The sequence below is a fragment of the Rhizobium sp. NPDC090275 genome, from assembly GCF_044772225.1.
Taxonomy (GTDB): domain Bacteria; phylum Pseudomonadota; class Alphaproteobacteria; order Rhizobiales; family Rhizobiaceae; genus Rhizobium.
Window position 1 is genome coordinate 1 of sequence record NZ_JBIVYL010000021.1, and the last position, 40,727, is coordinate 40,727.

The following is a 40,727-nucleotide window of genomic DNA, read 5'->3' on the forward strand; positions in this document are numbered from 1 at the left end:
AAAATGAGCGATGATCCAATCATCAGCTTGCCAGCCGTGGCACGTTGATCCTCCCGGCCTTGCCGGAGAGCACGGTGGCCTCGTCGGCACTTACATCATCTCGTGGGACACGATCCCCCTGAACTTATCTCTGAACGGACCATGGGAAGCAACTGATCAAGTGCAACTGGCCTGCCTTTTCAAGTGGAACCGGCCCGTTTGTGACATCACTCAATTTGCCTATTGGAGAGGGAACTTTGTCATCGACCGATCGTTATTGCGTGGGGCCACGTGAACGCCTTTCCTTCGTGGCTCTCTTCCCCCATTAGCCCCTGGTTTCGACCGGGGGATTTTTTTACCGTCTCTTCAACACTGCGCCAGTCGCGCGATGCTTAGCAAGAGCGTCGCCGGGGTCGTCACGCGGGCGGAGATGTGCGCCAATCCAACAGGTGGGCGATCACGAAAAGGCGATGAGGCCACAGCTTCTCGGCCCGAGATATCCGCGTTCAAAAAACTCCGGAAGAGAGCCTGAAGGCCGTTGCAACACGACGGCTTCGAGCCGATCGCTCTCACCCAAGACGCGATACGACAAGGTCCATCAAGCAATGACTGGTGCGGCATGCGTCGCATGAAATGATTGGATCCACCAGAACACTCGAAGTTGCGGCTTCGAAAAAAGATGCTGATTGATCCAAGCGGTCCTAAGCGGCAAACGTGACAACATGCGCAAAGACAGGCGGCTTCAAAACCTCAGGAGCGTCGGAACTTCTTCATCTTTGAAAGGTTTTTGCATTGGCCGCGTCAAGTGTCCCCGTGGTCGCCTCCCTTTATCCCCCGGCTCGCACCGGGGGAATTTTTTTCGATACTGCCGCTTGCGTGTCGCCCTGCGCGGAAGTCTAAGCACATGGCTTGACCGAAAAATCCAATCGACTAATCGAGCCACCGTCCATTTCCTGGGACAGCCGGCAAAAAAAGGTTTCGGCCTCGCGAGGATGTCGATGCCTTGCCATCCAGCTTTTAGGTCGTGCAACCGCCTCTCGCAACGACGAACAGTTGCGAGCAGGTTTCAAGTCAAAGCCTCAGGTGAGAAAGTTTCCATGAACAAGAAGTTCGGTAGCGCGTTCGATGGGCGAAGCGAGCAACAAAAATAGCGCCCCAAAAGCGAGTGTTCTGGCGAAACCGTGCGCTATAAAAGCCAAACGCTAAGGCGCCCACCAGAGCGCTCGGCCTGCAGGCTCGTAGTGCGCGCAACCGATGGCCGTGACCGTGAAGGATGCGCCAGCGACGACTACGGCAACGATGACAAGGGCTTTCATTGTAGCCTCTCCGACTGAAATGAACCAACGAAAAACCCCGCCATTGCTGACGGGGCTAAGCATTCGGCGAATATCAAGACCGTCTCATCGGATATAAAGCTGGAATACCGACCGCGGGTAGTAATAGCCATCACTATGTCGACGGTAGCCCCTGCGGTATTCACGGTAACCTCTATGCCCGTTCCAGTAGCCGGGGCGGCCGTGCCGACGCTCGTAGCGGTCGCGCGGGTGGTGGTGTCGGCGCCAGTCACGTCGATGGTGATCGCGGTACTGGACAAGTTCCACCGCCGATGTCACCTGCGTGTGTTGCGCGGAAAGCGGCGCGGCAGCAGCCAAGCCAAAGCTCGAAGCCGTCATGACAACCGCAACCACGGCTGTATTGATACGGGAAAAGATTCTATTCATGGTTATGCCTTTCCAGTGGTAATGTTAGTACCATGGCGCTTTGGCTATGAACTGGACATGAACCGTTGTAGGCCGGCGACAGGCTAGAGGAACTGCGAGCCGTCACGCTGACCTGCGCTATTGCGATCCTCACGAGAACAAAGCACCATCTGGAGGGCTAAAGCCCCTGTAAGTCGTCGGCTCTCCCTTCCCTCCATCCAACCACGCGAGTGGCGCTGTACAGGTAGCCTCTCAGAAGCAACCGTGGTGATGACTGTGGTTACCGATTACGCCAAAGGCAGGCACCAACCTGTCGGGCCAAATCCCGAGGGAACTTAACGGGAATATTGTCGGCCCGGCTCAACATGCTAACGGCATGATACGTTTTTTTCCAAGTCGGTGTCCGCGTTAATGGCGTTTGGCGATAAGAGACGCGAAAAGTCCTTGAAGTGGAAAAGGTCGGTGCTATGATCAAAATGTCCGCTGCTCCTGCAGCACCCCTGACCCCGCTTTATGCGGGGTTCTTTTTGTATCGGCGATCGTTTTCATTGCGGTACCGCGGCGGACGGCAACCTGATCGCAGTGAATTGGAACCGACATAACGCTTCAGTCACTGACGTCGGCAGGTGAAAAAGGCAGAGCTGTGTTCGACAGCGAACCGTCAATCGAGATATCACCGTGGTCTACATGGATGAACCGAACGATCCGCGGTTTTCATATCTAGATGAGGTGACACCGCGAGCGACGCGATTGAAAGCAATCACTTTGGATAGTTATAGATGACCTCACGTCGCCCAACGTCGTCCCATGCTTCCACGTCCACGCCAAACCCCGGGCTGAGCCCGGTCATTCCGGCATTCCGAGATTTTCCTTTGAAACTGGGAACAACGTAAACGAGCCGTTGTTAAGCTTAGGTCGAAAACGCAAAATCCTGAGGAGGAATTGCAATGCGTATTAAGATCATCGCCACGGCACTCTTGGTGGCTGGCATGTCGACCGCCGCTTTCGCTCAGTCCAACCCCGCGCCGGCTGGCTCGACAATTGACAAGAACCACGGTGATACTGGCGGTGGCGCGACCACCGACATGAAAAAACCTAAGGCTGTGGATAAGACGTCCACCGGAAGCACAATGAAGATGGACAAAACGAAGTGTGCCAATCCGGCCAGCAGCGCGGGATCCGGGAAGCTTCAGACACAGGGTGGCAAGAGCAACGCCACGCCGGAAGACGAAGCCTGCGCAGCCCACAACAACTGAGGGTTCACAGCGAAGGCCGCCAATCACGATGACGGCGGCCTTTGGTCCTCTTACCGTTTTACGGCATGGCCAAGAACACAGCGCCAAGACGTGGCGACCTCTACGCGCCAGCCCGCTGGCTGGAACTCAAAGGACACTCTGTTCGTCGAGACAGGATTTACCGGCCACACTTACTTTCATTAAAAGCGTGCCGCTCTCGTAGACTGAGTCCAACCGTCGGCTTGTTCAAAGCTCTGTGTATCTCGGGTGCCGGTTACGCTAGTGACCTCTAACCTTTACGACGACTGGACGCCACCGCGTTTCATGGCGGGCCGCAAGGAGGCATCCCAGGAAGTTTAGGAGGTGGAAGTACCATGCGGACGCGCTCGATCGTCAGAGGTCTTCAAGCACGGTGAGAGCATTATCGATCGCCGCGCCCGCGGCAGTGTTGTCGAACACGCACCAGCCGTCGGACGCCACCATGTCGGAGAACGATCTGATTTCATCTGCGGTGTAGCTGGAATAGTAGATCTTTGGCCTGCCATGCAGTCGTAAGTATTTTGGCGGGGTTTCAAATTCATCCGCTTTCCAGACGGGGGAAGGATCTGCGAAAACTCGATCAAGAGCATAGGTATTCAGCAGCTTCAATGCATCGGCGGACGTCCAGCTCTCATGCCTGGCCTCGACGACGATCGTGCCATCATCGCAGTCTCGCATTGCCTGGAACGCGCTTTCGATTCCAGCGTCGAATGCGAGAGATGGCGGCATTTGGCAAAGTAGCGGCCCCCGCTTTTTCCCCAGCGGCTCAATATCTTCAATGAAGGTGCTGAAGGCGCCAGCAACGCATTTCATTGCGTGGGTGTGGGTGATGTCTTTCGGCATCTTAACCGCGAACTGAAAGCTGTCCGGGACAGCGTCCGCCCATCGGGCAAAGGTGGACCTCTTGTGCCTGCGATAAAAGGTCGAGTTTATCTCGACCACATTGAGTACCGAGGCATATCTGGTGAGACTGCTTCCTTCCGTTGCAAATCGGTCAGCGATATTTTTTGGAATGGACCAGCCCGCGGTGGCAATGATGGGCAAATCATTCTCCTTAAAAAGTAGCGGCCAACGAGGCGAAACGAAAAAAGGGGTGTTCAGGTTCGGCATCAATCCAGCGTTTTGTGGGGGAGTAGCGCCTGAGAAAGAGTTGTGCCGCTACAACGAGCCGCAGGCCTTAAACGGTTAGTCACAAATCTCGGCACAACGCCTGCCGCGCTTCTTGGAAGTAGATGGCCTTGCAGTTGACGCTTCGCCCGAGGTGGCTCTCCATCGAGAGCATGATCGTGTCGTCTGAAATCATCCGTCTCGAGAGAGCTCTACCAAACTTGCGAACCAGATCGCTAGGAAGTCCGTCATCGGCCTGATAAAAGCGCTGGCGACACCCTGGTGGCGAATGGGCATGTCGAATAATCCATACGACCGCAGAAACTTGCCCGTCGCATAACCGACTGACCTCGGGAAATCGCCAGCGCGTCGAACACCGCCTGAACAATTTTCGATCGTAGAGTCGCGGGTTATCCCAAGGGCATCGTTTTTTCAGACGTCCACAAATGGCATTTAATGTTCAACTGGCTTCCGAGCTACGGAACCGCGAAGTCATGCTGAGCGGGAGGGCAAATGATACTCGTCCTAGAACTTCCTTCATATCTGGTGCTCCGGTTCGCCCCAGTTGGTGGGGATCGAGATCGAGCAATAGACGTACCTGTGTGACACGCGGTTTATGTTGGGCTTTGCCATGTAAGCGATCAGTGGTCCCGACCAACGAGAGGTCGGGTAATTATTTGATCGAGCGTGGTTGGCATCAACGTCAGGTCAACTCTATAGGGAGGTATCACCTGTGCGTTCCGCAAAGCATTTGGTTTCGAGCGGGGAGTCAGCTTATTCGAAGTTGCCGGTCTTTTCTCGGTCCGGGTGTTGAGAGACATCGGAGGCATATCCTTCTCCTTCATTAGCAGTGTCTAATGCCAACCAAGAGCTAGTGCATTTGTTCCACTGGGGAGCTTCCGGCCGGCATAAAGTTCCCCGGTGTCGACTGCGTGCGTAAGCAGCTCGCCGACGGCGAGCGGCGAAAGGCTTTCGTTGCCGACGGCCGTAGAGGCGCGATGCGCATGAGGCCAGCGCATCAGATTGGCGAAAGAGATTTGGAACTCTGGTCTTTCATCAAGGTTTTATTTAGGTCGGCGCGGGAGACTTCCGGTTCAACCCCGTCGGCATGGCGAAGGGTCTTATGTTGCAGCGGCCCTTCGCCGCTTGGTGCTGGATCGGCTGTCCGTTACCGTGGCGTTAACATGAACGCCGGCCCAGCAATCAGGTCGGTAACCCTTCTTCACGCGGATTCGACGTCTTGCGCGCCGACCTCCGTTTTACAATTCTCTTCCGCTTGAAAGCGGGAACTGTTTTTCCCTTGCCGAGTGTGCCGTCTCAACGCGAAGTGGTTAACAAGCGAATGACAAGCAGCGGTCCAAGCGCAGGTCGGCCGTACCCCACGCGCTTGGCGGCGGGACGTTGCTAACGACAATGACGGTCCATCCCGCGAGCATCCCAGCTGCGAACCCACGCCGATCCGGATTTTATTTGCACCTGCCTTTCCGCTTGGCAAAGGTTATTGCTTGCCTGCACCTTCCCCGTCTTCAACCGCTTCTTCTGCAGAAGAGCCCAGCGCTTCAGACGACGGGCTTTTCTTCAACTTATCCGTGGCCGACTGCGCGTCCGGGCTTGAAGCCTGGTCGCGCAATGCCGTGCGTAGTCCTTTGGCGGCTTGTCCCGCGAGTTCTTCACGTCGCTTGTCCGCACCATCTGAGACGCGGCTATCATCGGTTCCGGGCTGTTTCGATCCACTCATCTTGAAATCTCTCGTCGTTTGAGAACGGATACATTGCAAACCGCACCGGCAAGTAATTGTTCCGTCAGCCGCAGTTGCTGCATCCGCCCCACAATTGCGGTAAAAAGCGGCGACGGCCAGATTAATTGGATTGCCGAAGTTGCGCCCGTGCAGGAGCCCAGCCTCCACGATCCACTGCATTTGCAAGGTGAGTTCTGGACCAATCAAACCCTTGCGTGAGCCAAACGACGGCCAAATTCCAGTAAGGGCGCTCAAAAAGATCGCTCGTGAACATGTTGCTTATGTAAGACCCAGGATAGCTCCGGCTTCAAAGCTGGACAAGTTAATGTCGTAAGCGTTTTTCTCGGGAACAACAGGGACATATCGAGGTTCATTGGTTCAACAACGAACGGAAATCAGCCCCCTTTTCCAAAGGGGCGGACCCCATTGAGCACGATCCCGCTGGGACGTCCGCCCGATTGCTGTGGGTCACTTTTCTAACGTACACCAAGAAATGGACAGGAATGCCAATGAAAAAGGTTCGAAATCCCGTGAACACACCAAAAAAGCATTCGCACCTGGAACGAGCGGAAAAGTCCTCGGGCGAAGAGCCAGGCACAGCCCCTGGTCTTGACGAAGAGACGACGAGGCAAGCCGGCGGAACTGGCGTTTCCTTAAGCCATGGTCAAACAGTGTCTGACCTTGAGCGCGAACGTCACGAGTGGATCAGCCAGCGTGCTTACTCATTGTGGGAGCAAGCAGGTCGCCCCGAAGGCCGACATGCTGATCATTGGGAGCAGGCAATTTCCGACTTCGAGCAAAGGAGGAATGTTAACGGGGAAGCCGGAGCGGACGGCGGTGGCAAGGCCGGCTCGTCCGTGACGTCGCGCGCTAGCTAGCAGTCGCTGCCCGGCCGGTGGAGATTGCCCAAGCCTGAGCAACCCTTCGCGTTGAGAGGGCAACAATGCAGCCCGTCAAATCCATGCCAGTAGCGATGAGCTCATTGGCTCCGATCGAAGTGCTCTGGGCCCCTGGTGTCGCACAAAGTGGAGAATGGCCTTGAATTATATCTGGCTTGTCGCTGTTGTAGGCGGTGCCGCCCTGCTGGGATTTGCACTGGCTTTTGGAATGATGAAAGAGGATCCGAAGCGTGCCGCATTTTCGATCGGCGCGGCTTTCCTCTTTGCGGCAGTTGCCGTTGGGGTATCGCTTTACGTGTCATCCTTCGCGACAGCACCCATCCGTGCTGCGGACAGGGAGCATTCCGAAGAAAAGCTCCCGGCCGGTCCGACGCATACCGAAGAACTGCCTGGACAATAGCGAATGCGCTCGAGACTGTTAACCAGCCTCGGGCTGCAAAGTCACGACTGTAGGACGTTTGCCTGCCGAGAATAAGATCAGTTGGTTCTTTGACTGCGATTGCATGCTTCGCCGGCTTGTGCGCGGCGGCCTTCTGGTTCACGACATTGCGTCCACGGGGCGTTATTCTCACCAGACTCTCGACTGCTGGCTCCGGGATATTCGTCAAGGAGAACGCAGTTCAGGGCATGATGAACGTCAAGGAACTCGGGCACGTGAAGCGGCTGGCCGCCCCGGAGCCCTGTCTCGGGGACGCCGGTCGAGCACCATCGAGTTTATCGCAGAGATCGGCCAGCCGATATGCTCAGAAGCGTCTACCAACTTAAGACGTCGATCGCTCCTCGCGCATCGCATCGCAGATCCTTAACAGCAGCGGTTGGCCGGTTAGATGATCCAAGTCGAGAGACAACTTTGGTTTCCAGTTCGGGTAACTGTTGCTCGTGCCGGGAATGTTTGTAGGACGCCTTTCGGCAGTCATGTCGGCTAACCGAACGGAAACGAGCAATGATGAAGTCTTGGCAATAAATTTGTGAGCACGCACGACCAAATCGTCCAACTTGCGGTCGCTGGCGGTCGGTGGTGGCGGTTCAGCAGGTGGATGTGTGCCAGCATCGTCGAGTGCATTCCAGAGATCCTCGCGTTCGTGACGCCTTTCTTCAAGGTGGGTCTTGGTCAAATCTGGGGGAACAATCCCATGTTGCAATCGGGCCTTAATATCCGCGCCACGCCACCAGCCAGCCAACGTTTGATGATCATGAGTGGAAATGCACGCAATCGACAGCCGAGGATACGTATCCGCGGGCTTGAACCCGTGCTCGTCACGCTCGTAGGATAAAATGCGGTAGGACAAAACTTGAGCCGCGGCCAGATTTTCTTGCAAGCCGTCGGGAAGGATCCCAAGGTCTTCCCCGATGACGAGACACCGAAACTTTTTGGAGGTCTCGGACAAGATCTGCAACAGTTCGTTCTGCGGATAGTCGACATAAGCCCCTTGATCCGGCGTGCATTCGACTGGAACGAGGAAAAGTCGTTGGAGAGCCGCTGCATGATCGATCCTGATGGCCCCCGCATAACGCATGGCCGTGCAAAGCATGCGCCGGAAAGGTGCACGCTCTCCTGCCGCTATTGCCGCGGGATGAAGGGCTGCCAAGCGCCAGTCCTGTCCTTTTGTTGCGAACGGGTCAGGGGGGCTCCCTATAGTAGCGTCGGCGATGTACGCTTCACGTTCGCTCCAGGTGGCTGACCCGTCGACCGCTTCGCCAACAGCTAGGTCAAGATATAGGCCAATCCGGAGGCCATGTTTGCGAGCGGCGTTTGCAGCACTGGTCAATTGCTGATGAGAAAGCCATTGCAGCCACATATGAAAGTCGATCGTTTCTGCATGTTCTTTGGCAAACACGGCAGTCTCTGAGCAATCGGCGCGCTGGTATTCGAGTGGCCATGATTGCCAGCCCGTGCTCCTTCCCAGCGTGCCCATGTGCGATGACAAGGTTTCGAACAAAGCGTGCCGTCGAAGAACTTCACCTCCATCTTCAACGAAAGCGTTGAATTTCTTCCACTCACTCGTCAATTTACCCCTCGATGCACGAAATTTCTTCCACAAATCACGCAATGCCGTGATCTTCGTTTCGGTGACGCCCACATAATCTACGAGGTCGTTTTGCCTCAACTCTGCCAATCGCGCATCTAGCTCTGGGTCGCTCTCAAAGCCTGGGACCTTATCCACTGCTATATAAAGTGGGTTCAGCATTTGCCGGTTCGACGGTTCATAAGGGCTGCATCGATTTGGGTCGGCCAGAAACGGTGCATGCAGTGGATTAAGACCGACGAAGTCAGCGCCAAGGGAACCGGCTAGTGTGATCATTTGCACAAGATCTTCGAAGTCGCCAATGCCCCAGTTGCGCGCTGAACGAAGCTCGTAGAGCTGCAGGCTTATCCCCCAAAGACGGTTTCGTCTCAAGCAAGCAGGTAAAAACGACTTGGGTGTAGGTTTGGCCATCGATTGCACGGGTGCCGTGTTTGACGCCGCTTCGTAGCCGCCGCGGTCAATATCCACCCTCAACGCTGCAAGAATTTTCCGCTTGGTAGCATCAGTGATTGCCACCTCCGCGGTCTCGGGGTCTGGCCTTGTGAGGCCGATCCCGTGTGCGTGCGCAAGCCGGTCAAGTTTCGATCCCATGGTTTTCTCTTTCTGCCAAATGTGTCGTCGCGCCTCAAATGGCAGCGAAACCAATTACGGCCGCGACGCAGCAAGGCCGAAGGACATCGTTGCTACCGAACCGAGTTAAAACACAACTTCACCCGACGGCGGCGCTCGAGATGGTCGTTGGAAATGTCTGCGTGCTGGGCAACGGTTGGCGCCTAGCTTTTGCGATTGCATCGAACGTTGAAGATATCTCACCTCTGATCCGCCCGAGTGCTGCGACCCTCAACTCCGCGGCAAGTGCCAACGCCGCGGCCCTATCGATCCGTGATATGGCTCCATCGAAAAGCGCTACGGACGGTGTCATTGGCAGTCTCCAACGGGTGAATGGTTGCTAACAACCTCTAAAATAGACTTGAGTTCCAAAACGAAAGCCGCCGTGCACTTAGCGACACTCAACTGAGCGCGCCTGACGATTTAAGACGCCGGGCAAGCCGGTGACGCCATCGAGGTTTGCCGACATTATGGGTAGCACTGGCGACTACGCCTTTGACGCCAGTGAGCAAACGTTTTAGTCGTCACTTATCCAGGCGCCGAGAGCCGATGCTGGGCGTCGGTTCTTCGGCCCTCTCCTTGATTGTTCGTGTGACGCACTGGCGCGTCAGGTACCCCCGATCCAGTAAATGGCGACCAACAACCACTTTCGAAGTTTCCTCGTAAACGGACATGAGCAAAGCCTGAAAGCCGCCGCCCGCCGCTTTAGCATGCACATCCAAAGTCCAAGGCTGCAGCATTGCGGCCAATGACTTCACTATTTGGGGCACGATTAGATTGGAAGCCTCACAACCATGACCTGAATACGAGGACGCACCTGTTGTAACGATGAGATCGCTGGATGCGACAGACGAAGCTGAAGCGAATGGCCCTGCGCGCAAGGAAATCACTGGACCGTCTACCTCGGCGCAAGCAGCAGTTATCACTCTCTGATAAAGATAAGCGTTGATAATGGCGGCAAATCGGTCTCGATTGAAGCTGCACGACCGTGAGCGGGAACGGGTTGGCCGGTGGCGTCCAGCGTATCCACTCCTGACCCACCGTAGACGCTATCGTCGGTGCTCAAAAGTCTGCGCCATAGGCCCTCGAACGGCACGCCTATCCTATAGGCGTGGCGAGGCACGGGGGTAAAGTTCGAAACAACCAGGCAAGCGGTGCTTCGCGTCTCATCATACCGGATCATAGCTACAACTGATTGCTCAGAATCGTCGACGACCGCCCACTCGAACCCATCTGAATGCAGATCACCGTGCTGAAGGCTCGGAAAATGCGAATACACTCGGTTGAGATCTCTGACTAATCTCTGGAGCCCTCGATGACGAGGATCGTCAAGCAAATCCCATTCGACCGAACCGTCATGGTTCCATTCGCTTCGCTGACCGATCTCGCAACCCATGAACAGCAGCTTTTTGCCTGGATGGCCCCACATGAAGGCGAAAAGGGCTCTTAAGTTTGCAAACTTTTGCCAGTCGTCACCGGGCATCTTTCCCAGCATCGAGCCCTTCCCGTGCACCACCTCGTCGTGTGAGAACGGTAGGACAAACCGCTCATCATAGGCGTAGACCATCCCGAACACCATGGAGCCATGGTGATACTTCCGATAGACCGGGTCATCCGACATGTAATGAAGTGTGTCGTGCATCCACCCCATGTTCCACTTCATGTCGAAACCCAATCCTCCATGAGCAGGCAAACCAGTTACTTTTGGAAAGGCTGTCGATTCTTCGGCAATCATCAACACGCCCGGATGGCGTTCATGGACGATGCTGTTGAGGTGCTTGAAGAACTCAATCGCTTCCAGGTTCTCTCGACCGCCAAATCGGTTGGGAATCCACTCCCCTTCCGGACGGCTGTAGTCCCTGTACAGCATTGAGGCTACTGCATCGACCCGCAGACCGTCGACATGATACCGTTCCAGCCATTCGAGAGCGCTAGCAATCAGGAAGTTCTTAACCTCGGATCGCCCGAGATTATAGATCAGAGTATTCCAGTCATGGTGATACCCTTCTCGTGGGTCCTCATGCTCGTACAGTGCGGTGCCGTCAAAGCGAGCCAAGCCCCAAACGTCACTTGGGAAATGGGCCGGAACCCAGTCTAGAATAACGCCTATATCGTTTTCGTGACAGCGGTTGACGAAATATCCGAAGTCCTCGGGAGTGCCGTACCTTCCGGTCGGCGCGAAAAGTCCCAAGGGCTGATATCCCCACGATCCGCCAAACGGGTACTCCATGATCGGCATCAACTCGATATGGGTAAAGCCCATCTCTTTGACATATGGCACCAGTCGCTGCGAAAGCTCGAACCAATCAAGCGACCTTCCGCCGTCAGACATCTCCCGCAGCCACGATCCCGGATGAACCTCATAGATGGAGATTGGTCGGTCCATGACATCAGTCGTCGCGCGTTTTTCCATCCAGGAAGCATCTTGCCATCTGACGGGCTCAGGTGAGGCCACGACAGAAGCAGTCGATGGCGCAGCTTCGGCACTCCGTGCCACAGGGTCGGCTTTCTGAGCGAGTAGGTTGCCCTGACTATCGAGGATCTCAAACTTGTAACGATCCCCAACCGTCAGGTCCGGAATGAAAAGTTCCCAGACTCCGGCTTCACGCCTCAGTCGCATTGGATGTCGTCGACCATCCCAACTGTTGAAGTCTCCGACCACAGAAACCCTCCGCGCGTTAGGCGCCCAGACTGCGAAACGAACGCCTGTGACCCCCTCAACGACAAGCGGGTTGGCGCCGAGTGCAGACGAAAGGCGGTAATGAGTTCCTTGTGATATCAGATGCAGATCAAGGTCACGCAACAGCGGAGCGAAGCGGTATGGGTCGTCCGTCTCTTGGGGGCCGTTAGGCCAAAGGACCCTTAGTCTGTATGGCGCCTCTCCCAACAGAGCCGCCTCAAACATTCCCTCCGCGTGAGCAAGCGAGGACACCGCCAAAACCGATCCATCTCCACGGTCGATCACTTCAACCCCGAGCGCTCCAGGCGCAAAGGTACGAATTTTTATCCTGCCATCTGATGCCAGGTGGGGACCGAGAACTGCGAAAGGGTCCCCGTGCGCGCCCTTTGCGATTGCAGCAAGTTCGCTTGGATCGAGATCCGATGTTACTTCCACCAACGGCTCCATCATGCGCGACCTTCCTGCAAACGTGAAACGATTTTCGAAAATCCAAAAAGCGGAATTGGCAGCCATTTAGGCCTATTGCGAGCTTCGTAGGCGATTTCATAAGCCGCCTTTTCTAAGAGGAAAATGTCGAGAAGTTCGCTGACGGTTTCCGGGTCGCTTGGCAGTTCGCGTGAGGCCGAAAGCGCCTTGGTATAGTTTTCGAGAAACGACTTCTCAGCAGCGCTGCCGAACCGGCGGATGACCAGCCGCCGACGCTCGTCGTGATGATCTGACACGGCGTCGTTCTCAAGGCTTGCTGTCGCTACGAGGTAGTCAACAGAGCGAAGCAAGCCCGCCGCGTCCCTCAGCGGAGACGTCTTGGCACGACGCTCCGCAAGATTTCGTGCGGGTTCGCCTTCGAAGTCGATAATGACAGCGTCGCCTTCCGATACCAAGATCTGGCCGAGGTGAAAATCACCATGTGCACGTGTCAGCAACGTCCCCGCAGATTTTTCGGAACACTGGGCAGCAAGCTCGTGTATCTGGTCCTTCTGGGCAAGCAAGCTACGAACGCCTTCGTCGACCGCGTCATCACCCGTGTCGTTCAGTTCTTCTAATTTTGAAAAGGCATACGCGATCTCGCCGGTCACCGCCTTTTTGATCGAGGCGACGTCAGCCGGCTCGGCATGCCGTGGGGCGAAGGATTGATCATCAGTTGGCTTGGCCAAGAGTACATGCAGCTCTCCGAGGCGTTGGCCGACCATGGCAACGAAATTTAAGAGAGGGTCTAGTTGGTCGTCGGCTAGCTCAAGGTCGGCTTCCGTCGTTGCAACCTCGTCTGCGACGCGCCGCAGATTGGCCAGCATCCAGTTCCACGCGTCACCTTGATTGCGGACAGCTCCTTGAACGACGATGAGGGTCGAGCGGCGACCTTCGCCATCGGTGCGCGCGATTTCGCCGAGCAGGGGCGCAGTATGCTCATATCCTTTTTCGGTGAGAAAGCGCGTCATCTCAACTTCGGGGTGGATACCCTCGAACACGTGCCTGATAAGCTTGATCATCGCGACGTCGCCGATAATGAGCGAACTGTTGGACTGTTCGGCCGAGAGCCACCTGATTTCCATTTGGTCGGTGATATCAAGGCGGTCCAGATGGTCGGTGCCAATATATTCGATCGTGCCGGAGCGACCGGTAATCATCGACCGGTTTTTCAGGCCCTCAACGATCCCCCGTCCCATCGAATCCACAGTAAAGCCGTCCGTTAGGAACCCGACCCGCCGCCCCTGTCTGATTCTTGCCAAGGCAAGCTGCTGGCCAAGGATATTGGTCGTGGTGTCGTCCCATTCGACGGCAAGCGGGAGCTGATAGCTCTCGACGTGGTCAGGTAGGATCGCTTCAAGCTCGCCTAACACCACGCCGTCGGCAAAGGGGATCGGGGTGGCTGAAATCAGTCTTGCCGATTGAAGTGCTTGGTCCTTGGCACCGAACCAGCGCCGCCTTGACAGATATGCTGGTAGGATATCGCCACTCAACACCCGCTCGTGCTGGGGTTCATCCACGAGCTCCATCAGGCTGCGGCGAATAACAACTGTGTGAAAATCTGGAAGTTGCTCGGGCGGAGCTGTGCGCCACGCTGGACCGTCCGATTGATCGGTGAGCTGGAACCAGAAAAACCCGTATGGCGGCAAAGTAAGAAGGTAGGTGAGCTGTCCGATCGGCGGAAAAGGTGACATTCCCGTTAGCTCGACTGGGACCCGCCCCTCATAGGCTGAAAGGTCGAGTTCGACGGCTTGCGGTACTCTTGATAGATTAGCGACGCATAAGATGACCTCCCCTTCGTGCTCACGAAGGTAGGCAAGGATGCGTCGGTTCTCAGGCGTGAGAAAGCGTAGCGATCCTCTGCCGAAGGCCGGGTGGCGGCCGCGCAGCGCTAGCATGCGGCGGGTCCAGTTCAACAATGAGTGGGCGTCAGAGGTCTGGGATTCGACGTTGAGAGCCTCATAGCCGTATTGAGCGTCCGATACAGGCGGTAAGACGAGCCGCGCAGGATTGGCTTTCGAAAAGCCGCCGTTGCGGTCGGGAGACCACTGCATCGGTGTGCGAACGCCGTCGCGATCGCCGAGATAGATGTTGTCACCCATTCCGATCTCGTCACCATAGTAAAGAACGGGCGTGCCGGGCATCGACAGCAAAAGCGCGTTCATTAGCTCAATCCGTCTGCGGTCACGCTCCATCAGCGGTGCGAGGCGGCGACGAATGCCCAAATTGATACGTGCCCTCTTGTCAGACGCATAGGTATCCCAGAGATAGTCGCGTTCTGCGTCCGTCACCATCTCGAGCGTCAGCTCGTCGTGATTTCTAAGGAATATCGCCCACTGGCAAGTGTCGGGAATATCTGGCGTCTGCCGCATGATGTCGGTAATCGGGAAGCGGTCTTCCTTAGCAATGGCCATATACATCCGGGGCATAAGTGGGAAATGGAACGCCATGTGGCACTCGTCTCCCTCCCCAAAATATTCACGGGTGTCTTCAGGCCACTGGTTGGCTTCGGCGAGCAACATGACCCCTGGGTGGGTTTCATCGAGCGCCGCTCGAATACGCTTCAAGATCGCGTGTGTTTCCGGCAGATTCTCATTGATCGTTCCCTCCCTTTCGACGAGGTAAGGGATCGCATCCAAACGAAAGCCATCAATACCCGTCTCAAGCCAGAAGCGCATTACAGACAGGAGCTCCTGCATGACGAGCGGATTGTCGAAATTCAGGTCAGGCTGATGCGAATAGAAACGGTGCCAATAGTACGCCCCGGCCGTCTGGTCCCACGTCCAGTTGGACTTTTCGGTGTCTATGAAAATGATGCGGGTCTCGGGAAACTTTTGGTCCGTGTCCGACCAAACATAGAAATTGCGCTCCGGACTATCCGCAGGGGCGAGCCTTGCTCTTTGAAACCATGGATGCTGGTCAGAGGTGTGATTAATCACCAGCTCCATTATCACGCGAATGTTGCGATCATGGGCCGCGGTAACGAACTTACGGAAGTCGTCGATCGTCCCATAATCGGGACTTACGCTGCCGTAATCTGCGATGTCATACCCGTCGTCGCGCCTGGGTGAGGGAAAGAAAGGCAGAAGCCATATCGCCGTCACGCCCAGCGCTGCGATATGATCGAGCTTCTCGAAGAGACCTTCGAAGTCCCCTATCCCGTCGCCATTGGCGTCGTAAAAGGACTTTATATGCAATTGATAGATGATAGCGTCCTTGTACCACAAGGTGTCGCTGGCGGTCTTCGTGGCGCTTTCGCCCATTGACACGTCGTCCATATCAAATTTCTCCTGTCCTGACGCGCCAGATGGCGAATGGCAAATATGATGGATCGAGCCTCAGCGTCTGCCACTTCCCCGTTAGCGAAAAACGGCTGCCGCTGACCAAGTCGTCCACCTCGATCGTTCCGTCGTCGTCCTGACCGGACTTCCATAAGGGGATTTCGACAGTGCTTTCTTCTACCGCGTGTGGATTGAGGCAGATTGCGATGAGCAGAACGTTATGGCGGCCGGGCGCCGCCTTTTCGAAGAACATCACATTCGGATTTGATGAGTTGAGAAGAGTGAGGCCAAGATGAGAATGAAGAGCAGGATTCTCCCGGCGGATCCGGTTCAACGTCGTTATTTCTGATTTAATGTTGCCGGGGCGGTCATAGTCCCACGTGCGGATCTCATACTTCTCGCTGTCAGCGTATTCCTTGCGTTTGGCGTCTGGGCGCCCCTCGCAAAGCTCAAATCCATTGTAAACGCCCCAAAGCCCCGAAAGGGTAGCAGCGAGGCTGGCCCGAATGACAAACGCTGGCCGAGGCGCGTTTTGGAGAAAGTCTGGGTTGATGTCGTGCGTATTGACGAAGAAATGAGGCCGAAAGAATTCCTTAGCCTCGGTCTGGGTGATCTCGCTCATATACTGTTCGAGCTCCCACCTGGTGTTGCGCCACGTGAAATACGTGTACGACTGAGAAAAGCCCACCTTAGCTAGCCGATACATCACTTTCGGTCTCGTAAACGCTTCGGATAAAAACACGACCTCAGGATGTCGCGCGCGGATGTCTCCGATCAGCCATTCCCAGAAGGGGAACGGCTTGGTATGCGGATTGTCGACACGGAAAAGCTTAACGCCCTCGTTGACCCAAAGCTGAACGACATCTCGCAGCTCTTCCCAAAGCGCAGGTACTGCGTCTTGCGCGTAGAAGTCGACGTTGACGATGTCCTCGTATTTTTTCGGCGGGTTTTCGGCAAAGCGGATCGTCCCGTTTGGCCGCCATTCGAACCAGCCGGGATGCTCTATCAGCCAAGGGTGGTCCGGAGATGCTTGAATTGCAAGATCCAACGCCAGTTCCAGACCCTCCTCTCTTGTCGCCGCGATCAACCGCCGAAAGGATTCAAACCCGCCAAGTTGAGGATGGATGGCATCATGGCCGCCATCGGACGAGCCGATCGCGTAAGGGCTTCCCGGGTCATTGGGCGTCGACGTAAGGCTGTTGTTTCGACCTTTCCTGTTGGTGCTACCGATTGGATGGATCGGAGGAAAATAAAGGACGTCGAATCCCATCTCTCGAATTGCCGGCAAACGACCGATGACGTCGTCGAAAGTCCCGTGCCGTTCCACCTCTCCGCTCTGCGATCGCGGAAACACCTGGTACCAGCTAGCAAATGATGCCTCGACGCGCTCAGCATCGACGAAATAGGGCGGTGATCGAACTCGAAAGGGTCGCTGATCTGCGTCAGACATCAGATCCGACACATGAGAGGATAACAGCAGTCTCGTCTTCGCCGTCGGGTCAGCTTTCGCCAGACTGTCTGCAATCTCGATAAGCTTGGCGTGTAGTGTGGCGTTTGCCTCACCCGCCGTTGAAGCGACAGCCTTGCCGACCAGCGCCTCTCCTTCCATCAGTTCCAACGTTAGATCGAGGCCTGCTTCAGCTTTCTTGGAAAGCTCGTACCGGTAGATGGCGAATGGATTTTTCCAGGCCTCAACGCAAAATTCAAACCGGCCGAGCCGATCGGGACGAAATGCTCCAACCCAGCGATCGTTATTATCGAGTTGCAGCGGCGATTCGTGCCAAACATCATCGCCTACACCGCGGTGCAGCAGGGACGCTGCAAGGTGATCGTGGCCGTCGGAAAAAATGTCGGCTTGGACGCAGACCAGATCGCCCACGACCCGCTTTACCGGAAAACGTCCCCCGTCGACTTGAGGCTCGATGTTCTCTATCGCGATCCGCTGCGATTGCGCGGTGGCCTTTTCCGGTGAGGTCAAGATCTCAAGGGCGATCGCGGGACGCGCAGCCGCAGGCAGCTTCCCCACCTCGCCAGGCAAAAGGCGGCCAAGTGTAGCTTTCAGATCAGGAAAAAATGGCGGCGCCGCCGTCGATATGATGTCCTGTGGGTACGGCGAAGGATTGCGAAGATCTCTGTTAATCGCGAGGAACGTGACCTCGCTTGCGATACGCAGATCGGGAGCGTCCGAGAAGGTGATGACGCTGACCCGGTCGGAGGTCTGACAGTCATACGGCGAGACGGTTTTGCGCGATGCCATCCCGCCGTTGACCTCTCGGACCGCTGCAGAAATATCGAACTCACCGCTTGATGCCATCATACGCAAGTCTTGGCCCGAACCCCTCGTGGAATCTTGCGGTAAGACGGCCCCGTATTCAAACCCCATAGGGATCAGGATACCATCGCTAAATTCCGCGGAGAGCCTGAGCGAGCGAAGACATTTCCGCTGGCGTATCTCACGGCTCTCGGTCCCATGTGCGAGCCGTCTTGCAAACGGCGCTTCCGGAAAAGCAACTTGCTGACCCAACTGTCTTTGCAAGCGGTGTTCTTCAAGAAGCCAACCATCGCGCATGTTCCACCAAGCAAGTGAGGAAAACGTTCCGTCGAAGCCGAGGCCTTGTAACTTTTTGCGAAAGGCGAAATCGGTGCCAGGCGTATAAACCAGCCGCAACGGCTGGTTTCTGGCTGCTATTGGACTAGCAACGAGCTTCAGATCTGCCTCGCTCAACTCGTCAAGACCCAAGTAACGAAACCCAGAGATGCCGGCTGCAGACAACCGCGAAACGACGCCTAGAAGGCGGTCTAAATCGCCCCTTTGAACATTATGTCGCCAAGGAGCGGATGGTGAGCGTCTGGGATCGAGCGAGCCGGAGCAATCGCCCCCGGCTGATCCCTCACCGGAAAATGCGACATCCATCATAAGAGAGATGCCCCGCAAGCGCGCGGCATCGCATAAAAACGCGGCGCATTCTTCAATTCCGCCGGAAAGTTTCAATGCGGGATCGACAAAGCCGTAATCTGACGACGCAAAAATGCTTCCTTCCGGATCCTGCCTTCGGAAGAAAGGAGCCGTCAGAACTGTGTCAAAGTTCAGGGAAGCGGCATGATCGAACACGGCAAGCCAGCTCATCGCATGGGGCAGGTCCAGCGGATTAACGTAGTAAATACGAGGTCCTGGGCTGTCCGCGCGTCTCGGAGTTGTCATCGATGTTGTCTCCAAAGCGGGCGCCGCTCGCGCCATTTCTCTTAGACTGAGCTTTAGAAACTTGCGGGCGGTACGGTTGTTCCTCAACATGCAGCGCGGGTATCGCGGGCATACATTTGGCTGGAAGGAAGCCAGCATTCTATAATCAAAATGATATCGGATGATCCGCGCAAAGCGCGCTTGTGCCCGCCTTGTAAGCGGCGTAAGCCTAGGTTCTCGGCGACGAGTTGCGAGATGAGCGCGGGTTTCACCCATTTTGAGCCTTCAATGCAGAGCGCTAAAGCAGCTTATAAAGAGCGTACAAATGAAAGCTCATCAGACGTGAGTGTCGGGAACAAAAGCACCGTCCTCACGCAGTTTTTTTGTTCTAGCTGGCGCGGTCGCGTACGTTCCCGTTCCAGCTTGGCAAAGGGCCTCCCGCTCTTTGAGCGTCCTTCTCCGCTGCAGTCTTCTTGGCTCGGTGCGAAGCTTTTTGCACGTCATGAACTTGCCGGATTTCGGTTTGGCCGCGTCGTGCGACACAAGTGCGAGGACGTGTACGTCGCGATCTTCAAGCGCTTCCCTCATCGAGTTCGCGCTCGTCCTCGATAACAGACAGCCGGGCGTTTGCCGCATCGAGTACAGCCGTAAGGAACTCGACGCGCGTCCAACCGACGAGATGGGCCTCTTCGACGAGGAGCTGGATCGCATAGTCGACCGTCTGATCGAGCTCGACTTTGCGTTCCACCGTGTTCAGGCTAGTGGTTGGAGGATCTATCATCGTGACTTGTGAGTTGGCCGCGCAGGATCACTTGTTTTCGGAAGCGAGTTCGCCGGGCTTGAAGCTTCCTGGTTGGTTCGAAGGGACCGCGTCGGACGATGTCTCGCTTCCGTCCGGCGGGACGACGCCCCGATGTCCCGACGGCCGATTTTGGTCGACGGCTGAATTTGAACGGTGAGCTTCTTCCGCTTCGCGCCAATGGCGTTCGTGCTGCCCTTCGGGACGACCGTCTTCCTCCCACCGATTTATGCCGCCTTACGGATTTCCTCGTCCATGATCGTCTCCTTGGTTAGAGCTGGCGTGCCTGATCTTTAGCCTTTTGAGACGCCAGTGCTCGGGCATTCGGGTTTGGCGTCGTGCCTTTGGCGCTCATGCGACGGCCTCAGCTTTCTGATCTTTGGTCTCGACATCCGCCATCATTGCGCTTTTCTCGTAAACGCACGAACGGCCTGATTGATACGGTACGCTACCGGACGGTGCGGCGTACCGTTGTTGCCACACGTGGCGATAGGTTCGTCCTTTAAGCCTTGCAGCGGAGTGCGGAGTGCTGGCCAGCGGCGACTTTCGCACGATCCCGCGCGCCGCCTCTCGATGTTCGAAGTGTTCACCCTTATCGGAAAGTCGCAGGTGTGTAGCACGCGTGCGCAACACGGGCGCCAGATCAACAGATTCTATGAAGGGGCCGCTTAACAAGGAGTACGCAACGGATGAATTTCTGGTATCGCCGGGAACTTCGGTTTGTCGCACAGGTTTGCAGGCCGACGACCATGCTACCCGTCGTTCAGCCGCCTCCCTCCCATGCGGCGATAGAAAGCCCTCCCGGTAGCCTGGGAGGGCTTTCTTTTAGGGCGTAGACTCATAACGACCTGATCCAGATGCGGGTGGCGAGTAGTTTTACGGCTGCTAGGAAGTTTTGAGGGTCCTTGTCATATCGAGTGGCAATCCCTCTGAACTGCTTGAGCTTGTTGAAGAATCGCTCGACGAGGTTTCGCTGCCTATAGACCCATGAGCTGAACGGAAAGCTCTCCTTGCGGTTTCGCTTTGCTGGAATATTGGCCCACGCCCGTTTTGTTTTTGCCAAGGTTCGAAGGGCGTTTGTATCATAAGCCCTGTCTGCCAAAAGTATGGCACCCTTTCCGATATCCTTCAGCATTGGCTCGGCGGCCCTGCTGTCGTGCACTTGTCCTGGGGTCAGGTCGATGCCAATTGGACGGCCATCTGCATCGACAAGAGCATGGATTTTCGTCGTCAAGCCGCCGCGGGAACGTCCCATGCAGCCATCGTCTTGATCCCCCTTTTTCCCGTGGCCGCATGTTGATGAACGCGGACACAGGAACTGTCGATCATGACAATATCGCCGTCGAAGGCCCTTGAGACCTCCTCCAGAACATGGTCCCAGACACCAGCCTTTCTCCAACGGACAAAACGATTGTAGCAGGTTGTGTAGGGGCCATAGCGCTCAGGAACATCCGCCCAGGGCGAGCCGGTCCGAAATCGCCACAAGATGCCGTTGATTACGCGCCGGTCGTCAACTCGCGGGACGCCGCGAGGCTTGTTAGGAAGAAGCGGTTGGATAATGCTCCATTCGAAATCAGTCAGGTCGAACCGGCGACGGGTCATCTGAGGCCTCCAAATCAAAGCCTCATTGAATCAAAGCCATGCCCGCGTGTGAACCCCGTTTATGAGTGTAGGGCCTAGCCAAATGTTAGCGAGCGTCTCCAGCGAGAACCGGATCGCAGTGGAAAGTCTTATTTACGAACAACGAAGAGAGATGCGAATGCGGTGGCTTTCTTGGCTCACAGTCCTCGGAATGGCACGGGTTTGCCACGCTCGCCACATGGTGTATGACCCTGTTTATCCAGCGGGCCGAGCATCGCGACACGCAGGCGATCCATGCCAAGCTCGACGAACTCCTTCACGCGCATGGCGAGGCCCGCAACGAGATCACCAAGCTCGACGAGAAAGAACCGGAGCAGATAGAGCAGTTTCGGGACAGGCACACTTCGAACGACTAATAATTTCTGGCGTCTTGAATCAGCTCCTGGCTAAAAGTGCCTGATGTCAGGTCGTTTGTAACGTGTTATGGGCACGAACCCCCTTCCGGAACTCATCTGCGAAAGGCACTCTTTCATTGTACAACGCAGATCGTCCTACCTCATCCGAGGCGCCTGACTATCTGCTGTGACCTTGTCAACTACCGTGTGAGCTGCTTCGTCATCTCGATCATCGTTGGCTCGAAGCCTTGTGATGCGAACAATCGCTGCGCGGCGCCATTGCGATGTGCCGTCGACAAAACCACCTGGGTCGCACCCATCGCCCCAAGCGTTCTTACCGCTGCAGCGAGAAGCATGCGCCCAACGCCCTTTCGCCGCTGACCGGCGTCGACGAAGACGTCGTGTATCACGCCCGCCGGACCGCGCAAAGCCATGTAGTCGTGCCCTTCGACGCCCGCATAGGCGTATCCAACCGCAGTACCCTCCACCTCCGCCACAAGAACCATCACGTCCGACTTGCCGAGCTGGCTGCAGAGGTGGTTCGCATACATGCTGGGGGTGTAGGGGCCTGGCGAGATGAAGCGCGAGCTGTCCCAGTCGTGATGAAGCTGCATAAGATCAGCCCCAAACCGACCGAGGATGTTCATGTCTTCTTTGGTCGCGAACCGAATGCTCGCGTAGCGTTGCAAGTTCGGTTCATTGTCAATTCCACTGTGAAGCGTCACCTAAAATTACTCCTGCTATCGTCTGCAATCACAAGAACATAGAAGGCGGCGGAAGGTTGCAGCGCACCCGTGTCTGTCATTGAAGGGTCGGCTGAAGTGCCTTTCGCGGATGCCGATGATAAACGGTGGAGATAAGGCTTACGGCGCGCAATGCGACGTCCTCAGCAAAGGCGATTTGGCTTGTTGCAAGCTCTTTAGCGGTCGAAAGAACACCTGCACCAGCCGAGCGGAGCGATGTCGGTAAGGACGACGTGGATGCACGTCGCGTTTCGGGTAAGACGACCGCCTCGTTATCGTCTCCCGCTTCCAAAGGCGCAAAACCTGCACCCTCTGCAAGGTCAATAGCGAGCAGTAGAAGCGGCTCGTTGTTGACCTGCAGAATTTGCACTACATGCCGTAATCTGCACCAAAGCCATTCTATAGAACGCGACTTGCCTGCGACGTCTCGGTTGCAACGGATTACAACCGAGCGCTCGACGAAACTCCCGCATCCAAGCAGCGTTCAGCCCTGCCGGAAAAACGGCTCGGAGCTTTTAAGGGCAATGATCGCCGTTGTTTGACTACACGATCCTGGCGGTTCCAGCGGACTTTTTCTGGGCTGATTTTCAAAGGAGATCAGCACGTTGGAACAAAAGGCTTCCTCGAAGGTTTTAGTGCCACTCACAGTTCCGTGATGGAGGTAAACTCATGACCGAACCCGTTCCAACAATCGCGCATGTCCACACCCGCGACGCCAATCCCTATATCGCGCTGACCAAGGCCTCGTGGGGAGCGATTTTTGCCGGCGTCGCCGTTGCCCTCGTGGTTCAGCTGCTTCTAAACTTGCTCGGTGCTGGCATCGGCGCTGCAGTCATCGATCCTGGCACCAACGACAATCCGAGCGCCGCCACCCTCTCCGTCAGCACCGCTGTGTGGTTTGTTGTCTCCGGTCTCATTGCCTCTTTCGTCGGAGGATATGTTGCAAGCCGTCTTTGCGGCCGTCCGGTCGGCTCGACCGGCGCGCTTCACGGCCTCACCACCTGGGCCGTCACCACGCTGGTTGTCGTTTATCTCCTGACGACATCGGTCGGCGCGCTCGTCGGCGGTGTCTTTTCCGGGCTCGGCGGTATTGTTTCCGCTGCAGGTTCGAGTGTAGCGACGGCGGCGACGACCGCTGCGCCGGCGCTGGCTACTGCAAGTGATCCGATGGCGGGTATCGAGCAGAACATCCGTGATGCTTCCGGTGGCAACGACCCCGCCGCGCTCCGCGACGCCGCGGTCGCTTCCGTGCGCGCCGCCGTAACCGGCGATCAGGCGAAGGCGGAAGAAGCGCGCAACCGCGCAGCTGACGCCATCGCCAAGGCGCAAAGTATTCCGGTCGACCAGGCCAAGCAGCAGGTCGCACAATACGAACAGCAGTACAAGGACGCGGTCGCCAAGGCGAAGGAGCAGGCAACTGAAGCGGCCAAGACCGCGGCCACAGCCTTCTCGGCGGGCGCAATCCTGGCGTTCATTGCTCTCGCTGTCGGCGCTGTTGCCGCATGGGTTGGCGGTTCGGTTGGCACGACGCACGTCGGCCGCGACGACGACACGTACATCGCGCGTTGAACTTAGCCAGAACCGGGAGCCATCCGGCTCCCTGCTACGACGAAGGGACAGACAATGAGCATTTTCGACCGTATCAAGCACGCCATCTTCGGCGGGGCGCACGCCGCCTCCGTTCCGCAGCCGTCGACAGGCGGGACGACTGATACCTCACCTGCCCCGCAGGTTCGGCCCGCCTCCTCGGCGCCCGCGCCCGCCGCCACGGCGGGGAACACGTCTGCGTCCGCAAAGCAGATGGCTTCGCCCGCACCATCGCAGGAGCGCTCGCCGCAGCAGGCCGACACAACGCCGCGACCTTCGGTCGACATAGAGCCCGTCCTCGACGCTGCGGTCCGGAAGTCCGGCCAGAAGCTGGACTGGCGTCATTCGATCGTCGACCTGATGAAGGCTCTTGGAATGGACGCCAGCCTCGAAGAGCGCAAGGAACTCGCCCACGAACTCGGCTATTCCGGCGACGCCCACGACAGCGCCAAGATGAACATGTTCCTGCACAAGGCGTTGATGAAAAAGCTCGCAGAAAATGGCGGGAAGGTTCCCGCCGACCTGCTCGATTAGATTTAACGAGCGTCCGGTTCGTCAGCTTACTGGTCGGCTTGTTGTTCGGCGTGGCGACCAGATCGAGTGACAATAGTCGCCTGTTAATGAAGGAGATACAAGATGATGAGTGGACCATTGAAAGCCCTGTTGGGCGTGATCGCCGTTGCTGGCTATCAGAACCGCGACAAGATTGCGGAATTCCTCCGCGGTATCCAGAACCACCCTGATAACGGTTCGCGAGCGCCCCAGAGCGAAAGCCAGGGCCAACAGGCCGGCGGGCTCGGCGGTCTTTTTAGCGGACCCGGCGGCTTCGGCGATCTTCTCGGTGGCCTGACGACTGGCGGCATCCTTAGCGGCGGTCTGGGTGACCTCCTGAAAACCTTCCAGCAGAACGGCCACGCGGACAAAGCTGAATCGTGGATCAAACCTGGACCGAACACGGAAATCGATAGCGGCCAACTCTCCGAGGCCCTTGGCCCCGATATCCTGAACGAGCTCGCCGCCAAGACAGGGATGTCGCATGAGGAGATCGTCGATCGGCTCAGCCGCGATCTCCCGAAGGCCGTCGACGACCTCACACCCGACGGCCGAGTTCCGGATGCAGACGAAGCATCGTTAAAAGCCCCAGGTGCAACTTCCGATAATGGTTCCACGACGATGGCCTGACATCATGCCGGGCGGGAAGCATTCATTGAAACCAAGCAGGAGGCCCTCGCTCCCTGAAGGCGTCCAGGTCCATGGCGTCTTCAGCGTGGGTTGTGGATAACACAGGGGGACAGCGTGGATCGAACTCACGCTCTTCCTGTCGCCTGCCTGCTCCGCCTTTTCGCTCGGGGGGTATTTACTCAAAGAGCATGGTTTCGTTTTTGGCGGTAAAATCGAATTGCCGCGGGTGACGCTCGTCTTCGAAGTATTCAAACAGTGTGGGCGCGAGCTTTCTGGTGGCTCTCTAGAGGGTACCGACCCTCAAAAGACACTCTGCAAAAAAAGATGGCATCGGCTACGTCTTTGGCTCGGATGCCTCTGCCCCCTCGAAAATCGAGTTCTGTCTGCAGATTTAGGAGCCGGCCTGCGCTCGTTTGTGGTCAGCATCGGAAACGAGGTCGACGAGCACTCCACCTTCGTCCTGCTTTCGGAGCCGTCATGGACGCTGTAGTCCGCCGGCTTGCGATCAGTTTCTCAGCGACCACTCAGCTGGCGATGCTAAGAAACGACTTGTCTCATGAACGCGGCCTTACTCATCCTCACGCTTTTCGCGACCGACATCGGGCTTTCCGATGTAAAACGCTGGCGGCCGGGGGCGGGTTGCGGTATCGACGGCGTTCCGACGATATTGGTCGTCGATGGCATTTACGACAATAACGCACTAAGGGGCTGCCGGCTCGATATCCGCAAAGCGAAGCTCTTCGTGAAGTCACCGGCTAAGGCTGGGACGCTCGCCTTTGTGACTGCAAGGTGTTTTGCTGATCTATTGCCGTTGGTGTTGGATAAGGACAAGCTGTAGATTGTGGTCAGCGACATTGTGGGCCTGCCCCGATACCAAGGAAGAGGCCAAAGGAATCAAAGCTAAGGCCTTCAACCTCTCGCAATACACGACACCGAACCGAGGTCTGACGAGACTCGGCCGAAGACCGCGAGGCCGATTGGGAGACGACCGGGATGCTTCCGGTTGATGCCATGAACCGTGTACGGCAACCGAGCCTTTTATTTCGACGCGCCACATCGACAGACGACGACACTCCCGACAAGCACTTGACGCCTCACAGATGCGGAACTTTTCCATCGACCCGTCATTTTCTTGATACACGCTGGAGAAATCGGATGTTTGCCCTTCTTACGATCCTGACCGCCCTGATCGCAGCCATGTTCCTTGGGCTGGTCGCCTCGACCTTGCGCGAATTGCGACACGAGGCTGCCGAAGTTGACGTGAAAGCGGTTAGGGAATCTGGCGGTTAGGCGATGCCCAAACCTTCTCGCCTCCAACGTTTTCACTTCAATATCCGCAAGAACGGCAATTTGCTGATTGATCGAGATGGCGTTCTGCTTCCCGATATCGGAGACGCAATCGCGGAGGCCCTCCTCTGCGCGCAGCTGCAACGGGCCCCTTCGCAGGGCGGCGGCTCTGGCCGAAAACTCTTCGAAATCATGGACAACAACGGCAAGCTGCTGGCAACCGTGCCGATTGACTGAGAACTCAGTTCGTCTCACCGCGCTTTTCAGCGGGTGCTGCCACTCTCGCCGCTGCAACACTTCCACCATAAACCGCCCGATGTCGAACCACGATCCCGAAGAAATGCCCGCAGTGCCAGCGACCTCAATAGCGTACCTTATGGCGCGGATGTTTGTATCGGCGTGCGTAGAAACGACACCGGTCGTTGAGCTCACCTTCGGCGTCGTGTTCGTCGAACACCACCAGCTGCGCATCTTACTTCTTCCAAGGCTCGACGGTCTCCCACGCGCGAGCATCGCGATGTCCGGCTTTTGCGGGGTGATGACGACGAATGTTTTAGAAGGAGGCGCGCGACGAGTTCGGCCTATTCCAATGAACGACGAGGAGGGTGCCCTCAAGGCTGTTATCCTGAAGATTTTCGACCAGCTCGGCGGCGTTCGCTCGAGGAGGAGGCGGTGGTCTCACCCCACGCGCAAGCAGTCACGCAGACGCGAGGGACGCCTCTTGCGCAAGCTCGAATGATGATGGGGTGAATTACCGTCATTGATGGGGAGCACGCGCTTCAGGAAGCAGGACGACCGGCTGTACGCTAGTAGACACGCGGCCTCAAGTCGTTGAAACACCTTTCCAATCCTCCCATATATGAAGAAACCTAAGAGGATCAATATCATGGTAAGCAGGATCAGGAAGACCCTGACCGTGCAACAGCGCATGGCGGCCTTCGAACACACGAACAAGATTGCGGTCGACGTCGCAGTTGAAGAGCGCCGACTTCGTGAAGAGAAAAACGAGCGCCTTCGCAAGCTGCGGCTTGCGGCCGCCAACACATCTTCAGAATGAACAGATTTGCAAACGCTGAAGTAACAAGTCCACCCTTGCAGCACTCGGAGTAAAGTATGGATCACATTAATATCGAAACGTCCTTGGACGATGCCGGCAAGATGCTCAGTTCTCGTCTTCGCGAAGCTCGCATCGCGAGATCATACAGCCTTGAGGATCTCGCGATTGCCACCGGGCTGACTGAAGCGGAGATCGTGGCCATCGAGGACGGCACGTCGACCAACGCTTATCATGTCGAACGCATCGAGCACGCGCTCGGCTAGGGAACTTTCGATCTTGCTCCAGGTTATCGGGCCGTTTAGGAACCCTGGAGATAGGGATGAACCGCCGTGCAATGCTAACTGCCGTCGCCGCCGCGACCGCTCTGCCTGCCCTTCTTTCTTCCACCGCCACCTTCGCTCAGGCGTCTATGGCTCCCAGCGACGCTGAGAAAAAACACGCGGACGACACGAAGAAGGTCGGATCGCTTTCGTTGGCGACGAGCCGTGTTGCCACCGAAAAGGCTTCCGATCCGATGGTAAAGGAATTCGCCAAATGGGAAGTCGCCGAGCAGGAGACCATCGCCTACATCTTGAAGTCTATAAAGATGGAGGGCAAAGCCCAAGGCGCTCTCCAGCGGCCGTCCGACAGCGAGGTAGAGGCGATGCTCCACGAGGAAAGCAAGTCTGCGCTGGAGAAGCTGAAGGTCACCAGCGGCGCCGCGTTCGACAAAGCGTTCGTTACCGCTCAGCTCGACGGCCATAAGAAGCTGCTGGCGATCCAGGAAGACTATCTTAAAGTTGGCCAGAACCGCGAGCACCTTAGCGTCACCAAGCTGGCTCGCGGCCAGATCAAGGAACACATCGACCACCTCGATATGGTGAAGTCGAAGGTAGGTTGAAAGCCAGGTTTGGTGACCACGGATGTACTGGCACTGAACCGTCCAAGAGGTCGGAGATTGATCTCCGGCCTCTTCGGACAAGATGGAACCGCGCTTATGAGTTTTTCAAACCTAGTTGGAAGACGGGTGCTTGTCGTCGAAGATGATTACGACCAAGCCCAGGCAATGGCGTTGGCGATCGAACGGCAAGGCGGCGACATCGTTGGCCCATACCCCGACCTTGAGGGCGCCTTCATGGCCTTGCAAAGGGCGGAGCTCGATGCCGCCATTCTTGACGTGAGGCTTGCCGCCGAGGACGTGTTTCCGTTGGCGGGTCTCCTTCGTGACAGGGCCATTCCCTTCTTCTTTGTCACCGGATTCGACAGGGACGTGCTGCCAAGGCGTTTCCGCAAGGAGCAGATTATCAGGAAACCAGTGGCGCCGTTCGAAGTTTTGATAGGGGTGGCCCTGAGCCTCGCGCAACGCTCCTCCCGCCATTAAAAAGGAGCGGCAGGTGCGATCTCGGACTTGCTGTCGGCTAGCGGCGATGAACCTAGACCCATCCGCTCACGGCTGACTTTCACGACGACATCGTAGAACCGGCCGGAACTGCTGTAGCAAGGCGGGCTGATACCCATATTTGGAAACTCCGTTCACCGCCGAAGTGCACACCTAGACGACGCTGCTACCCGTCGTCCCCGCCGCCTCCTTTCAAGCGGCGAAGGAAGCCTTCCCGGTAGCGATTGGGAGACTTTTCCTCCTATAAGCGGTCGAGCTATGCGGCGGAACGGCAGCGTCTGATCATCTGCGCTGGTCGACCCAGATCAAACGGATTGTCAGGCACCTCGTCCGACGCGCACGAGGTGTTCATCGGGATCGGACACTGCAAATTCGTACATTCCCCAAGGCTGCATCTTCGGTGGATGAAGGAGCCGACCTTCCAGGCGCCGCGCCAGCTCATCAACGTCGTCGGCATAGAAGTATATGCCGAATGGGCTTTTGTGAGGGACCAGCCAGTCTTCCGCCGCCTTGGTCAGATGGATCTCGGCGCCGCCATTGTCGTGAAGCATGACGTAGTCTCCGTAGTCCACCGCTTCTGGGTGTCTGGCAAATCCCAGCAAACCGTAGAATTCTTCGCTGGCAACGAGGTCGTTGCAAGGAATGACGGCGACAACACGTCTTCGTTCGGTCATGAGATCTCCCGGGCACTGACTCTCGCCGCGCGAGCCTGACGCGTCGGGCGCCTCAACAGATCTAAGCCAGCATCCGAGAGGAATCAACGACTCCCTGCGTCCCCACGAGTCGCAAGCAATGGCGGCATCCGGCTCGCGCCGGCGACCGCCTCGCTGCCTGGCCGCCAGAAGCGCAAATCAGCCTGGCGCTTCCTCTACGCGGAATGCTCAACCCTATAATCCTGTTTACGCGCCGGTAGGGAACCGAGACGGCGATCGGATTTTTGGAGCTGGCGCCAGCGCTGCCTTGCCTCGCTTTCGCGCTTCCGATCGTGTGGACAAGCTCGTCGTAGCGCACCGTTTCGGCGGTCGAGACTTTTTGGGCCTAGGGTCAGACGCTGTGCTGAAAAGCGGCTCCTCGTACATCGAGCGGAGAGCCGGATCCACTGGCAGAGCCTCCTCCATGCCGACGACCCGCTCGTAGGGGCCTGACCACCGCTCTTCAGATAACTACATGAAGCTTGAACGCCTCACTGACCAATTTTTGTATCTAAATATTGGTCAGCTGTCGTGGATAGTGACCAGTTACGATATAGTCTGCGGTCGTAAGAGAGAGATTGGGCCGGATCGCACATCGGACACTGTCGCAGGTGTTTATGAAAAATCGTTGGTGCGGCGCTTTCGGGCGTATGGCCGCGCTCTTATTTGTTAGACATCGAAACGCCGAACGCCGTCGAGCCCTGCACAGGCGAACCAATAGGCGGCAACATCCGCCGCGAGAAGGCAGCCGAACGAGCGTGACCTGGTAGAGTTCCGGCTCGCGTCCAGCTCGCCCGTCACGTGCGATTGAACGGGAAGTTTACAGCGGGATAAATTGATCTAGGACCGTCTCAGTGGACCCGGGGAAACGCGACCCACCACCTCAGAAAGCTGTTCTATCGTCACCGGACCATCCGCCCGAAGTATCACGTCACCTTCAATATCCAGGAGCACGACCTGAAACTCTCCAGGTGAGGCTTCTGACAACGCCTGACGAAGCCTTACGACCGGAAGATCGCTCGCCCGACCGTTGAGCAGCGCAGGTTGCCCATCTGAAGGCACACAAGCGACCCATATGTTCATCTGGCGCAGCGGGCAAAGTCGTCCTTAAGGTCGTCGAGCAGCAACAGAGACCTCTTGTCGACGAGGAGACGACACGACAACGCGCGTATCAGATCTGGGAAGATGAGGGCCGTCCCGAGGGCCAGGATCTAGCCCACTGGTATAGAGCCGCTGACGCGACAGAAGTACGCTACGACTTTCGACGATACCGCCGCAACTTTGTCCCCACTGGATCCTTGGTAATCAAGTTTTATCATTCCGGCGACCAGATCCGCGGGTATGTCCGCAAAATAGCCGACACAGACGCGGATGATACGATTTTTCCCGGTGAAGAAATGGAGCCAGAGGCCGCCTTCAAGCTGGCGGCCTCTCATAGAGCCTCTAGCAATGAGCCAATCTATGTCGAGCTTGTTGAAGGTGTCGAGTGGAATTGCGAATGGGGTCGATTGGCTTAGGCAAGCAAGTCCGCAATGATAAAACGCGAAAGGCCACCGCAGACCGCACGGCCGAGATCGACGATCCCCGCTCCGCAGACAGCCCCCCGGATCTGATCGCCGCCGTAGCGACCTGGCCGAGGCGGCAGCGAAGGGAGCGTCAACGCTCACTCCTTCGGGGTCGTAGCAGCCGAACATTGTCTCGACGTCCAGCATATTGACGTGGGTAAAGCGCGGGTACGATGCCTTCCGGCGTCGCCGAAAGTTGTCGTTGGGCACTCATTCATCTCTCACAGTGTGTTCAGCTCATTGTGAGCTTATCGACGATGGCCGCGCATCGTCCGTCCGAAACTCCGTCTTCTGATCTCATACTCCGATTTTCCGCTTTGTCGGGCCTATATTGACATCGATCTTAATCATGGATAAATTATATCCATGATAGGAGCCGCAACATGAAGCTGAGCGAAGGCGTGGAACAGGCCATTCACTGCGTGGCATTCCTCGCGGGCTTGTCAGAGGATGGCGTGCTTTCGGCGGCAGCCCTGGCGCAATTGCATGGCGTGTCCACGAGCTACCTCTTGAAGCACCTGCAAGCGCTTTCCGGTGCCGGGATCGCTGCGACGACGCCCGGCCCCAAGGGCGGCTACCGACTTGCGAAAACGCCCAAGGACATCAGCCTCCTCGACATCGTCCTCGCGGTTGAAGGACCGGCGCCCGCGTTCCGGTGCGCAGAGATCCGCCAGCGGGGACCGAACCCTCTGCCGCAGCGCTACTTCACCAAGCCCTGCCAGATCAACGCCGCGATGCTGAAGGCCGAGAAGGCATATCGCGCAGAACTCGCCAAGGTATCCGTTGCGGACCTTCTGGCGGATCTCGGCGCAGACGACGACGGTGGTATCGCCGCCCGCGGATGCGCCTTCCTCGAACTCCACGAACGCAAGACGGGCAATCGCGCCTCGTCATAGGAGAAAGCACCATGACTAATTTGAAGAAGGTCGTCGTCATCGGCGGCACGGGCCTGATCGGCTCGAAGGCAGTGAAGCTGTTGCAGGACGCCGGCCACGAGGCCGTCGCCGCAAGCTCCCGCAATGGCATCAACGCCTATACGGGAGAAGGACTGGAAGCCGCGCTTACGGGCGCCGATGCCGTCATCGACGTGTCGAACATGATGTCCTTCGACAAGGCAGCCATCACCGACTTCTTCGAGACATCCAGCCGGAACTTGACGAGCGCCGAGCGGGCCGCAGGCGTGCGCCATCACGTCTTGCTCTCGATCGTCAATGCCGACCAGCTCGCAGCCAATCCTTACATGGCGGGAAAGCTGGCGCAGGAAGAGGCCGTCGTATCCTCGGGTCAAGCCTATACAATCGTCCGAGCAACGCAGTTCCACGAGTTTATCGAAACCCTGGCCGGCGCTTATGCGGCCGACGGCGTGGTGAAGGTGCCCGATACCGACTTCCAACCGATCGCTGCCAGCGACGTCGCCTCTGCTCTGGTGGAAGCCGCGCTCGGCGAACCGAAGCACGCAACGGTCGATCTTGCCGGACCCGAGCGCGCAGCGTTCGAATCCTTTATCCGAGCGTATCTCGCTGCGAAGGGCGACGGCAATCCGGTGATCGCAGACGCCGCAGTCGACTACTTCGGTGCATCTGTCGCAAAAGACTCACTGGTTCCTGGCGGGCAGTACATCAAGGGCCGGATCACCATCGCTGAGTGGCTGAAGGCTTGAGAGGAGCGCGATCATGAAGACCATTCTCTACGCGGCCGCAACACTCACGGCGTCCCTTGCCACCGCGTCCGCTCACGACGTGACAAGGCCCGAACTCGTACACGACACGAAAGATGCGAAGGTGACACTCGTCTACGAGCATCCCTTGCCCGACGTTGCCGGCAAGAGCGTCAAGGGCGTCCTCGTCGAATACGGGCCAGGCGGCTACAGCTCCGCCCATACGCATGCAAAGTCCGCGCTGATCTATGCCACGGTCCTAGAAGGCGCGATCCAGAGTGCCGTGAACGGTGGCGAGACGAAAACCTTTACCGCCGGTCAGAACTTCACCGAGCTGCCGGGAGACCATCACGACGTCAGCGCCAATGCCAGCAAGACCGAACCGGCGAAGCTACTCGCCGTCTTCGTCGTCGATACCGATGACACCGTCCTGACGACGCCGCGCAAGCCGTAAAGCGTCCTACGAGACATATCCGCTAAAACACAGATCATCCGACGACGGCTTCTCCGGCGAACGGAAAGCCGTGTCCTTACGAAAGGAAAACGACATGTCCCGCATGAACTGGTCCGAAGTCGCCCCCGAGGGCGCCAAGGCGCTCTTCGCTGTCCACCACTATGTCACGGCCAAGACGAACCTGCCGGCAGAGCTGATCCACCTCGTCTTTTTGCGGGTGTCTCAGATGAACGGCTGCGCCCATTGCATCGACTTGCACAGCCGCGATCTACGCAAGACAATGTCCGTCGACAAGATCACGCTGGTTCCGGTGTGGGACGAGGTGCCTCACCTGTTCGGCGACCAGGAACGCGCCGCTCTTGCCTGGGCCGAGGAAGTAACGAACGTTAGCCAGACCCATGCGTCTGACAAGGCCTATGCCGCTGCCGCTGCCGCTTTCGACCCGAAGGACCTCGTCGATCTGACGATCACGATCGCCGCGATGAACGCCTTCAACCGACTTGGAGCGCCGTTCCGTCTTCCGGTGGCGGCAAAGGCTTAATCAGGCTCGCAACACTCGTGAAGGAGGCAGCCTGCCGGCCCCCGCAAAGGTCCGGCAGGATACGCCAACTAAAGCGGCGATGAGATCATCCGCGTCCCCATTTCCCAAAGACGGAAAGCGTTCTGCGGATCCACCGCGTACCTTGCCACGCCCTTGAATGGCCCGGCTCCGCGCTTGTCGACGACAGGAGCTTCCTGGCAATCGTCGAAATATCTGCCGGAAACTCCCCCCACAAGCGGCGAGCCCGCGAGTAGCACCGACGTGGATGCTCCCTGCTCTATCGTCTTGCGGAGATGCTCGGGCGTTCGAAGGCCGCCAGTGTACTTTTGAAGCCCGGTTGCGATTGCTCCGGGGTTGAGAGCGTTCGACGTGATGCCATCGCTGGCCCAATTATTGGTTATCCCCAAGGACATCAAAATGCAGGCCGTCTTCGATTGCCCATAGGCAAGTAGCGGATCGTAGGGAATGAAACGGAAGTCTGGATCATCCCAGAACACCGGCGCAAACAAGTTGCCGGTCGAGGCGACGGAAACGATGCGGGCGCCGTTCGCGCTGGCCAGATACTGGCGCAGGCCGAGCGCGAGCGCGAAATGCCCCAGATAGTTCGTGGCGAACTGCATCTCCTGCCCCTGCCACTCCTTTGAAGCTCCGGAATGGCCATAACGCCAGCGTTGTTGATGAGGACGTGCAGGGGATCGTCCCAGCTTTCTGTGAACTCCCTGATGGAAGAAAGATCGGCGAGGTCAAGGCGACGAACGCTCAGCCGAGCGGCGGGCATGGCTTGCCTCATCTTCGCGACAGCTCTCTCGGCGTCGTGCGGACGGCGGGCCGCGATCGTCACGGCCGCGCCTGCGGCAGCGAGAGCGCGGCTTGTTTCAAATCCGATGCCCGCGGCGCCTCCCGTCACAATGACATTTTGTCCGGAAAGGTCGACGCCTTCCAAGACCTCGGCGGCAGTGGACGAGAACCCAAATGGGATGGATGAAGCCATGGTCTTACTCCTTCGAACATTCGGCTTGCCCGGAAGATAAGCGCGTGGCATTCGTGAACTAGATGGCTGACGCTTTGCGCAATGATGAGATAATTCGAACAGTGAGCTCGCTTCCGCCCGGCGAACTTGCGGCCTTTCTTGCCGTGTGCGAGCACGGCGGATTTCGGGCCGCGTCCCGAATGCTCGGCCAGACGCCGTCGGCAGTGAGCCACGCGGTCGCCGGACTAGAGAGAAGACTGAAGGTAAAGCTTTTCCATCGTTCGACCCGCAACGTATCGCTGACGGATCCGGGGCGAAGACTTGCGGAGCGACTGATGCCTGCGCTTGGCGAAATTGGCCTCGCGGTCGAGGAGTTGCATGAGCAGGCGACCTCACTGTCGGCGCTCGTGCGGATCAACTGCGAGGCCAATGCCGCCGAGCAGGTCCTCATGCCACTTCTGACCCGCTTCATGAAGCTTCAGCCCACCATGCGTTTCGAAATCCGCTCCGAGGGGAGACTGGTCGATATCGCCGAAGGAGGATACGACTGCGGCATTAGGGCTGGCGAACTTGTCCCCGACGAGATGGTTGCGATCGCGATCGGTCCCGACCAGCAGCACATCGTCGTGGCATCGCCCGCCTATCTCGACGAAGCGCCCGCCATCAAGACACCGTCCGATCTTTCGCTTCACCAGTGCGTTCAGCTTCGCATGGCAGGCGGGTCGATCTATCGCTGGGAGTTCCGGCGCCGCGGCGAGGACGTCGTCATCACAACGCCCGGCAATCTCGTGGTCGACCAGTCCAGACTTCTACTGGCAGCGGCACTGGATGGTATCGGTCTTGCTTACGTGACACGGTGGATGGCGGCCGATGCTCTCGTCGACGGTAAACTGCGGCAGGTGCTGGAGGAATGGACGCCCCCCTACCCCGGCCTTTGCCTTTACTACCCTCGACACCGCCATCTCGGTTCGGGCATGCGCAGCTTTGTCGATTTTCTAAGAGCCGAAGGATCGTCTCGGCCGGCGCTTTGACAGCGAGCAAGCGCCACCATTCTCACCGGCATGAAAGCTGCCCCGCGCGCAAGGCCTTGGAACCTAAAGCGCTGAGATGAGTTCTTCCCCGCCGAGATAGTCTCCAAACAGCACTTCCTCGGCACGTGGAGGGCCTTGAGGTCCCTGTAACTCTCTCGGCTCTCCACATCAGTTGACAAACCTCGTCTCCTTTGACGCAAGGAGCGATCTACGCGAACTTCAGCACATCAACGGCGGCACCGAACAGTGAGCACCGACGAACAATTTCTTGGGTTATTGTACCAAGGGATCGGCTTGCTAACAGGTTGTCAATCCTCTTCTCAGCCGCAGTTCTTTCTTCAGCGACTAGCTGTCTCCTTCGGAATGATCAGCCAAATCCTCCGCTGCGCGCCAATCGGGCAGCGGTTCGCTTGGCAATGATCCAGGACCAAAATGGAGGTCAGCAACCACGCCATCAACAGAGCGTATGGTAGCCACCTGAACGTTTTCTTGCGCCGCGAAGCGGCCACCGCTCCTTCTCAGGATGCTCCCATTTCAGTGGGCAAATTCTGCTAAAGAAAGGGTTTGCCAGCATGTGGAGACCGGGACACCGCACTGACCGGTGTGACTAAAAAGGAAGCTTGTTGCCGTCCGTGTGAGGAGCTCCGGGCATCCCCGTCAAATATGCGAACCGCGACCAAGCGTCGGCGTTTTCGATCTTCCGAACAGTCCGCTCGAGCTCTCTCATACGGCTATCTGTGTGACCCGCGTCTTCCGCAACCGATTTGAGAGTCCTGGTCAGTCTCTCCTTCTCATCGAGCTCCCGCGCAGCGCGCTTCCCGGAGCTGGACATTAAGTCCTCGCGCGCGCAGCATAGATCCACTCGATGATGGCATCCTGAGTGTTTGTGACAGCCTCTTCCGGAAGAGCGCATGTGTTTCGTCGTTTCGGAAGTCGTCACTTCCCCACCAGGCGCGCCATCTATTTTCTAAGCAAGTATATTGAGTTCGGTATGTCAACTCATCCCGCAGCCAGACTTTGGGTGCAGGACAATGGGGTTTCCGATCCTACTCAGACGCAGATAATTTCTATGCCCGATCGCTATCAACCCCTCTACCTATAGCTCCACACGAAGCATACGGACTTGCCAAAAGATAAAGCCGGGAGCAGACTTCATTGATGACCGATATCGATGCAAAATCTGCGCTTCTCAAGCTGCTGAAAGATATAAAGCTCAAGCCAGGGGTGTCACTTAGTCTCTATGAGATCGGCCCGCCGCTCGTCGACCAAGGAATAAGTCAGGACGCCATCGTAACCGCGCTGTACGCTTTCAAGAACGAGGGTATGATTGATCTGCCAGGTGGTAATCGACTGGTGCTGCTGAAAGACCTGTAATTTTCTGGACCGCAGATGGTGAACCGGGACGAGGAAATAGAAAAAGAGCTCGGCCGCAAAAAGTTGATGATGCGGTTACCGGCGTTGCGAGACCAACTTCGAAACGCTTCCGGCGAACAGATTGGAGCGCTCTTTATGGCGTACGAGAGGGCCGTCGCTCATCAAGATAGGATTCGTTCTCAAAAACACGCTCCCGCGCAGTGGACTGCTTACTATGAAGAGGTTTTGAGGGAGATCGAAGACGGCGTTGTGAGCTATCTGGCTGGGCAACGATGGCAGGATTTCAGTTAGGTTGCGGAACGGGGCGCCTTCATGAACGTTATACGGGATGTTGTGCGGTGGCTCATTTCCGAGCCATCTCTTGCACCGCAGCCGGAGGTGGGACTTCTAAGGGTTTGCCCCGCCCCGAACAATGAGCGAGGGCCGCAGGTATGCAGAAGCAGAAATACACGGTCAGCACGTCCGTGACAGTTGTTGCCGAGACGCCCCAAGCAGCTGCACAACAAGCATCGGAGCTGTTCTCGAAGTCTCCGCCAGAACGGTTCGACGTTATGGATGAAAGTGGATCGACATTCCACGTTGCCAATGACCATCCGCAAAGGTCGATCGACACGATCGAGAGCGAGGTCGTTCAGTATCCGGAGTTCATGGAGAATGACGCGCCCCCCGGCGCCGGCGGCTGAATTGATCGGCAACAGAGCTATCAGCCGGAGGTAGCCTTTCCGATCGTTGTAGCTGAAATGCTCGTCCGCGTGCAGACGAGACCCCTTGCGGACGTGTTTCCTAACCATCTCCCACGCCTCGTTGGAATCCTCGCTCCGGATGACGCGCGTCAGGGTCTGCTCGCGCCCGCGGCCGAGCGGGTCTCCTCTCGGAGCGTTAGGATCGCGCATCTTCATCAGCAGCACCCAGGCCGTCTTGTCTTGGCACGCCGGATCTCCCAGCAGTTTGCATGCGAGCAGCGGACGCAGGTCGGCTTCGGCGATCTCGACGAGGCGCTTCCGGATGATGCTGGAAGGCGAGATCCACATCGATGGCAAGTACGCGGGCGGCCATATCAAGCCGGAGAACCGTAAGGTCGATCGGCGCTGTGCCGAGAACCAGAACTTCAAGCGCCTGACGACGATCTCGGCCGCGTACCAGTCAAAGTATCGGCCAGTATCCGCAGAGGTTTCTCGACGTCGGCCTCGACAATGCCTTGTGGAGCATTCCCCAGAGCAGCAGGCCGTTGTCGACACGGCGATTATCCTCACGCCAGGCGCAGGGCAACCACCCTCCAGAACTCATTTAGGAAGATGGACTAAGTCCGGCTGAATAGCCTTTAGGGCGGCGAAGGAACTCTTGGTCGATTGGCCGGCGAATTGAGATGTGGTTCCAACCGTCTTATCTTGATATTAGCTGGAATGAGCGAGGTTCCATGGATTTGATCCATCTGCGCCATTGAAATGGCTGTTGAATTAATCTAAAGAAAGTTTGGTTAGGATGAGCGGTATGAGCTACAGGGTTGCCCATCTTGATTTGCAAAAACGCGCTCTTGAAAAGCAAGAGAGCCGCGATCTTGATCAAGCGCGCCTCGATAATGGTTCGGTAAGCCCCTCTCAGTTGCGCCGCGAGAACTCGGCGTTTGCTGCACTTCCCCTTCACCGTTACAAGATGGTTGCTATCGGCGGTAAAGCTTTGGCTCACTCCTAAGAGAGAGCCGGACATGATTGCCCACGGTGGCGAAGATGCCGAGCCGCATCTCACAGCAGAAGAAGTTCAAACTCTTCTAGGATTTGTTCAGCGATTCAATCCGGTCATAGTTGGCGGGCAAGCTGTTAACATCTGGGCCCAACTTTATCATGGCATGGATGAGGAGCTCGACGGCCTCGGCGAGCTAACGAGCAAGGATCTCGATTTCTATCATAACCGGGAAGCCGAGCGCGCGCTTGCAGACAGCCAAGAAAACGGCCTTCTGGAGATACCCTCCGGTGACAACCACACCCCGAATGCGGCTGTCGTAACGGGCAAGCTTGGAAAGCGCGACATAGTGGTGGACTTCCTTGCCCAGATCAAAGGGGTCGAGGACAAGTCCCTCCTCGAAAATTCAATCACCTTTGCTGATGCTGAAAATCCGGAAGCCATTTCCATCACATTGATGCACCCCCTGGACTGCGTCAGGAGCCGTCTGAGCAACATCAATATGCTGGGTCGCCGCAACGATCACTCGTTGCGGCAGGCTGTTGCGAGCTTGTTGATCCTAGAATGCTACATTGAAGATCAACTATCAGATTTGGAAAATAAGTCGTCGGTCAAACGAGCTCTTTGCCCTTCGGGAACTTGAGTTCATTATCCGTGACTTGCATATTGGTAAGACAACGGAACGCGAGTTCGGCGATCAACTTAGGCCCGTCTCAATCCTTCAGAAATACCGTGAAGACGAACGTCTTGATGCACGAGTGCGTGAGCATCAACTCCAAGGCATTCTGGAAAGGTTGGAAGCCAAGCAAAACGTTGCCGATCGGCGTCGTAAACGCATGATAGACGTGTCTGACGACCAAGATTCTGACCCAGAGCAATCAGCACCTGGCTGGCGTTAAATAGTTGATGGTTCCGCAGGACATTCAAAGTGTCGGAGTCCAGAACCATGTGGGCCTTATTAAATAGCCACTTCCCAGAAATGCCGATGACCATCGGCCATCCCGGCGCGCCGAATTCTATTCGCCTTGGCGAGCTGGTCCAGTACTTGGGAAAAGCGATTGCCGATCTTCCCCATACGGGGATCGTCCTCTTCCAATCCGATTTCACCGGCAAACGCTGAGGCGCACTCCGCCGTTGTGATCGGCCGCCCAGCCTGCCGGAGCGTGCGAAGGGTGAAGCTCCGACGGTCGAAGTCCTTGAAGAGCGCAGAGATTCCGTCGGCACCTTCGCCGCCTCGGCGCCGGACAACACCGAGGGATGCGGCAGCGGCATAGCCTGGCTCATACGTCTGGATGACGACATCGAAGGCAGCTCTCTGCTGTTCGAGCGTTGAGAGCCGCTTCCGCAGATCATCGATCTCAGCGCCGATCTCGGCACGCTTCCGCTTCTACTCTTCCGCAACATCGACCCATACGCAACCACTCCTTTAGGATCGCGTCGATCCTAAGTGTTCATCGGCGGAGAGTCGGGTGGCAGTTGCTACCTAATCCCGCATTTTCGCGTCGAGCAACACGAGCGAAACCCCTCCCATTGCAACGAAGAAGATAGTCCAGAAACCGTATTGCTTTGACAGCCCCTTTAGTCGGGCCGAATGGTGACGCAACTGCGTTGCCGGCCTTTGTTTCGGATGCCGTTTGGTCGCGTTGGCGAGCGAGCACCTAAACGTCCTGCATTATCGGCTTGTCGAAGCTCGATTTATTCATATCGCTGACTTCGGATTGCATAGCGGCAATCAAGGTGAGATTCGTATTGCCTCATCGAAGAATGCTCCCGAACGGATAGCATATTGCCTCACCAGAATGCTCCCTATGCCC

Annotated in this window: 39 protein-coding genes and 3 pseudogenes; 29 read left to right on the top strand and 13 right to left on the bottom strand. The window is 57.0% G+C overall.

Annotation, left to right across the window (positions count from 1 at the left end):
* Window positions 1-1,379: 1,379 nt before the first annotated feature.
* On the bottom strand, window positions 1,380-1,700 hold the full coding sequence (locus ACIQUB_RS30610) for a hypothetical protein (RefSeq protein ID WP_113237845.1): 321 nt from the start codon (window positions 1,698-1,700) through the stop codon (window positions 1,380-1,382).
* 926 nt (window positions 1,701-2,626) lie between these two features.
* Between ACIQUB_RS30610 and ACIQUB_RS30615 the strand changes: the two genes are divergently transcribed.
* Window positions 2,627-2,935, top strand: a complete 309-nt coding sequence (locus ACIQUB_RS30615) for a hypothetical protein (RefSeq protein ID WP_113237844.1) — start codon at window positions 2,627-2,629, stop codon at window positions 2,933-2,935.
* A gap of 372 nt (window positions 2,936-3,307) precedes the next feature.
* Here the strand turns inward: ACIQUB_RS30615 and ACIQUB_RS30620 are convergent, their stop codons facing one another.
* On the bottom strand, window positions 3,308-3,997 hold the full coding sequence (locus ACIQUB_RS30620; protein ID WP_402935522.1) for a DUF72 domain-containing protein: 690 nt from the start codon (window positions 3,995-3,997) through the stop codon (window positions 3,308-3,310).
* 1,561 nt (window positions 3,998-5,558) lie between these two features.
* The gene (locus tag ACIQUB_RS30625; protein ID WP_402935525.1) at window positions 5,559-6,053 is read right to left on the bottom strand and encodes a hypothetical protein; all 495 of its coding nucleotides are present in this window, start codon (window positions 6,051-6,053) and stop codon (window positions 5,559-5,561) included.
* A 254-nt stretch (window positions 6,054-6,307) separates the two neighbouring features.
* Between ACIQUB_RS30625 and ACIQUB_RS30630 the strand changes: the two genes are divergently transcribed.
* On the top strand, window positions 6,308-6,676 hold the full coding sequence (locus ACIQUB_RS30630) for a DUF2934 domain-containing protein (RefSeq protein ID WP_402935528.1): 369 nt from the start codon (window positions 6,308-6,310) through the stop codon (window positions 6,674-6,676).
* 154 nt (window positions 6,677-6,830) lie between these two features.
* Complete coding sequence (locus ACIQUB_RS30635; protein WP_018901423.1) at window positions 6,831-7,097, top strand: hypothetical protein; 267 nt, start codon at window positions 6,831-6,833, stop codon at window positions 7,095-7,097.
* 361 nt (window positions 7,098-7,458) lie between these two features.
* Here ACIQUB_RS30635 and malQ read toward each other — a convergent pair whose 3' ends face one another.
* The 7 genes from malQ to ACIQUB_RS30670 all read right to left on the bottom strand — a co-directional run bounded on the left by malQ (window position 7,459) and on the right by ACIQUB_RS30670 (window position 21,341).
* A complete protein-coding gene (malQ, locus tag ACIQUB_RS30640; RefSeq protein ID WP_402935532.1) occupies window positions 7,459-9,315 on the bottom strand; it encodes a 4-alpha-glucanotransferase in 1,857 nt (618 codons plus the stop codon).
* 940 nt (window positions 9,316-10,255) lie between these two features.
* Window positions 10,256-12,463, bottom strand: coding sequence for a 1,4-alpha-glucan branching protein GlgB (gene glgB / locus ACIQUB_RS30645; RefSeq protein WP_402935535.1), 2,208 nt, complete (start codon window positions 12,461-12,463; stop codon window positions 10,256-10,258).
* Complete coding sequence (treS, locus tag ACIQUB_RS30650; RefSeq protein WP_402935538.1) at window positions 12,460-15,756, bottom strand: maltose alpha-D-glucosyltransferase; 3,297 nt, start codon at window positions 15,754-15,756, stop codon at window positions 12,460-12,462. Before treS ends, glgB begins: the two co-directional genes overlap by 4 nt.
* Window position 15,757: 1 nt before the next feature.
* Window positions 15,758-18,961 carry a maltotransferase domain-containing protein gene (locus ACIQUB_RS30655; RefSeq protein WP_402935541.1) on the bottom strand — a complete coding sequence of 1,068 codons (3,204 nt, stop codon included), beginning with the start codon at window positions 18,959-18,961 and terminating at the stop codon, window positions 15,758-15,760.
* Window positions 18,962-19,511: 550 nt separating this feature from the next.
* Entirely contained in the window at window positions 19,512-19,721 is a 210-nt protein-coding gene (locus tag ACIQUB_RS30660) for a hypothetical protein (RefSeq protein ID WP_402935544.1), read from the bottom strand.
* Between the two features lie 27 nt (window positions 19,722-19,748).
* Window positions 19,749-19,970: a DUF2934 domain-containing protein gene (locus tag ACIQUB_RS30665; RefSeq protein ID WP_402935620.1), complete on the bottom strand. Its 222-nt coding sequence runs from the start codon at window positions 19,968-19,970 to the stop codon at window positions 19,749-19,751.
* A gap of 607 nt (window positions 19,971-20,577) precedes the next feature.
* A protein-coding gene (locus tag ACIQUB_RS30670; protein WP_283193646.1) for an IS5 family transposase occupies window positions 20,578-21,341 on the bottom strand; the annotation gives its coding sequence in 2 pieces (ribosomal slippage) (window positions 20,578-21,026 and window positions 21,026-21,341; 765 coding nt in all).
* Window positions 21,342-21,559: 218 nt separating this feature from the next.
* On the opposite strand from ACIQUB_RS30670, the pseudogene ACIQUB_RS30675 reads away from it, so the two are divergent.
* Window positions 21,560-21,736: pseudogene (locus ACIQUB_RS30675) on the top strand (low affinity iron permease family protein); the annotation flags it as partial.
* Between the two features lie 179 nt (window positions 21,737-21,915).
* Here ACIQUB_RS30675 and ACIQUB_RS30680 read toward each other — a convergent pair.
* Window positions 21,916-22,440 (bottom strand): GNAT family N-acetyltransferase, encoded by a 525-nt coding sequence (locus tag ACIQUB_RS30680; RefSeq protein WP_402935549.1) that lies wholly within the window; start codon window positions 22,438-22,440, stop codon window positions 21,916-21,918.
* A 687-nt stretch (window positions 22,441-23,127) separates the two neighbouring features.
* Here ACIQUB_RS30680 and ACIQUB_RS30685 point away from each other — a divergent pair.
* The 11 genes from ACIQUB_RS30685 to ACIQUB_RS30735 all read left to right on the top strand — a co-directional run bounded on the left by ACIQUB_RS30685 (window position 23,128) and on the right by ACIQUB_RS30735 (window position 28,931).
* On the top strand, window positions 23,128-24,027 hold the full coding sequence (locus tag ACIQUB_RS30685; protein WP_402935551.1) for a PhnA-like protein: 900 nt from the start codon (window positions 23,128-23,130) through the stop codon (window positions 24,025-24,027).
* Window positions 24,028-24,081: 54 nt separating this feature from the next.
* Window positions 24,082-24,579 carry a DUF3597 domain-containing protein gene (locus ACIQUB_RS30690; RefSeq protein ID WP_402935554.1) on the top strand — a complete coding sequence of 166 codons (498 nt, stop codon included), beginning with the start codon at window positions 24,082-24,084 and terminating at the stop codon, window positions 24,577-24,579.
* Between the two features lie 102 nt (window positions 24,580-24,681).
* A complete protein-coding gene (locus tag ACIQUB_RS30695; RefSeq protein WP_402935557.1) occupies window positions 24,682-25,227 on the top strand; it encodes a YidB family protein in 546 nt (181 codons plus the stop codon).
* A 556-nt stretch (window positions 25,228-25,783) separates the two neighbouring features.
* The gene (locus tag ACIQUB_RS30700; protein WP_402935560.1) at window positions 25,784-26,065 is read left to right on the top strand and encodes a hypothetical protein; all 282 of its coding nucleotides are present in this window, start codon (window positions 25,784-25,786) and stop codon (window positions 26,063-26,065) included.
* A 317-nt stretch (window positions 26,066-26,382) separates the two neighbouring features.
* Window positions 26,383-26,517, top strand: coding sequence for a hypothetical protein (locus ACIQUB_RS30705; RefSeq protein ID WP_402935563.1), 135 nt, complete (start codon window positions 26,383-26,385; stop codon window positions 26,515-26,517).
* 3 nt (window positions 26,518-26,520) lie between these two features.
* A complete protein-coding gene (locus tag ACIQUB_RS30710) occupies window positions 26,521-26,751 on the top strand; it encodes a DUF6894 family protein (RefSeq protein ID WP_113237832.1) in 231 nt (76 codons plus the stop codon).
* Window positions 26,752-26,830: 79 nt separating this feature from the next.
* Window positions 26,831-27,253, top strand: a complete 423-nt coding sequence (locus ACIQUB_RS30715) for a hypothetical protein (protein ID WP_402935566.1) — start codon at window positions 26,831-26,833, stop codon at window positions 27,251-27,253.
* A gap of 147 nt (window positions 27,254-27,400) precedes the next feature.
* The gene (locus ACIQUB_RS30720) at window positions 27,401-27,571 is read left to right on the top strand and encodes a hypothetical protein (RefSeq protein WP_402935569.1); all 171 of its coding nucleotides are present in this window, start codon (window positions 27,401-27,403) and stop codon (window positions 27,569-27,571) included.
* A gap of 56 nt (window positions 27,572-27,627) precedes the next feature.
* On the top strand, window positions 27,628-27,834 hold the full coding sequence (locus ACIQUB_RS30725) for a multiprotein-bridging factor 1 family protein (protein WP_402935572.1): 207 nt from the start codon (window positions 27,628-27,630) through the stop codon (window positions 27,832-27,834).
* 56 nt (window positions 27,835-27,890) lie between these two features.
* Window positions 27,891-28,451 carry a DUF4142 domain-containing protein gene (locus ACIQUB_RS30730; protein ID WP_402935575.1) on the top strand — a complete coding sequence of 187 codons (561 nt, stop codon included), beginning with the start codon at window positions 27,891-27,893 and terminating at the stop codon, window positions 28,449-28,451.
* Window positions 28,452-28,547: 96 nt separating this feature from the next.
* Window positions 28,548-28,931, top strand: a complete 384-nt coding sequence (locus tag ACIQUB_RS30735) for a response regulator (protein ID WP_402935578.1) — start codon at window positions 28,548-28,550, stop codon at window positions 28,929-28,931.
* Window positions 28,932-29,266: 335 nt separating this feature from the next.
* Here ACIQUB_RS30735 and ACIQUB_RS30740 read toward each other — a convergent pair whose 3' ends face one another.
* The gene (locus tag ACIQUB_RS30740; protein ID WP_113237828.1) at window positions 29,267-29,623 is read right to left on the bottom strand and encodes a VOC family protein; all 357 of its coding nucleotides are present in this window, start codon (window positions 29,621-29,623) and stop codon (window positions 29,267-29,269) included.
* A 1,091-nt stretch (window positions 29,624-30,714) separates the two neighbouring features.
* Between ACIQUB_RS30740 and ACIQUB_RS30745 the strand changes: the two are divergent.
* The 6 genes and pseudogenes from ACIQUB_RS30745 to ACIQUB_RS30770 form a co-directional block, all read left to right on the top strand.
* Window positions 30,715-30,861 (top strand): annotated as a pseudogene (locus tag ACIQUB_RS30745) (DUF2934 domain-containing protein); the annotation flags it as partial.
* 78 nt (window positions 30,862-30,939) lie between these two features.
* Window positions 30,940-31,158, top strand: a complete 219-nt coding sequence (locus ACIQUB_RS30750; protein WP_402935582.1) for a hypothetical protein — start codon at window positions 30,940-30,942, stop codon at window positions 31,156-31,158.
* A 431-nt stretch (window positions 31,159-31,589) separates the two neighbouring features.
* Window positions 31,590-32,102 (top strand): RrF2 family transcriptional regulator, encoded by a 513-nt coding sequence (locus ACIQUB_RS30755; protein ID WP_402935584.1) that lies wholly within the window; start codon window positions 31,590-31,592, stop codon window positions 32,100-32,102.
* Window positions 32,103-32,113: 11 nt separating this feature from the next.
* On the top strand, window positions 32,114-32,866 hold the full coding sequence (locus tag ACIQUB_RS30760) for an SDR family oxidoreductase (protein ID WP_402935587.1): 753 nt from the start codon (window positions 32,114-32,116) through the stop codon (window positions 32,864-32,866).
* 13 nt (window positions 32,867-32,879) lie between these two features.
* Window positions 32,880-33,317 carry a cupin domain-containing protein gene (locus ACIQUB_RS30765; RefSeq protein ID WP_402935590.1) on the top strand — a complete coding sequence of 146 codons (438 nt, stop codon included), beginning with the start codon at window positions 32,880-32,882 and terminating at the stop codon, window positions 33,315-33,317.
* Between the two features lie 94 nt (window positions 33,318-33,411).
* A complete protein-coding gene (locus tag ACIQUB_RS30770) occupies window positions 33,412-33,858 on the top strand; it encodes a carboxymuconolactone decarboxylase family protein (RefSeq protein WP_402935593.1) in 447 nt (148 codons plus the stop codon).
* A gap of 68 nt (window positions 33,859-33,926) precedes the next feature.
* Here the strand turns inward: ACIQUB_RS30770 and ACIQUB_RS30775 are convergent.
* Window positions 33,927-34,849 (bottom strand): annotated as a pseudogene (locus ACIQUB_RS30775) (SDR family NAD(P)-dependent oxidoreductase).
* Window positions 34,850-34,911: 62 nt separating this feature from the next.
* On the opposite strand from ACIQUB_RS30775, the gene ACIQUB_RS30780 reads away from it, so the two are divergent.
* From ACIQUB_RS30780 to ACIQUB_RS30815, 8 genes are all read left to right on the top strand, one after another.
* Window positions 34,912-35,859, top strand: a complete 948-nt coding sequence (locus ACIQUB_RS30780; protein WP_402935596.1) for a LysR family transcriptional regulator — start codon at window positions 34,912-34,914, stop codon at window positions 35,857-35,859.
* A gap of 1,158 nt (window positions 35,860-37,017) precedes the next feature.
* Window positions 37,018-37,233 carry a hypothetical protein gene (locus ACIQUB_RS30785; protein WP_402935599.1) on the top strand — a complete coding sequence of 72 codons (216 nt, stop codon included), beginning with the start codon at window positions 37,018-37,020 and terminating at the stop codon, window positions 37,231-37,233.
* Window positions 37,234-37,248: 15 nt separating this feature from the next.
* A complete protein-coding gene (locus ACIQUB_RS30790; protein WP_402935602.1) occupies window positions 37,249-37,524 on the top strand; it encodes a hypothetical protein in 276 nt (91 codons plus the stop codon).
* Window positions 37,525-37,664: 140 nt separating this feature from the next.
* Window positions 37,665-37,916: a hypothetical protein gene (locus tag ACIQUB_RS30795; protein WP_402935605.1), complete on the top strand. Its 252-nt coding sequence runs from the start codon at window positions 37,665-37,667 to the stop codon at window positions 37,914-37,916.
* Window positions 37,917-38,238: 322 nt separating this feature from the next.
* Window positions 38,239-38,547, top strand: coding sequence for a hypothetical protein (locus tag ACIQUB_RS30800; RefSeq protein WP_402935608.1), 309 nt, complete (start codon window positions 38,239-38,241; stop codon window positions 38,545-38,547).
* Window positions 38,548-38,724: 177 nt separating this feature from the next.
* Window positions 38,725-38,925: a hypothetical protein gene (locus ACIQUB_RS30805; RefSeq protein WP_402935611.1), complete on the top strand. Its 201-nt coding sequence runs from the start codon at window positions 38,725-38,727 to the stop codon at window positions 38,923-38,925.
* 13 nt (window positions 38,926-38,938) lie between these two features.
* On the top strand, window positions 38,939-39,556 hold the full coding sequence (locus ACIQUB_RS30810; RefSeq protein WP_402935614.1) for a hypothetical protein: 618 nt from the start codon (window positions 38,939-38,941) through the stop codon (window positions 39,554-39,556).
* Window positions 39,557-39,841: 285 nt separating this feature from the next.
* Entirely contained in the window at window positions 39,842-40,033 is a 192-nt protein-coding gene (locus ACIQUB_RS30815) for a hypothetical protein (protein ID WP_402935617.1), read from the top strand.
* Window positions 40,034-40,727 lie beyond the last annotated feature (694 nt).

What these genes read in the sequence shown, in the direction of transcription:
- malQ (WP_402935532.1), bottom strand. Translation starts at nt 9,315, where the DNA reads ATGGGATCGAAACTTGACCGGCTTGCGCACGCACACGGGATCGGCCTC.
- ACIQUB_RS30725 (WP_402935572.1), top strand. Translation starts at nt 27,628, where the DNA reads ATGGATCACATTAATATCGAAACGTCCTTGGACGATGCCGGCAAGATG.
- ACIQUB_RS30660 (WP_402935544.1), bottom strand. Translation starts at nt 19,721, where the DNA reads ATGATAGATCCTCCAACCACTAGCCTGAACACGGTGGAACGCAAAGTC.
- ACIQUB_RS30695 (WP_402935557.1), top strand. Translation starts at nt 24,682, where the DNA reads ATGATGAGTGGACCATTGAAAGCCCTGTTGGGCGTGATCGCCGTTGCT.
- treS (WP_402935538.1), bottom strand. Translation starts at nt 15,756, where the DNA reads ATGGACGACGTGTCAATGGGCGAAAGCGCCACGAAGACCGCCAGCGAC.
- ACIQUB_RS30615 (WP_113237844.1), top strand. Translation starts at nt 2,627, where the DNA reads ATGCGTATTAAGATCATCGCCACGGCACTCTTGGTGGCTGGCATGTCG.
- ACIQUB_RS30715 (WP_402935566.1), top strand. Translation starts at nt 26,831, where the DNA reads ATGTCGAACCACGATCCCGAAGAAATGCCCGCAGTGCCAGCGACCTCA.
- ACIQUB_RS30720 (WP_402935569.1), top strand. Translation starts at nt 27,401, where the DNA reads ATGGTAAGCAGGATCAGGAAGACCCTGACCGTGCAACAGCGCATGGCG.
- ACIQUB_RS30765 (WP_402935590.1), top strand. Translation starts at nt 32,880, where the DNA reads ATGAAGACCATTCTCTACGCGGCCGCAACACTCACGGCGTCCCTTGCC.
- glgB (WP_402935535.1), bottom strand. Translation starts at nt 12,463, where the DNA reads ATGATGGAGCCGTTGGTGGAAGTAACATCGGATCTCGATCCAAGCGAA.
- ACIQUB_RS30610 (WP_113237845.1), bottom strand. Translation starts at nt 1,700, where the DNA reads ATGAATAGAATCTTTTCCCGTATCAATACAGCCGTGGTTGCGGTTGTC.
- ACIQUB_RS30790 (WP_402935602.1), top strand. Translation starts at nt 37,249, where the DNA reads ATGGTGAACCGGGACGAGGAAATAGAAAAAGAGCTCGGCCGCAAAAAG.
- ACIQUB_RS30800 (WP_402935608.1), top strand. Translation starts at nt 38,239, where the DNA reads ATGATGCTGGAAGGCGAGATCCACATCGATGGCAAGTACGCGGGCGGC.
- ACIQUB_RS30705 (WP_402935563.1), top strand. Translation starts at nt 26,383, where the DNA reads ATGTTTGCCCTTCTTACGATCCTGACCGCCCTGATCGCAGCCATGTTC.
- ACIQUB_RS30795 (WP_402935605.1), top strand. Translation starts at nt 37,665, where the DNA reads ATGCAGAAGCAGAAATACACGGTCAGCACGTCCGTGACAGTTGTTGCC.
- ACIQUB_RS30635 (WP_018901423.1), top strand. Translation starts at nt 6,831, where the DNA reads ATGGCCTTGAATTATATCTGGCTTGTCGCTGTTGTAGGCGGTGCCGCC.
- ACIQUB_RS30770 (WP_402935593.1), top strand. Translation starts at nt 33,412, where the DNA reads ATGTCCCGCATGAACTGGTCCGAAGTCGCCCCCGAGGGCGCCAAGGCG.
- ACIQUB_RS30685 (WP_402935551.1), top strand. Translation starts at nt 23,128, where the DNA reads ATGACCGAACCCGTTCCAACAATCGCGCATGTCCACACCCGCGACGCC.
- ACIQUB_RS30630 (WP_402935528.1), top strand. Translation starts at nt 6,308, where the DNA reads ATGAAAAAGGTTCGAAATCCCGTGAACACACCAAAAAAGCATTCGCAC.
- ACIQUB_RS30760 (WP_402935587.1), top strand. Translation starts at nt 32,114, where the DNA reads ATGACTAATTTGAAGAAGGTCGTCGTCATCGGCGGCACGGGCCTGATC.
- ACIQUB_RS30690 (WP_402935554.1), top strand. Translation starts at nt 24,082, where the DNA reads ATGAGCATTTTCGACCGTATCAAGCACGCCATCTTCGGCGGGGCGCAC.
- ACIQUB_RS30710 (WP_113237832.1), top strand. Translation starts at nt 26,521, where the DNA reads ATGCCCAAACCTTCTCGCCTCCAACGTTTTCACTTCAATATCCGCAAG.
- ACIQUB_RS30805 (WP_402935611.1), top strand. Translation starts at nt 38,725, where the DNA reads ATGAGCTACAGGGTTGCCCATCTTGATTTGCAAAAACGCGCTCTTGAA.
- ACIQUB_RS30755 (WP_402935584.1), top strand. Translation starts at nt 31,590, where the DNA reads ATGAAGCTGAGCGAAGGCGTGGAACAGGCCATTCACTGCGTGGCATTC.
- ACIQUB_RS30735 (WP_402935578.1), top strand. Translation starts at nt 28,548, where the DNA reads ATGAGTTTTTCAAACCTAGTTGGAAGACGGGTGCTTGTCGTCGAAGAT.
- ACIQUB_RS30785 (WP_402935599.1), top strand. Translation starts at nt 37,018, where the DNA reads ATGACCGATATCGATGCAAAATCTGCGCTTCTCAAGCTGCTGAAAGAT.
- ACIQUB_RS30655 (WP_402935541.1), bottom strand. Translation starts at nt 18,961, where the DNA reads ATGACAACTCCGAGACGCGCGGACAGCCCAGGACCTCGTATTTACTAC.
- ACIQUB_RS30810 (WP_402935614.1), top strand. Translation starts at nt 38,939, where the DNA reads ATGATTGCCCACGGTGGCGAAGATGCCGAGCCGCATCTCACAGCAGAA.
- ACIQUB_RS30740 (WP_113237828.1), bottom strand. Translation starts at nt 29,623, where the DNA reads ATGACCGAACGAAGACGTGTTGTCGCCGTCATTCCTTGCAACGACCTC.
- ACIQUB_RS30780 (WP_402935596.1), top strand. Translation starts at nt 34,912, where the DNA reads ATGGCTGACGCTTTGCGCAATGATGAGATAATTCGAACAGTGAGCTCG.
- ACIQUB_RS30700 (WP_402935560.1), top strand. Translation starts at nt 25,784, where the DNA reads ATGAACGCGGCCTTACTCATCCTCACGCTTTTCGCGACCGACATCGGG.
- ACIQUB_RS30730 (WP_402935575.1), top strand. Translation starts at nt 27,891, where the DNA reads ATGAACCGCCGTGCAATGCTAACTGCCGTCGCCGCCGCGACCGCTCTG.